Source organism: Curtobacterium sp. MCLR17_039, from assembly GCF_003234745.1.
Lineage (GTDB): Bacteria > Actinomycetota > Actinomycetes > Actinomycetales > Microbacteriaceae > Curtobacterium > Curtobacterium flaccumfaciens.
Genome location: NZ_QKTF01000007.1, coordinates 55850 through 113086, shown reverse-complemented (window position 1 = coordinate 113086; position 57237 = coordinate 55850). Strand labels below are relative to the sequence as shown.

Annotated in this window: 55 protein-coding genes (2 of these 55 only partly in view); 36 read left to right on the top strand and 19 right to left on the bottom strand. The window is 71.3% G+C overall.

All coding sequences use genetic code 11. The features are described from left to right. From DEJ00_RS10615 to DEJ00_RS10565, 11 genes are all read left to right on the top strand, one after another. A protein-coding gene (locus DEJ00_RS10615) for an N-acetylglutaminylglutamine amidotransferase (RefSeq protein ID WP_111057315.1) crosses the window boundary here: on the top strand, positions 1-55 show its 3' portion. 1757 nt of this gene lie to the left of the window's left edge; the window shows 55 of its 1812 coding nt (coding positions 1758-1812); its start codon lies off the left edge, out of view; it ends in the stop codon at positions 53-55. After that, positions 52-1998, top strand: a complete 1947-nt coding sequence (locus DEJ00_RS10610; protein WP_111057314.1) for a prolyl oligopeptidase family serine peptidase — start codon at positions 52-54, stop codon at positions 1996-1998. The genes DEJ00_RS10615 and DEJ00_RS10610 overlap by 4 nt, the downstream gene beginning before the upstream one ends. A 197-nt stretch (positions 1999-2195) precedes the next feature. After that, positions 2196-3155 (top strand): GNAT family N-acetyltransferase, encoded by a 960-nt coding sequence (locus DEJ00_RS10605; RefSeq protein WP_111057313.1) that lies wholly within the window; start codon positions 2196-2198, stop codon positions 3153-3155. 76 nt (positions 3156-3231) lie between these two features. After that, positions 3232-4224 (top strand): matrixin family metalloprotease, encoded by a 993-nt coding sequence (locus tag DEJ00_RS10600; RefSeq protein WP_111057312.1) that lies wholly within the window; start codon positions 3232-3234, stop codon positions 4222-4224. A 35-nt stretch (positions 4225-4259) separates the two neighbouring features. Further along, positions 4260-4976, top strand: a complete 717-nt coding sequence (locus DEJ00_RS10595) for a GntR family transcriptional regulator (RefSeq protein ID WP_017887786.1) — start codon at positions 4260-4262, stop codon at positions 4974-4976. A 93-nt stretch (positions 4977-5069) separates the two neighbouring features. After that, positions 5070-6092 (top strand): sugar phosphate isomerase/epimerase, encoded by a 1023-nt coding sequence (locus tag DEJ00_RS10590; RefSeq protein ID WP_111057311.1) that lies wholly within the window; start codon positions 5070-5072, stop codon positions 6090-6092. After that, entirely contained in the window at positions 6089-7042 is a 954-nt protein-coding gene (locus tag DEJ00_RS10585) for a 3-hydroxyacyl-CoA dehydrogenase family protein (RefSeq protein ID WP_111057310.1), read from the top strand. Before DEJ00_RS10590 ends, DEJ00_RS10585 begins: the two co-directional genes overlap by 4 nt. A 15-nt stretch (positions 7043-7057) precedes the next feature. Further along, on the top strand, positions 7058-7843 hold the full coding sequence (locus DEJ00_RS10580; RefSeq protein WP_111057309.1) for an SDR family NAD(P)-dependent oxidoreductase: 786 nt from the start codon (positions 7058-7060) through the stop codon (positions 7841-7843). 120 nt (positions 7844-7963) lie between these two features. Continuing rightward, positions 7964-9355 carry an MFS transporter gene (locus DEJ00_RS10575; protein ID WP_111057308.1) on the top strand — a complete coding sequence of 464 codons (1392 nt, stop codon included), beginning with the start codon at positions 7964-7966 and terminating at the stop codon, positions 9353-9355. Further along, positions 9352-11058: a dihydroxyacetone kinase family protein gene (locus DEJ00_RS10570; protein WP_111057307.1), complete on the top strand. Its 1707-nt coding sequence runs from the start codon at positions 9352-9354 to the stop codon at positions 11056-11058. The genes DEJ00_RS10575 and DEJ00_RS10570 overlap by 4 nt, the downstream gene beginning before the upstream one ends. Then, positions 11055-11816 (top strand): triose-phosphate isomerase family protein, encoded by a 762-nt coding sequence (locus tag DEJ00_RS10565; RefSeq protein WP_111057306.1) that lies wholly within the window; start codon positions 11055-11057, stop codon positions 11814-11816. Before DEJ00_RS10570 ends, DEJ00_RS10565 begins: the two co-directional genes overlap by 4 nt. On the opposite strand, the gene DEJ00_RS10560 is transcribed toward DEJ00_RS10565, so the two are convergent. Then, entirely contained in the window at positions 11809-12651 is an 843-nt protein-coding gene (locus DEJ00_RS10560; RefSeq protein WP_111057305.1) for an NAD(P)H-binding protein, read from the bottom strand. The genes DEJ00_RS10565 and DEJ00_RS10560 overlap by 8 nt on opposite strands. A 79-nt stretch (positions 12652-12730) precedes the next feature. Between DEJ00_RS10560 and DEJ00_RS10555 the strand changes: the two genes are divergently transcribed. Continuing rightward, positions 12731-13483 carry a TetR/AcrR family transcriptional regulator gene (locus DEJ00_RS10555; protein WP_258373636.1) on the top strand — a complete coding sequence of 251 codons (753 nt, stop codon included), beginning with the start codon at positions 12731-12733 and terminating at the stop codon, positions 13481-13483. Here the strand turns inward: DEJ00_RS10555 and DEJ00_RS10550 are convergent. Together DEJ00_RS10550 and DEJ00_RS10545 are read right to left on the bottom strand one after the other, a co-directional pair. Beyond that, on the bottom strand, positions 13480-14151 hold the full coding sequence (locus DEJ00_RS10550; RefSeq protein ID WP_111057303.1) for a response regulator transcription factor: 672 nt from the start codon (positions 14149-14151) through the stop codon (positions 13480-13482). The genes DEJ00_RS10555 and DEJ00_RS10550 overlap by 4 nt on opposite strands. Then, positions 14148-15359, bottom strand: coding sequence for a sensor histidine kinase (locus tag DEJ00_RS10545; RefSeq protein ID WP_232536553.1), 1212 nt, complete (start codon positions 15357-15359; stop codon positions 14148-14150). Before DEJ00_RS10545 ends, DEJ00_RS10550 begins: the two co-directional genes overlap by 4 nt. Positions 15360-15700: 341 nt before the next feature. Between DEJ00_RS10545 and DEJ00_RS10540 the strand changes: the two genes are divergently transcribed. Next, positions 15701-16582, top strand: coding sequence for a manganese catalase family protein (locus tag DEJ00_RS10540; RefSeq protein ID WP_027466970.1), 882 nt, complete (start codon positions 15701-15703; stop codon positions 16580-16582). Between the two features lie 81 nt (positions 16583-16663). Here the strand turns inward: DEJ00_RS10540 and DEJ00_RS10535 are convergent, their stop codons facing one another. The 4 genes from DEJ00_RS10535 to DEJ00_RS10520 form a co-directional block, all read right to left on the bottom strand. Beyond that, complete coding sequence (locus tag DEJ00_RS10535; RefSeq protein WP_071248763.1) at positions 16664-16990, bottom strand: hypothetical protein; 327 nt, start codon at positions 16988-16990, stop codon at positions 16664-16666. Positions 16991-17001: 11 nt separating this feature from the next. Then, positions 17002-17445, bottom strand: a complete 444-nt coding sequence (locus tag DEJ00_RS10530) for an Hsp20/alpha crystallin family protein (protein ID WP_111057302.1) — start codon at positions 17443-17445, stop codon at positions 17002-17004. A 109-nt stretch (positions 17446-17554) separates the two neighbouring features. Next, positions 17555-18208, bottom strand: a complete 654-nt coding sequence (locus tag DEJ00_RS10525) for a helix-turn-helix domain-containing protein (protein WP_258373633.1) — start codon at positions 18206-18208, stop codon at positions 17555-17557. Beyond that, complete coding sequence (locus tag DEJ00_RS10520; protein WP_051597039.1) at positions 18205-19722, bottom strand: APC family permease; 1518 nt, start codon at positions 19720-19722, stop codon at positions 18205-18207. Before DEJ00_RS10520 ends, DEJ00_RS10525 begins: the two co-directional genes overlap by 4 nt. Before the next feature lie 193 nt (positions 19723-19915). Between DEJ00_RS10520 and DEJ00_RS10515 the strand changes: the two genes are divergently transcribed. The 3 genes from DEJ00_RS10515 to DEJ00_RS10505 are packed head-to-tail and all read left to right on the top strand — an operon-like array spanning position 19916 to position 24048. After that, positions 19916-21409 (top strand): APC family permease, encoded by a 1494-nt coding sequence (locus DEJ00_RS10515; RefSeq protein ID WP_027466974.1) that lies wholly within the window; start codon positions 19916-19918, stop codon positions 21407-21409. A 49-nt stretch (positions 21410-21458) separates the two neighbouring features. After that, positions 21459-23486, top strand: a complete 2028-nt coding sequence (locus tag DEJ00_RS10510; protein WP_111057301.1) for a primary-amine oxidase — start codon at positions 21459-21461, stop codon at positions 23484-23486. Position 23487: 1 nt separating this feature from the next. Then, positions 23488-24048 carry a hypothetical protein gene (locus tag DEJ00_RS10505; protein ID WP_111057300.1) on the top strand — a complete coding sequence of 187 codons (561 nt, stop codon included), beginning with the start codon at positions 23488-23490 and terminating at the stop codon, positions 24046-24048. Positions 24049-24104: 56 nt separating this feature from the next. On the opposite strand, the gene DEJ00_RS10500 is transcribed toward DEJ00_RS10505, so the two are convergent. Further along, positions 24105-24839 carry an alpha/beta fold hydrolase gene (locus DEJ00_RS10500; protein ID WP_111057299.1) on the bottom strand — a complete coding sequence of 245 codons (735 nt, stop codon included), beginning with the start codon at positions 24837-24839 and terminating at the stop codon, positions 24105-24107. Between the two features lie 50 nt (positions 24840-24889). Here DEJ00_RS10500 and DEJ00_RS10495 point away from each other — a divergent pair, with 50 nt between their 5' ends. The 5 genes from DEJ00_RS10495 to glgX all read left to right on the top strand — a co-directional run bounded on the left by DEJ00_RS10495 (position 24890) and on the right by glgX (position 28986). Next, entirely contained in the window at positions 24890-25351 is a 462-nt protein-coding gene (locus DEJ00_RS10495) for a MarR family winged helix-turn-helix transcriptional regulator (protein ID WP_111057298.1), read from the top strand. Between the two features lie 70 nt (positions 25352-25421). Further along, positions 25422-25604 carry a hypothetical protein gene (locus DEJ00_RS10490; RefSeq protein WP_071248776.1) on the top strand — a complete coding sequence of 61 codons (183 nt, stop codon included), beginning with the start codon at positions 25422-25424 and terminating at the stop codon, positions 25602-25604. Positions 25605-25622: 18 nt separating this feature from the next. Beyond that, on the top strand, positions 25623-26159 hold the full coding sequence (locus tag DEJ00_RS10485; protein WP_071248777.1) for a MarR family winged helix-turn-helix transcriptional regulator: 537 nt from the start codon (positions 25623-25625) through the stop codon (positions 26157-26159). A 134-nt stretch (positions 26160-26293) separates the two neighbouring features. Beyond that, on the top strand, positions 26294-26908 hold the full coding sequence (locus DEJ00_RS10480; RefSeq protein WP_071248778.1) for a TetR/AcrR family transcriptional regulator: 615 nt from the start codon (positions 26294-26296) through the stop codon (positions 26906-26908). Between the two features lie 59 nt (positions 26909-26967). Next, positions 26968-28986: a glycogen debranching protein GlgX gene (gene glgX / locus DEJ00_RS10475; protein ID WP_111057297.1), complete on the top strand. Its 2019-nt coding sequence runs from the start codon at positions 26968-26970 to the stop codon at positions 28984-28986. Between the two features lie 139 nt (positions 28987-29125). Here glgX and DEJ00_RS10470 read toward each other — a convergent pair whose 3' ends face one another. After that, entirely contained in the window at positions 29126-30241 is a 1116-nt protein-coding gene (locus DEJ00_RS10470; protein WP_071248781.1) for a Gfo/Idh/MocA family protein, read from the bottom strand. After that, the gene (locus tag DEJ00_RS10465) at positions 30238-31038 is read right to left on the bottom strand and encodes a sugar phosphate isomerase/epimerase (RefSeq protein WP_181440151.1); all 801 of its coding nucleotides are present in this window, start codon (positions 31036-31038) and stop codon (positions 30238-30240) included. The genes DEJ00_RS10470 and DEJ00_RS10465 overlap by 4 nt, the downstream gene beginning before the upstream one ends. A gap of 227 nt (positions 31039-31265) precedes the next feature. Between DEJ00_RS10465 and DEJ00_RS10460 the strand changes: the two genes are divergently transcribed. Then, positions 31266-32564: an MFS transporter gene (locus DEJ00_RS10460; RefSeq protein WP_051597042.1), complete on the top strand. Its 1299-nt coding sequence runs from the start codon at positions 31266-31268 to the stop codon at positions 32562-32564. 103 nt (positions 32565-32667) lie between these two features. Here DEJ00_RS10460 and DEJ00_RS10455 read toward each other — a convergent pair whose 3' ends face one another. After that, entirely contained in the window at positions 32668-33183 is a 516-nt protein-coding gene (locus tag DEJ00_RS10455) for a MarR family winged helix-turn-helix transcriptional regulator (RefSeq protein ID WP_181440150.1), read from the bottom strand. 153 nt (positions 33184-33336) lie between these two features. On the opposite strand from DEJ00_RS10455, the gene DEJ00_RS10450 reads away from it, so the two are divergent. From DEJ00_RS10450 to DEJ00_RS10435, 4 genes are all read left to right on the top strand, one after another. Beyond that, the gene (locus DEJ00_RS10450; protein ID WP_111057294.1) at positions 33337-33642 is read left to right on the top strand and encodes a hypothetical protein; all 306 of its coding nucleotides are present in this window, start codon (positions 33337-33339) and stop codon (positions 33640-33642) included. 120 nt (positions 33643-33762) lie between these two features. Then, positions 33763-35085 (top strand): carboxylesterase family protein, encoded by a 1323-nt coding sequence (locus DEJ00_RS10445; protein ID WP_111057293.1) that lies wholly within the window; start codon positions 33763-33765, stop codon positions 35083-35085. Between the two features lie 77 nt (positions 35086-35162). Then, entirely contained in the window at positions 35163-35753 is a 591-nt protein-coding gene (locus tag DEJ00_RS10440; protein ID WP_111057292.1) for a TetR/AcrR family transcriptional regulator, read from the top strand. A 473-nt stretch (positions 35754-36226) separates the two neighbouring features. Next, positions 36227-36667: an NUDIX hydrolase gene (locus DEJ00_RS10435; RefSeq protein WP_111057291.1), complete on the top strand. Its 441-nt coding sequence runs from the start codon at positions 36227-36229 to the stop codon at positions 36665-36667. 79 nt (positions 36668-36746) lie between these two features. Here the strand turns inward: DEJ00_RS10435 and DEJ00_RS10430 are convergent, their stop codons facing one another. Together DEJ00_RS10430 and DEJ00_RS10425 are read right to left on the bottom strand one after the other, a co-directional pair. Next, a complete protein-coding gene (locus DEJ00_RS10430) occupies positions 36747-36935 on the bottom strand; it encodes a hypothetical protein (protein WP_071248808.1) in 189 nt (62 codons plus the stop codon). A 74-nt stretch (positions 36936-37009) separates the two neighbouring features. Beyond that, positions 37010-37378, bottom strand: a complete 369-nt coding sequence (locus DEJ00_RS10425) for a VOC family protein (RefSeq protein ID WP_111057369.1) — start codon at positions 37376-37378, stop codon at positions 37010-37012. A gap of 54 nt (positions 37379-37432) precedes the next feature. Between DEJ00_RS10425 and DEJ00_RS10420 the strand changes: the two genes are divergently transcribed. Beyond that, positions 37433-38074 (top strand): nucleoside/nucleotide kinase family protein, encoded by a 642-nt coding sequence (locus DEJ00_RS10420; RefSeq protein ID WP_111057290.1) that lies wholly within the window; start codon positions 37433-37435, stop codon positions 38072-38074. Positions 38075-38114: 40 nt separating this feature from the next. Beyond that, on the top strand, positions 38115-38948 hold the full coding sequence (locus tag DEJ00_RS10415) for an SDR family oxidoreductase (protein WP_111057289.1): 834 nt from the start codon (positions 38115-38117) through the stop codon (positions 38946-38948). 34 nt (positions 38949-38982) lie between these two features. On the opposite strand, the gene DEJ00_RS10410 is transcribed toward DEJ00_RS10415, so the two are convergent. The 3 genes from DEJ00_RS10410 to nucS form a co-directional block, all read right to left on the bottom strand. Continuing rightward, positions 38983-40263 carry a CynX/NimT family MFS transporter gene (locus DEJ00_RS10410; RefSeq protein WP_111057288.1) on the bottom strand — a complete coding sequence of 427 codons (1281 nt, stop codon included), beginning with the start codon at positions 40261-40263 and terminating at the stop codon, positions 38983-38985. Next, positions 40260-40934: an HAD hydrolase-like protein gene (locus DEJ00_RS10405; protein WP_111057287.1), complete on the bottom strand. Its 675-nt coding sequence runs from the start codon at positions 40932-40934 to the stop codon at positions 40260-40262. The genes DEJ00_RS10410 and DEJ00_RS10405 overlap by 4 nt, the downstream gene beginning before the upstream one ends. Before the next feature lie 101 nt (positions 40935-41035). Further along, positions 41036-41731: an endonuclease NucS gene (nucS, locus tag DEJ00_RS10400; RefSeq protein ID WP_027466993.1), complete on the bottom strand. Its 696-nt coding sequence runs from the start codon at positions 41729-41731 to the stop codon at positions 41036-41038. Between the two features lie 175 nt (positions 41732-41906). On the opposite strand from nucS, the gene DEJ00_RS10395 reads away from it, so the two are divergent. The 6 genes from DEJ00_RS10395 to DEJ00_RS10370 all read left to right on the top strand — a co-directional run bounded on the left by DEJ00_RS10395 (position 41907) and on the right by DEJ00_RS10370 (position 50056). Next, positions 41907-43304, top strand: coding sequence for a cytosine permease (locus DEJ00_RS10395; RefSeq protein ID WP_110863617.1), 1398 nt, complete (start codon positions 41907-41909; stop codon positions 43302-43304). A gap of 201 nt (positions 43305-43505) precedes the next feature. Then, the gene (locus DEJ00_RS10390) at positions 43506-45062 is read left to right on the top strand and encodes a hydantoinase/oxoprolinase N-terminal domain-containing protein (protein WP_111028775.1); all 1557 of its coding nucleotides are present in this window, start codon (positions 43506-43508) and stop codon (positions 45060-45062) included. Then, on the top strand, positions 45059-46216 hold the full coding sequence (locus DEJ00_RS10385) for a DUF917 domain-containing protein (protein WP_258373631.1): 1158 nt from the start codon (positions 45059-45061) through the stop codon (positions 46214-46216). Before DEJ00_RS10390 ends, DEJ00_RS10385 begins: the two co-directional genes overlap by 4 nt. Further along, entirely contained in the window at positions 46213-47337 is a 1125-nt protein-coding gene (locus tag DEJ00_RS10380) for a DUF917 domain-containing protein (protein WP_111022442.1), read from the top strand. The genes DEJ00_RS10385 and DEJ00_RS10380 overlap by 4 nt, the downstream gene beginning before the upstream one ends. 104 nt (positions 47338-47441) lie before the next feature. After that, positions 47442-48536: a DUF917 domain-containing protein gene (locus DEJ00_RS10375; RefSeq protein ID WP_111057286.1), complete on the top strand. Its 1095-nt coding sequence runs from the start codon at positions 47442-47444 to the stop codon at positions 48534-48536. Continuing rightward, positions 48533-50056: a helix-turn-helix domain-containing protein gene (locus DEJ00_RS10370; protein ID WP_111057285.1), complete on the top strand. Its 1524-nt coding sequence runs from the start codon at positions 48533-48535 to the stop codon at positions 50054-50056. The genes DEJ00_RS10375 and DEJ00_RS10370 overlap by 4 nt, the downstream gene beginning before the upstream one ends. A 12-nt stretch (positions 50057-50068) precedes the next feature. Here DEJ00_RS10370 and DEJ00_RS10365 read toward each other — a convergent pair whose 3' ends face one another. After that, the gene (locus DEJ00_RS10365) at positions 50069-51376 is read right to left on the bottom strand and encodes an MFS transporter (RefSeq protein ID WP_258373630.1); all 1308 of its coding nucleotides are present in this window, start codon (positions 51374-51376) and stop codon (positions 50069-50071) included. A gap of 115 nt (positions 51377-51491) precedes the next feature. Here DEJ00_RS10365 and DEJ00_RS10360 point away from each other — a divergent pair, with 115 nt between their 5' ends. Beyond that, positions 51492-52625 (top strand): substrate-binding domain-containing protein, encoded by a 1134-nt coding sequence (locus DEJ00_RS10360; RefSeq protein WP_181440149.1) that lies wholly within the window; start codon positions 51492-51494, stop codon positions 52623-52625. 362 nt (positions 52626-52987) lie between these two features. Then, positions 52988-55441, top strand: coding sequence for an SIR2 family protein (locus DEJ00_RS10355; protein WP_146247940.1), 2454 nt, complete (start codon positions 52988-52990; stop codon positions 55439-55441). A 141-nt stretch (positions 55442-55582) separates the two neighbouring features. On the opposite strand, the gene DEJ00_RS10350 is transcribed toward DEJ00_RS10355, so the two are convergent. Beyond that, a complete protein-coding gene (locus DEJ00_RS10350; protein WP_111057283.1) occupies positions 55583-56755 on the bottom strand; it encodes a lipopolysaccharide biosynthesis protein in 1173 nt (390 codons plus the stop codon). 50 nt (positions 56756-56805) lie between these two features. Continuing rightward, positions 56806-57237 carry the 3' end of an MATE family efflux transporter gene (locus DEJ00_RS10345; RefSeq protein WP_111057282.1) on the bottom strand. It continues 879 nt past the right edge of the window, so the window shows 432 of its 1311 coding nt (coding positions 880-1311); its start codon lies off the right edge, out of view — the gene reads right to left on this strand; its stop codon occupies positions 56806-56808.

The window sequence follows — 57237 nt, the reverse complement described above, 5'->3', positions numbered from 1 at the left end:
GCTCTGGCAGCTCGGCCTGATCGAGATGTGGCTGCAGCAGCAGGGGGTGCGGTGACCGTGGGTTCCGTCCGGACTGGAGGCGCGCAGGGCGTCGCGTCGTCGGCCACCGTCGAGCCGTCGGTCACCACCAGGGCCGCGGCCGACCTGGGTGCGCGCCTCACCGCCGCCTGGGGGTCGTGGGGACCGACCATGACCCGGAACGCCCGGCGGGTGGCGTTCGTGAGCGACCGGCACGGCACCCCCGAGGTCTTCGTGCAGGACGTCGTCGTCGACGGCGAGCTGCCGGAACCGGTGCGGATCGCGCTGTCCGACGACCCGGTGATCCGGGTGTCGTGGTCCTCCGACGGGGAGTGGCTCGCCGTCGCCATCGCGACCGACGGCGGCGTGAAGCAACAGGTCTGGGTGGTGCGGCCGGACGGCTCCGACGCCGCGCAGATCGCCGGCTCGCGGTACCAGCACGCCGAACTCGGACCGTGGAGCCGCAGCGGACACCGGGTCGTCATCACCCTGCCCTCGACCGAGCCCGAGCAGCCGGCCCGTGCGTACCTGGTCGACCCGGTCACCGGTGATCGCGACGACCTGGCCGTGGGGGAGCTCATCCACATCCTGGACCTGTCGGTGGAGGAACGGCTCGTCGTGCTGAGCGACGGCCAGCGCGGCCAGGAGTTCGTCGTGGTCGTCGACCGGCTGACCGACGAGAGCCACGCCCTGTTCGCCGACGACCCCGACGGGTCCGCCGAGATCGCGTTCCTGCGACCCTCGCCCGCGAGCGAGACCAGTCCGCTCGTCGCCTACGTCGCCACCGAGGCCGGACTGCCCCGCCGCGGACTCGTCGCGCAGCCGGTCGGCCCGCACGGCTGGCGCGGCACACCGCGGCGGATCGTCGAGCGCGACGACGCCGAGCTCGAGTACCTGGACGCCGACGACGCCGGCCGCACGCTGCTGCTCGTCTGGAACGTCGACGGCCGCAGTGAGCTCGACCTCATCAACACCCACGACGCCTCGCGCACCCCCGTGCCGGACCTGCCCGGGTACGTCGTCACCGATCCCGTGCTCAGCCGTGACGGCCGGAGCGTGCTGCTCGCCGTCGAGGGACCGACCCGGCCGCGCGAACTGTGGCGACTCGACACGAACGCGCTGACCTGGAGCCGGGTCACCGACGTCCCGGTGCTGCCGGACGTGCAGCTGGTCGAGCCGACGCTCGAGCGGTTCGCCGCCCGCGACGGACTGGAGCTGACCGGGTGGCTGTACCGGGCCGTGGAGCCGACCGCGTCGGCGGCGCATGCCGACCCTGGTGCTGGTGCCGCGCCTCCCGGCCGCGCAGCGCTCGTCCACCTGCACGGCGGACCGGAGTCGCAGGAACGACCCACGTTCTCGCCGCAGCACCAGGCGCTCGCCGCCGCCGGGGTGACCGTGTTCGCACCGAACATCCGCGGGTCCAGCGGGTACGGCCACGAGTTCGTGCACGCCGACGACCTGGCGCTGCGGTGGAACGCGCTCGCCGATGTCGTCGACTGCGCGCGGTTCCTGGTGACCAACGGGTACGCCGAGCGTTCCCGGGTCGCCGTCGAGGGACGCTCGTACGGCGGGTACGCGACGCTCGCGTCGTTGGCGTTCACGCCCGACGTGTTCGCGGCCGGGGTCGCGGTGTGCGGGATGAGCGACTTCGCGACCTTCTACCGGGACACCGAACCGTGGATCGCGGCCGCTGCCGCCTCGAAGTACGGCCACCCCGTCGAGGACGAAGCCCTGCTCGCGGCACTGTCGCCGATGCGCGCGATCGACGACGTCACGGCGCCGCTGCTCGTCGTGCACGGTGAGCTCGACACGAACGTGCCGATCGGTGAGGCGCACCAGGTCGTCGCGGCGCTGCGGGAGCGGTCGCACGACGTGGAGTACCTGGAGCTCGAGGGTGAGGGGCACGAGTACCGGCGGGCGTCGTCGCAGGCGCTGCTCGTGCGGCGGATGGTGGAGTTCGTGGCGGCGCGGCTGGGGTGAGGCCTGGCGGGGCGGGGCGCTCGGTCTGGTGCTCGGCCTGGTGCGAGGTTCCGTACTCCGTGCGGCGCACGTGCCCTCGCACCGAGTACGGAACCTCCCACGGGCCGTGGCCCCCCTCGCACCGTGCGAGCCGCGGCTCGGCGTCACCGGGTGCAACGATGCGTCGGCGGCGCTCGCCGCGGGCGGAGAATGGTGGCATGACGACGACTGCGCCGACCTCGACCGCGCTGCCCCGACCGGGAGAGGTCCTCGTGGCCTCGGCAGCGGAGGTCGAGCAGGTCGTCCACCGTGCCACGAACCAGTACGCCTCCGGCGTCGTCGCGGACACCGCCGGGTGGGCGGACGGCGATCGTCGGCGGATCGAGGACCTCGGGTTCCGTGGTGGTGATGCCCGCGGCGAGGCGCTCCGGACCCTCGACCTGACGATCGCCGACGACGGAACCCCGACGCGCATGCTCGACGCACCCGCGATGGCCGCACTGAACAGCCACCACGCGCGGTTCGCCGAGCGGCGCGGCGACGTGGTCCGCTACCAGACCGACGTGTCGGTGTGGACGGGGATCCCCGAGCGACCCACCGAGCAGGACTGGGAGGACGTCCGGGCGCTGCTCGGGTCGGGCGGGATGCTCGGCGTCGGTGCGGCTGCCGTCCTGCCCGAGGGGTGGGAGCTCGTCGAGGGTGCCGGCGGCGTGCAGCTGACCGGTGAGGCGATCGAGGGTGCGCCGGACGACGAAGCCGTCGTGCTGACGCCCGACGACGTGCCGGAGATGACCGCCCTGGTGGAGCGGACGAAGCCGGGGCCGTTCCTGCCGCGCACGATCGAGCTCGGCACGTACCTGGGCATCCGGCGGGACGGGCAGCTCGTCGCCATGGCGGGGGAGCGGTTGCACCCGCCGGGGTGGACCGAGATCAGCGCGGTGTGCACGGACGAGGCGTACCGGGGGCAGGGGTTCGGGCGTCGGTTGGTGCTCGCCGTCGCGCACGGGATCCGGGAGCGCGGGGAGACTCCTCTGATGCACGCGGCCGCCGGCAACACCGGGGCGATCGGGCTGTACCAGCACCTGGGGTTCCGCCTGCGGGACCGTGGGGCGCCGCGGTTCGTGCGGGTGCCGGACGGGAGCGATCGGCCGGCCGGGAGCGGCAGTTCGGGGGGTTGACTGCCCCGAGTGGCGCTCCGCACACTGTCTTGGTCGCCGGGGCACCTCGGCGCGTCATGACAGGAGAACCATCATCGTGAGGACGTCGTCGTGGACCGCAGGTGCGGTCACCCTCGGTATCGCGCTGGCCGCGGTCGTCGTCTCGACCGGCCCGGGTTCGGCAGCGGTCGCAGCGCCGGCGTGCAACGGGGACCGTGTCACCCTCGAGCAGCTCGCGAGCGGGTGCGCCGTGGCCACGCCGACGATCGTGCTGCCCGACGGTCGGCAGTTCGTCGTGCCGGAACCGGGCACGACGGTCTCCGCGTTACCGGTGGCCGCGTCGGGCGTCGACGACGGCGGGGACGTGTCGATCACGAACACCGGCCGCGCGGGTGTCGCGGTGCGCGTCGACGATGCCTGGTCCGGGTCGGCGGCCGCCGTCCGGCAGGAACGCCAGGCGCTGCGCGACCGGGTGGCCGCCGCCGTCGTGACGCGCGGAGCGGCCACCACGTCGGCCACGAAGGCGGCCACGAGCTGCACCAACACCTCGTACACCCGGCTCGGGTTCCGCTGGGCGGGCCCGGTGAACTGGAGCTACAACCCGAACAACCAGAAGGTCACCGGTCCGTCGGCGATCGGGGCCGGAGCCGACGCCTGGACCGGGCCGGTCTCGTCGTGCGGCCGGACGATCACCTCGACCGCCGACCAGAAGCACCTCGGGGTGCTCAAGCAGGCGATGGGCGTCACCGCGACCGGAGGCTGCGGAGCCGCGAACGCGTCGAGCGTGGTCGGGTGGGGGTCGCTGCCGAAGGACACCCTCGGCGTGACCTGCGTGTGGTCGCGCTCCGGCACGGCCGTCGAGACGGACCAGCGGTACTCGACGTCGGTCAACTGGTCCGCCGCCGCGACCTGCTCCGGGGCACGGTTCGACCTGCGTGGCGTCGCCACGCACGAGTGGGGTCACGCCTACGGGCTCGGGCACACGGCCGCGAACAGCGGCCTGGTGATGAAGCCGTCGGTGTCGACGTGCGAGACGAGTCAGCGCGGCCTCGGCCTCGGCGACCTGCTGGGGATCGACGCGATCTACTGATCGGGACGCCTTCGTGGATTCTCTAGGATCGACCCATGTCCACGACCATGCCCGGCTTCGGGACGGAGCGCATCACGCAGCTCGGTCTGCGTGACCGCGTCTACGACCGGGTGCTCGAGGTCCTGATGGGCCACGACGTCGAACCGGGCATGCGGCTGTCGATCGACGGCCTCGCCCGCTCCCTCGGGGTCTCGCCGACCCCGGTGCGTGAAGCCCTGGTGCAACTCGAACGCACCGGCCTCGTCACCCGTGAAGCGAACAAGGGGTACCGGGTCTCCCCGCCCCTGGCCGGCGACCAGCTCGAGGCCCTGTTCGACGCCCGGCTCATCGTGGAGAGCGGCGCCGTCGAGCTCGCGGCCCGCGGTGACGTCGACGGCCTGCGCGAGCGACTCGCGGCAGCGCTCGACGAGCAGGCTGCGGTGGCCGCCGAGGTCGCGTCGGTCGGGGCTGCGCACGCCCCGGAGGAGCTGATGGCCCGCTTCTTCCGCAGTGACTGGCAGTTCCACCAGCTGATCTTCGATGCGACGCGCAACCCGTTCCTCGAGGAGATGTCCGAGATCATCACGACGCGCGTGCACCGCATGCGGCAGATCGTCGAGGGTGGCGGGGACGACACCGATCGTGCGGTCCAGGAACACCGGGCCATCCTGGAGGCGCTGGCTGCGGACCCGACGTCGGCCGTCGCCGCGATGCGGCTCCACATCGACGCCGTCCGGTTGCGTTCGCGCGCGGACGCGTCCCACACCAGCTGAGGCAACGGGGTTGCGTTCCGGCGTCGTGCGAGTATCTTTCCTATAGGAAAGAGGTTCATCGCCGAACCACCACGACATGCAAGGGAGCATTCCGTGACCACTCCACAGGACTGGGTCGACCAGGATTGGGACCCCACCACCTGGACGTCGGAGACCTGGCCGATCGCCGCGTGCCTGCACGGGTTCGCGCAGGTCACCCGAGACGGGACGGCCTTCCACGACGCCCCCGCCGAGGTGTGGGACGAGGTGTTCGGGCAGATCGAGGCCGTCGGCTTCTCGCTCGCCGAACTCGCCGACAGCCACATCCGCCCCGCAGACCTCGAAGCCTCGCGCCGCGACGAGCTGTTCGCCGTCGCGAAGTCGCACGGCGTCGGGATCCCGTCCGTGCACCTGCAGCGCAAGAGCGTCATCCAGCCCGGGCACGAGGACGAGAACCTCGCCTACGCCCACCGCACCATCGACGCGGCGGCCGAGTGGGGCATGCAGGTCTTCTCGACCGGGCTGCACCAGCCGTTCACGGACGCCCAGAAGCGCGCGCTGTGGTTCTGGACGGCGCCGGGCCCGAAGGACCCGGACGACCCCGAGGTCTGGAACGCCGCGGTCAAGCGACTGCGGGAGCTCGGCGAGCACGCTGCGACCGTCGGGCTGCCGATGGCGCTCGAGCTGTACGAGGACACGTACCTCGGCACCGCCGACAGAGCGGTCCGTCTGGTCGAGGAGATCGGTCTCGACAACGTCGGGTTGAACGCGGACGTCGCGAACCTCATCCGTCTGCACCGTCCCGTCGAGGACTGGCGGGAGCTCTTCGCGAAGACCATGCCGTACACGAACTACCTGCACGTGAAGAACTACACGCGTGACGAGGCCGGCGACGGGAGCTGGGCGACGAGTGCGCCGAGCACCATGGAGACGGGCCTCATCAACTACCGCCAGGTCCTGCGCGACGCCGTCGCCGACGGGTTCCGCGGGATCGTCATGACCGAGCAGTACGGCGGGGACAGCCTCGGCGTCTGCGCCACCAACCAGCAGTACATCCGATCCGTCCTCGCGACGACGAAGCTCGACGCGACGGCGACCCCGACTGCACCAACCAGCACCGAAGGAGCAATCCGATGAGCACCCTCGACATCGCCGTCGTCGGGTCCGGCTACATGGGCGGCGGGATCGCCCAGGTCCTCGCCCTCGCCGGCCACACCGTCCGGATCGCCGACGTCTCGGCCGAGATCGCCCAGCAGAACCTGGAGCGGCTGCTCACCGAGACCGCACAGTTCGTCGCCGACGGGCTGTTCCCCGAGGACGCCGTCGAACGGGTCCGCGCACACCTGAGCGCCGCTGAGTCGATCGAGGCCGCCGTCGCCGTCGCCGACTTCATCGAGGAGGCCGTGCCCGAGAAGCTCGAGATCAAGCACGCGACGCTCCGCCGCATCAGCGAGGCCGCCCGCCCGGACGCCGTGATCGGCTCGAACACCTCGACGATCCTGATCGAGTCGCTGGCCGAGGCGGTCGTGGGCCCGGAGCGGTTCCTCGGGGTGCACTTCTCGAACCCGGCACCGTTCATCCCCGGCGTCGAGCTCATCCCGCACCCGACCACGAACGAGCACGCGATCGAGGTCGGTGAGACCGTCGTCGCCGCGACCGGCAAGCAGTCGGCGCGGGTGAAGGACTCGACGGGGTTCGTCCTGAACCGCCTGCAGTACGCGCTGTTCGAGGAGGCCACGAAGATCGCCGACGAGGGCATCGCGAGCCCCGACGACATCGACACCATCGTGCGGACCACGTTCGGGTTCCGCCTGCCGTTCTTCGGCCCGTTCGCGATCGCCGACATGGCCGGGCTCGACGTCTACGCGTTCTGCTTCGAGTCGCTGCAGACCCGCTGGCCCGAGCGCTTCGCCACCCCGCCGTCGCTGCAGCAGCACGTCGACGCCGGTGAACTCGGCACGAAGTCCGGCGCCGGGTACCTCGAGGTCCCCGCCGACCGCACGCCCGAGCTCGTCGCCTACCGGAACAAGGCGTACGTCGCGATGCAGAAGCTCCTCGACGAGCTCGGCCCGGCACCGATCCACTGAGGCGGGAGGGACACCATGAGCGACCAGAACCAGTCAGCCGGCCAGCACCAGGACCGCACCGTCGTCCTCACCGGGGCCGCCTCACCACGGGGCATCGGCCGCGCCACCGCCCACCACCTGGCCGAGGCCGGGTGGGACGTCGGGATCCTCGACCTCGACCAGACGGCGAGCGAGCAGGTCGCCGCCGAGATCCGCGAACAGCACGGCGTGCGGGCCGTCGGCGTCGGGGCGAACGTCGCCGACGAGTCCGCCGTCCGTGCGGCCTTCGACACGATCGAGGCCGAACTCCGGCCGATCACCGCACTGGTGAACCTGGCCGGGGTCTCGTCCGCGCACGCCTACCTCGACCTGCCCGAGGGGGAGTGGCACCGGGTGCTGTCGATCAACCTCGACGGTGTGCACTTCGCCAGCCTGCGGGCGGCCGAGTCGATGGTGCGGTCCGGCTACGGGCGCATCGTGAACCTGTCGTCGGTCTCCGCCCAGCGCGGCGGCGGCACTTTCAGCAAGACCCCGTACACGGTGGCGAAGGCCGGCGTGATCGGCCTGACCCGTGGCCTGGCGCGCGAGCTCGGCCCGCGCGGCGTCACGGTCAACGCGATCGCCCCCGGTCCGATCGACACCGACATCATGGGCGGCACCCTGTCCGAGGAGCGGAAGGCCGAGATGGCCGCCGACGGCGTGCTGCCGCGCATCGGCACCCCGCGGGACATCGCCGCCGCCGTCGCGTACCTGATCAGCGAGGATGCCGGGTTCGTCACGGGCCAGACGCTCAACGTCGACGGCGGCCTGTACATGCACTAGGGCCAGCCGCCCACGGAACGCGCGCCGACCGGGCGACGCGATCCGTGCCTCCCGTCCGGACGACCGAACCGACCGCCGGACGCCAGAACGACCGCACCGTGCTCGCAAAGGAGCGAACCCGTGTCACTACCCCCTGCCCCCGCGCTCGGGTCGACGAACGACCCCGGCCTGAAGTCCGCCATCGGCAAGGCGACGAAGCACCTCATGCCGATGCTCGTCATCCTGTACTTCGTCGCGTTCCTCGACCGCACGAACGTCGGCTTCGCCGAAGAGGCCCTGCGCGTCGACCGTGGCATCTCGGACGCCGCCTTCGCCCTGGGCGCCGGCATCTTCTTCATCGGCTACGCGATCTTCGAGATCCCGTCGAACCTGCTGCTCAAGCGGTTCGGTGCGCGCTTCTGGCTCGCCCGCATCGCCGTCACGTGGGGCATCGTCGCCGCACTGTTCGCCTTCACGACGAACGACACGATGTTCATCATCCTGCGCTTCATCCTGGGTGTGACCGAGGCCGGGCTGTTCCCGGGCGTGATCATGTACCTGTCCGAGTGGTTCCCGAACAAGGTGCGCGTGCGCATGTTCGCGATCTTCTACCTGGCGCAGCCGTTCTCGCAGATGATCGGCGCCCCGCTGTCCGGCGGCCTCATCAGCGTCGGTGACCAGGTCACGCCGTTCCACGGCTGGCAGGTCATGTTCGCCGGCGAGGGGATCCTCGCGGTGCTGGCGGGCGTCGCGGCCCTGGTGTTCCTGACGAACAGTCCGCAGCAGGCGAAGTGGCTCGAACCGGGCGAGAAGGCGTCGCTCACCGCGGCCATGGAGCGCGAGGACACCGCCCGCAGCGAGGACGGCCCGAAGGGCATCTGGCGCGCGATGGCGAGCGGGCGCGTCTGGTACTTCACGATCATCTACTTCTGCCTGCAGGTCGCCGTGTACGGCACGACGTTCTACCTGCCGCAGCAGGTGTCCTCGCTGCTCGGGCAGGACGTCGGCTGGCAGGTCGGTCTGGTGTCCGCGATCCCGTGGCTCGTCGGACTCGTCGCCTGCTACCTGATCGGGTCGCGTGCGGACTCCGTCGGACGCCGTCGTCGCTGGGGCACGCTGTTCTACGTCACGACCGGCCTGTCGATCCTCGGCTCGGCATGGGCGGGTGCGAACGGGCAGCCCGTGCTCGGCATCCTGTTCATCACCCTGGCCGTCGCGAGCTTCCTGGCCGTCGGCCCGATCACCTGGGCGTACCCGACGGCGTTCCTGACCGGTGCCGCAGCCGCCGCGGGCATCGGCTTGATCAACTCGCTCGGCAACCTCGGCGGGTTCGTCGCCCCGATCATGCGCACCGCGATCAACGAGGTGGTGCCCACCGACAGCGGTGCGTTCGGCATCGTCTCGCTCGGCGTCCTGGCGTTCGTCGCCGCGGTGATGATCTTCTGCACCAAGTTCTTCCGCGGGGCCAAGGCCGACGAACTGCTCGACACCTCGCACGTCCGCACCACCGACCCGAAGGGCAGCAAGCGATGACCAGACTGTTCAACGACCCGGCGGACTTCGCCGACGAGGCGACCGACGGCTTCGTCGCCGCGAACGAGCGGTGGGTGCGCGGGGTGCACGGCGGGGTCGCCCGCTCCACCACGAGCCCCGACGGCACGGTCGCGGTCGTGATCGGCGGGGGTTCGGGCCACTACCCCGCGTTCGGCGGGCTGGTCGGACACGGCCTGGCCGCCGGTGCCGCGATGGGCAACCTGTTCGCCAGCCCCAGCGCGCAGCAGGTCACCGGGGTCGCGAAGGCAGCGGAGCACGGTGGCGGGGTGCTGCTCAGCTACGGCAACTACGCGGGTGACGTCCTGAACTTCGACGCCGCGGCGCGCACGCTCGAGGCCGACGGCATCCCGGTCCGGACGGTCCGCGTCACCGACGACGTGACGAGCGCGCCGGCCGACGACCGCGCGAAGCGCCGCGGCATCGCGGGTGACCTCTGCGTCTTCAAGGTGGCCGGCGCCGCCGCCGAGCGCGGGGACGACCTCGACACCGTCACCGCCGTCGCCGAACGGGCGAACGACCGGACGCGCAGCTTCGGCGTCGCGTTCTCCGGGTGCTCCCTGCCCGGCGCCGAGCAACCCCTGTTCACGGTGCCCGAGGGCCGGATGGCGGTCGGCATGGGCATCCACGGCGAGCGGGGCATCGACGAGACGGACGTGCCCACCGCCGACGGGCTGGCCGAGCTGCTGGTGTCCCGTCTGCTCGACGAACTGCCCGACGGCGTGGCACTCGAGGGCCAGCGTGTGGTCCCGATCCTGAACGGCCTGGGCTCGGTCAAGTACGAGGAGCTCTTCGTCGTCTACCGCTCGGTGCAGCGCCGACTGGCGGACGCCGGAGTCGTCATCGTGGAGCCCGAGGTCGGCGAACTCGTCACGAGCTTCGACATGGCCGGGGTCTCCCTGACGCTGTTCTGGCTCGACGACGAGCTCGAGGAACTCTGGGCAGCACCCGCGGACACGCCCGCCTACCGCAAGGGCGGTGCGGTCGCCGAACAGCGGGTCGACCCGTCCACCGTGGCGGCGGACGCCGAGGGCGTCGGCATAGGTCCGGCGACCGACGAGTCCCGCGCGGTCGCCGAGCAGGTCGCCGCCGGGTTCGCCGCGGTCCGCGCCGTCCTCGACGAGCACGCCGACGAACTCGGGCGCATCGACGCCGTGGCCGGTGACGGCGACCACGGCATCGGGATGCAGCGCGGATCGCACGCCGCCGACGTCGCAGCCGCCGACGCGGTCTCCCGCGGTGCCGGTGCCGGCACCGTCCTGCTGGTCGCCGCGGACGCCTGGTCCGACAAGGCCGGCGGCACGTCCGGTGCGATCTGGGGTGCCGCCCTGGAGGCACTGGGTCGCGTGGTCGGGGACGAGTCGCGTCCGTCGGGTGCCACCGTCGCGCAGGGGGTCCGCGCGGCCACCGAGGCCGTGCTCGCGTTCGGCGCCACCGTCGGTGACAAGACGATGGTGGACGCCCTGGTGCCGTTCGACGAGGTGCTCCGCACCCGGCTCGACGCCGGGGCGGCGCTCGCCGAGGCCTGGGGCGACGCCGTCCGTGCCGCCCGCGAAGCCGCCGACGCCACGGAGTCCCTGGTGCCGAGGATGGGCCGGGCACGCACCCATGCCGACCAGGCCGTCGGCACCGCAGACCCCGGTGCGCTGTCCTTCGCCCTCGTCGTGGAGACGGTCGCCCCGTGATCACCGTCGGGGTGTCGCTGAAGACGTACTTCTCGCACGCCCGGACGCTGTCGTGGGCGGCCGAGGTCGCCGACATCGCCCGGCGACACCCCGCGGTGCGCTCGGGTGCGGCGTCGCTCTTCGTGGCGCCGACGTTCCCGGCTCTCGTCCCGGTGCGTGAGCTGCTCACCGGCACCGGTGTGCAGCTCGCCGCGCAGGACCTGTCGTGGGCCGACGCGGGCGCGTTCACCGGCGAGGTCTCCGGCGCCGAACTGCGGGAGATCGGTGTCGACCTGGTCGAGATCGGGCACGCCGAACGGCGCTCCCTGTTCCACGAGGACGACGCGACGATCGCGGGGAAGGTGCACGCGGCGTTCCGGAACCACCTGCGTCCGCTGGTCTGCGTCGGGGAGCCGGACCGGGCCTCCGATCCGACCGAGGCCGTGGCGGCGGTGACCGCGCAGCTCGACCGGGCCGTCTCGACCGCCGTCGCGGACGGTCTCGCCGGACCCCTGACCGTCGCCTACGAACCGGTGTGGGCGATCGGCGCACCGGCACCCGCACCGGACGACCACATCGTGGCGGTGCTCGCCGGGATCGAGCAGCACCTCGGCACCCGGCCCGAGCTGCACGGCAGCACCGTCCTCTACGGCGGCAGTGCCGGACCAGGCCTGCTGACCCGGGGGCAGGGCCGGATCGGCGGGCTGTTCCTCGGACGGTTCGCCCACGACCCCGCAGCGGTCCGGGCCATCCTCGACGAGGTCGCGGCGCTCAGCTGAGCTGGTCGCGGACCGGCCGTGGGGCGCGACCGAGCAGTTCGCCGAGCAGCGGGTCGGTGCCGGCGAACAGGCCCCGCTCGGCGGCCTGGTACATGCCGAGCAGGAACGTGACCATGTGCGGGTCCTGCCCCGAGGCCAGCGCACGGGCACGCCACTCGTCCTCGCCCAGGGCCTCGAACCCGATCGTCCGACCGGACACCTCGGACGCCTGCCGGGCCAGGTCGGCGAAGGTCGGCGCGTCCGGAGCGGTGAGCGTCACCGGCCCGTCGAACGGCTGGTCGGCGAGCAGGATCGCGGCGGCTGCCTCGGCGGCGTCCTCGCGGGCGGTCCACGACACCGGGCCGTCGACGGGGACGGACACCGTGCCGGTCTCCTGCCACGGGCCCGTCATCCAGGCGGCGCTGTGCGCGTAGAAGCCGTTCCGCAGGCTCGTCCACGGCAAGCCGGAGTCGCGGAGCAGGTCCTCGGTGGCGGCGTGGTGCGCTGCGGGCACGAAGGGCGAACCGTGCGCGGCGCCCTGGTGGCTCGTGTACAGGACCCGGCCGACGCCGGCGTCCACGGCTGCGTCGACCGCGGCACGGTGCAGCGCGACGGCGTCGGCGGCCGGGTCGCTCGACGAGACGAGCAGGAGCTGATCGGCGCCCGCGAAGGCTGCCGGCAGGGTCTCCGGTTCGGCGTAGTCGCCGCGGCGGACCTCGACACCGCGGTCGGCGAACCGCTGTGCTCGGGCCGGATCACGGGCCACCACCGCCAGGTCGGACGGCGCGAGGTGCTCGAGCAGGTGGTCGGCGGTCGCGCCGTTGAGGGCTCCGGTGGCCCCGGTGATGACGATCATGGCTTCTCCGTATCGGTGGAAACAGCGCGTCGGTAGCGCTGGTAACACAGTGATAGCACAGATCCGTTATCGTTGTTCCGTGATCGAGCAGGGAAGCCAGCGCGACGAGACGCGTGCGCGCATCGTCGAGGTCGCCGGCACCATGCTGCGCGAACGCGGTGCCGCGGCGGTGACCACGCGGGCGGTCGCGGACGGCGCAGGCGTCCAGGCACCGACCATCTACCGGCTGTTCGGCGACAAGGACGGTCTGCTCGAGGCGGTCGCCGAGCACGCGATGGCGACGTTCTCGGCGATGAAGGCCGACGCCGTCCGGGCTGCTCGTGACGAGGCGACCGACCCCGTCGAGGACCTGCGCACCGGGTGGTCGATGACGATCGGCTTCGGGCTGGCGAACCCCGACCTGTTCGTGCTGTTGAGCGACCCGGAGCGCGGCCGTCGGTCGGCAGCCGCCCGCGCCGGTACCGCGCTGCTCGCCGAACGCATCCGGCGGGTGGCCGAGGCCGGACGGCTGGCCGTGCCGGAAGACCGCGCGGTCGAGCTCGTGCACGCGGCCGGCACCGGTGCGGTGCTCGCGATCCTGGCCGCTCCGGCGGACGAGCGGGACCCGTCACTCGCCGATGACGTCCTCGACGCGGTGCTCGGGCGGATCCTCGTGCCGAGCGGGCCGACCAGGGACGACGGCGGCGCGGCCCCGGGTGGTCGCGGTCGGGGGACCGACGCCGTGACGAGCGCCGCGATCACGCTCCGTGCCGCAGCGCCCCGGCTCGATCGACTGTCGCCAGCCGAGCGGACGATGCTCGCGGAGTGGCTCGACCGGATCGCCGTGGACTAGTCCTCGCGGGCGCCCGCCAGCCCGTGGTCGTGTGCGTAGACGACGAGCTGCACCCGGTCGCGCAGCGACAACTTGCCCAGGATGCTCGAGATCTGGGTCTTCACCGTCGACTCGGTGACGTACTCCCTGGTGGCGATCTCGGCGTTCGAGAGCCCACGGGACGCCCACCCGAACACGACGCGCTCCCGCTCGGTCAGGGTCGCGAACTCCGGCGGCTGCGGTGCGGGGGCCCGCGCCACGTCGGTGCCGAACAGTTGCGCGAGGTCGTTCGGTGCGATGACCGAGCTGCCCTCGTGCACGGCCCGCACCGCGGCGAACAGGAACGGCGGCGTGGTGTCCTTGAGCAGGAACCCGCTGGCGCCGAGCCGGATCGCGGTCGCCGCCGCCGGGTCGAGCCCGAAGGTGGTGAGCACGACGACGCGGGGCAGCGGGCCGGCGACGGCGCCGGAGTAGAGCTGTCGGACGGTCTCCACGCCGTCCATGCCGGCCATCCGCATGTCGAGCAGCACCACGTCGGGACGCACCTCGGGGATGAGCGCGAGCGCTTCGGCGCCGTCGGAGGCCTCACCGACCACGCGCATGTCGTCCTGGGCGTCGAGCACCACCCGGAGCCCGGCGCGGAACAGCGCCTGGTCGTCGGTGAGCAGGATCCTGATCGGTTCGGTCATCGGACGGGTCCCCCTTGGACGTCGAACGGGATGCGGGCGCGTGCCGTGAACACGTCGTCCAGCACGGCGGCGTCGAACGACCCACCGAGGGCGCCGAGGCGCGAGTCCATGCCGTCGATCCCGCGGCCCGAGCCGGCGGTGGTGCCGTCTCCGGCGACGTTCTCGACCTCGAGCACCAGGTCGGCGTTCCGCCAGGTCTCCCGCACGACGACCGGGTTGCCGGGGGCGCCGTGGCGCAGGGCGTTCGTGAGCATCTCCTGCAGCACGCGGCGGGCGGCCGTCCCGGTGTCCGGGCGCAGGGCCAGCGGGACCCCGCGCACCGTGCGGTCGACGTCGACCCCGGCGTCGCGGATGCCCTGCACGATCTCCTCGAGCGAGCCCGGGCCGGTCGCCTCGGCGGAGCCGTCGATGTGCCCGAGGACCTGTCGGACCTCGACCAGGGAGCTCCGGGCGGTGCTCGCGATGGTGGCGCTGACCGCTCGGATGCGCGCCTCGTCGTCGAGGAACGGCACCGAGTCGGCCTGCGCGATGATGACCGCGAGCGAGTGGCCGACGACGTCGTGCACGTCGCGGGCGATGTCCGCGCGGATGCGTTCGGACTCGGCGACGTCGATGGCGCGGGTGGCGGTGGCCTCGGCCTCGGTGGCGACGGCTTCGGCACGTGATGCTGCGGCCTCGGCGTCGGCACGGCGCTCCGACTCGCGGTCGCGGGAGCGGAAGGCCCGGACGGCGACCCCGCCCGCCCAGACCCCGAGCAGCGCGGTCACCGGGGCGGCCATCGCCAGGAAGGCCTGGTCGCGCGGGCCGTTGATGAGCACGAGGAACCGGAAGCCGGTCGACGCCAGGTAGACCGTCGCACCGGCCCCGGCGACGACCGCGAGTACGCCGGAGACGACGACCTCGGTGCGGGTGCCCACGACGGCGGCGGTGCCGATCACGACGAAGAGCGCGAGGTCCACCAGCGACGGGCGCTCGCCGCCGCCGACCTGGATCACCCCGAGGACGACGACCATCGCCATCGCGGCGGACGGGGAGATGCGACGCAGGGCGATCGCCACCGAGGCCGACAGCACCGCGGCGAGGCTCGCGTGCTCGAGCTCGAGGTCGATGGGCAGCAGGAAGACGAACGCCGCCAGGGCCGCCCAGGCCACGTCGACGGCGATCGACCGGGTGGCGAGCGGCCGGAGGAACCTGCCCCGTTCGGTCACGAGAGCGATCCTCCCATGCCGTACCGGCGTCACGCGGGCGGGGTCATGGCCATGAGTGCGATGACGGTGGCGACCACGATCGCCGCGCAGAGCAGCAGGGTGGCGATCGTGTGCTTGGTCGAGGTCTGCATGCTCCCAGCCTGCGCAACCGGACGGCCGAGGGCATCGGGCGGTCGACCGAAGGGACTCGTCCTGCCGGGTGAAGCCGACGGTGGACCCGGATCCGTCGAACGGCGCATCCAGGACACCCTCTGCGTGATCCGGCCACCTTGGACGGCCGCTCAGTGCCCCCGGCGAACCATCGGCCGTGCAATCGCTCGATCGACACGAAGGAGCACGATTTGTACTTCCACAAGCAGGAACTCCAGTTCACGGCAACGCCCGACAAGCCCGACGCGATCTACGCCCGCAAGCTGCAGGAGGTGCTCGGCGGCCAGTACGGAGAGATCTCCGTCGCGCTGCAGTACCAGTTCCAGGCGTGGAACATGCACATCCCCGGCAAGTACCGCGACATGGTGTTCGGCATCGGCGCCGAGGAGATGGGCCACGTCGAGATGCTCGCGACGATGATCGCGCAGCTGCTCGAGAAGTCCCCGCTCGGCATCACCGAGGACGCGCTGCAGGACGACCCCACGGTCGCCGCGATCGTCGGCGGCACCGACGTCCAGCACGCGATCGTCGCCGGTGCGGGTGCCCGTCCGGTGGACAGCAACGGCAACCCCTGGCAGGGCTCGTACATCACCGCCAGCGGCAACCTGCTCGCCGACTTCACGGCGAACGAGAATGCCGAGATGCAGGGTCGTGTGCAGGCCGCCCGGCTCTACCACATGACCGACGACCACGGCGTGCGGGACCTGCTGTCCTTCCTCATCGCCCGCGACACCATGCACCAGAACATGTGGGCGACCGCTGCCGCCGAGCTGCGCGAGAAGGGCGTCGAGGGCTTCCCCGTCCCGAGCAACTTCCCGCAGTCGAAGGAGAACCAGGAGGTCAACTACCAGTACCTCAACTTCTCCGACGGTGCCGAGGCGAAGAACGGCCCCTGGGCGAGCGGCCCCTCGTTCGACGGCAAGGGCGAGTACTCGTACCACGACGGCCCGACCACCTCGGTCCCGATGCCCCCGCCCACGCACCCCGACGTCCGGCTCTACGGCACCACCGAGCTGCCGAACGTCGTCGAGAAGACGGCCGGCCTGGTGCAGGACAAGCTGAACAAGGAGTAGTCCCGACGGTCGCCCACGCGACCGACGGATGACAGGAGGCCCGGCGCACGACGTGCGCCGGGCCTCCTGTCCGTCAGGTGGTCACCGCACCGACGGGGCGGACCCGCCCACGGTCATCAGCGCCCCCGTCTCGGGTTCTTCGTCGCGTGGTGCCTCGAAGATGCCCGAGTAGGCGCGCACCGCGCTCCACCCCGCGATCAGCAGGGCCGTGCCGAGGACCGCCGCGACCCAGGGGGCCAGGAGCGACTGCTCGAACAGCCGGGGCGCGGCGACCCAGGTCAGGAACGTGCCGGTCAGGCTGCCGGTGGCCCCGAGGAGCACGGCGGTGCGCCGGTCCAGGCTCGTCAGCGCGAGCGCCGCGGTGACGACGAGGACCGCGACCACCGCGTTCAGCAGGACGGACGTCATCGCTCAGCTCCTCACTCGGCCGCGGTGCCGGAACCGACCGCGAGCTGCTCGGACGCGCCACCGACGGTGACGGCGATCTTGCGCGGCTTCGCGGACTCCTTGACGGGGATCGTGACGCTCAGCACGCCGTTGTCGTACCCGGCGGTGATGCGCTCGGCGTCCAGGCCGTCGCCGAGCGTCAGCTGCCGGACGAACGTGCCGGGCTGGCGCTCACGCGTGAGCCACTGCGAGCCCTCGGGCGCGCCCAGGGTGCGCTCGGCGCGGATCGTCAGGACGGAGCCGTCCACGTCGATGTCGACGGAGCCCGGGTCGATGCCGGGCAGGTCGACGTCGAGGACGTAGTGGTCCCCGGTGCGGTACAGGTCCATCGGCATCGAGCGCGGGCCGGCGGCGGTGCCGAGGAGCGAACCCGCGAGTCGGTCGAGCTCGCGGAACGGATCGAAGTTCATCGTCATCGAAATCAACTCCTTCGTGGTTCTCGTTGAGTCCCCTCGACTCAACTGCCACCGTTTTAGCACTCGACCCTGGTGAGTGCCAAAAGATCGCTCGGAGGACGCCGAGAACTCAGCCGAGCAGGGGCTCGAGCCGTGCGACCGCCGCCCGCAGGTGCACCAGGGCCTCGCCGGGCGACTCCACCCGGGCCGCGGGCGCGGACAACGTCAGCCCCGCCACGAGCTCACCGCGCTCGCCGCGGACGGGCAGTGCCAGGCACCCGAAACCCCGCACGAAGGCACCGACCTGCGACGCCGAGGCGCCGCCGGCTGCGTGCAGCCGCCCCATCGCGCTCGACCCGGGTGTCGATCGAAGGGCGGTCTCGTCGAGGAGCGGGAAGTCCGGGTCGACGTCGACGTCGCAGATCCCGTCGGCGTCGTACCGGGCCAGGTGCACCCCGGCGCGGACCGCCGAGCGCACGTCGGACAGCACGGACCGGACGGCGCGGGGGAGTGGTGGGACCGACGGGGCCGCGGCCGGGGCGACGCCGGCGAGCTCGGAGACCTTGTGCCCCAGTGCGAAGCCGCGCAGGTCCGGCAGCCGCACCAGGTACTCGTCCTCCACGAGCAGCGTGATGAGCCGGTAGGTGGTCGCCCGCGGCATCCCGAGCGCGTCCGAGATCTGCTGGGCGGTGACGCCGGGCCCGGCGTGCGCGACCGCCTCGAGCACCGCGAGGGCGTTCTGGATCGCCTTCGGCTGCCGCGCGCGGAGACCGGGTTCGCTCACCGCACCCCCGTCCCGTGGCCGGGTCCGGCGGACGACCGGGAGGCGCCCAGCAGGTCCGCCTCGACCGGCACGTCGTACACCGCCCGGCTCCGACCCCGTCGCCAGGGTCGCCGACGGGTCGCCACCAGGAACGCGACGACGACCGCGGTGACCGCCCCGACGGCGAGGACGACGGCCGGCCACCGGGGCGATGCGGCCTCGACCCCGGCGTAGGTGAGCAGCACGGCGGTGAGCAGGACACCGGTCGTCACCGCGGTGGTCGCCACCCCGGTCGTCAGCTCGCCGATGCGTCGCAGGAACACCGGAGCCGCGAAGCACGTCATCGCGTACGCCGTCAGGTACCCGAGTGCCGCGACGACGAGTTCGGCCTCCATCAGGGACCAGGTCGGGATGCCGGTGAGGAGCCCGAGGACCGGCAGCGCGGTCAGCACCGAGCATGCCAGCACCCCCGCGACGAAGGGTGTCCGGAACCGGGGCGACGCCCGCCCGAGCGCGGCCGGCAGCACCCCTTCACGGCCCATCGCGAACAGCACCCGGACGAGCGCCGTCGTCGAGGCGATCGCGCACGCGGCGAACGAGGCGGCGATCCCGAGGTCGAGCGCCCACCCGACCCACTGCATGCCGAAGGCGGTGGCGAGCTCGTTGACGGGCGACGCGCTCGTGGCGAGGTCGGCGCCGATCGCGGCGAACCCGGTCTGCTGGGCGGCAGCGCTCACGACGTAGAGCACGCCCGCGACCAGGACGGTCCACGAGATCGCGCGGGGGATCGCCTGGAACGGACGCCGGGCCTCCACGCCGAGCACCGACGCGCTCTCGAACCCGACGAAGGCGGTGACCGCGAGCGCCGTGCCCACCGCGAAGGGCGCCGGTGCGGTCGGGCCGAGTGCGAGGGCGGACGTGTCGACGGGCTGCAGCCGTGCGACCAGGGCGACGATCAGCACGACGATGACGGCGACGGACAGGGTCTCGACGAGCAGGGTGAGGCGCGTGGACAACCGGACCCCGAGGGCGATGACGGCGAACACCGCGGCACCCATGGCGGTGATCACCACGACCGTGACCAGGGAGCCGGTGCCGGCCGTCGGGACGAACCGGGACAGCAGGTAGTCGAGGTAGTAGCCGCTGCCGGTGAGCGAGAACATCGCGATGAACCCGTAGCCGAGCAGCAGTGCGGCGCCCGCGACCACACCGGCCGCCGGCCCCAGGCCGAGCGAGACGTAGGTGTAGAGCGAGCCGGTGCCCGCCACGCGTCGGACGAACTGGTTCACGGTGCGTCCGACCAGGAACGACAGCGCCATCGCGGCGAGCAGGGACCACGTCGCGCCCTGCCCGGCGACGGTCGCGACGAGCACCGGGATCGTGGTGGCCGCCGCCGACGGTGCGACCGCGGACACCGACTGCGCCAGCACGTCGACCGGGCCGATGCTCCGCCGGGACAGCCCGTCGACGGGGGAGCGCGTGCCGATGCCCGGCACCCGTGGCGGGTCGGCGATGGCACGGTCGAGCGCGGTCATGCGGCAACGGTACGGGGGCTGCGTTGCCCCGGTGTCTCGGTCGTGTTTCGCGGTGGTCTCGGGCAAATGAGACGCCTCGCCGGGGCCGTCCCATTCGGGTGCGTGCGGGTTTCACACCCGTGGAACGGGGGCGCAACCCCAGCGCGGGACCGTGGTCCCACCCCGACCCAGTCACCCGAACCGGAAGGCCACGATGTCCAGCATCACGAAGGACCCCGCGTCACTCGGAGCCGTACCCGCACCGCAGCGGACCATGCGCGGCTCGCTCGGCGTCACCGCGATCGTGTTCATGGTCGTCGCGGCCGCCGCCCCGCTCACCGTCGTCGGCGGTGCCGCCCCGCTGGGCATGCTGCTCGGCAACGGCGTCGGGTTCCCGTCGCTCTACGCCGCGTCCGCCGTGATCCTGCTGCTGTTCTCGGTGGGTCTGGCGGCGATGACCCGGCACCTGCCACGACCCGGCGCCTTCTTCACGTTCGTGGGCCACGGGCTCGGTCGTCCGGCCGGTGCGGGGGCGGCCACCCTGGCGCTGCTGACCTACACGACGATCCAGGTCAGCGTGCACGGCTACATCGGGTACCTGCTCGGGGTGACCGTCACGGGCCTCGGTGGGCCGGACATCCCCTGGTACGTGTGGTCCCTGGTCGTCGTGGCGCTCGTCGGGGTGCTCGGCTACCGGCACATCGACCTGTCGAGCAAGGTCCTCGGCGTCCTGCTCGTCGGCGAGGTCGGGATCGTGCTCGTCCTGGTCGCCGCGATCGTGTTCCGCGGCGGTGCCGACGGGCTCTCGCTCGCGCCGTTCGAACCGACCCACGTCATGTCCGGCTCACCCGGCGTCGGCCTCATGTTCGCGATCGCGGCGTTCATCGGGTTCGAGGCCACCGCGATCTTCCGCGACGAGGCGAAGGACCCGGAGCGCACGATCCCCCGGGCCACCTACACCGCCGTCATCGGCATCGGCGTGTTCTACACGCTGGCGTCGTGGGGACTCGTGATGGCCTGGGGTCCGGACGGCGTGCTCGCCGAGGCCGCGAAGGACCCGGGCGCGCTCATCCTCACCACGGCGGCGCGGTACATCGGCACCGCGGGCGAGGCCGTGATGAACGTGCTGCTGCTCACGAGCATGTTCGCCTGCGTCCTGTCCTTCCACAACGTCATCACCCGCTACCAGCACTCGATGGCGAACGCCTCGCTCCTGCCCGGTCGTCTCGGCACCGTGCACCGCAAGCACGAGTCGCCGCACACCTCGAGCGTCGTGCAGACCGTCACCGCCGCCGTGCTCATGGTCCTGTTCGCCGTCCTCGGCCTCGACCCGGTCCTGCAGGTCTTCAGCTGGTTCGCCGGGGTCGCCACCCTGGGCGTGGCGATCCTGATGGCCGCGACGAGCCTCGCCGTCATCGTGTACTTCCGCCGGAACCGCGCCGACCGACGCATCTGGAACACCGTCATCGCCCCGGTCCTGGGGTTCGTCGGGCTCGTCGCCTCGGCCGTCCTGATCTGGGCGAACTTCCCGACGCTCGTCGGTGACGTCGACGGTTCCGGAGCGAGCGTCTTCGGTGTCGTCAGCACCGTGCTCACCGGCCTCGTCGTGGTCGTGCCCGCCGTCGGCGTGCTGCAGGCCGTGGTGCTGCGCCGGCGCGACCGCCGCCGCTACGACCAGATGCTCGACCGTCTCGCCAGCGACGGCTGACCGACCCACCCGACCCGCGCCTCCAGACCGAACCGAAGGAACCACCAGCATGACCCTCACCGATCCCGTCACCGCCACCACCCACCCGCTCGCGAACCTGAGCCCCGACGAGTTCACCGCCGTCCGCGACGTCGTCACGGCGCAGCCGGACTGGACCGACACCACGCGCTTCGTCTACGTCGGCCTCGACGAGCCGCACAAGCAGCAGGTCCTGGCCTGGCAGGCCGGCGACGGTCCCCTGCCGGACCGCCGTGCCCACGTGATGCTCCTCGACATGGCGACCGGACGCTCCACCGACGGCGTCGTCTCGATCACCGACCGGATCGTCCTGTCGACCGACGTGCTCGACGGGTCCCGTGGACAGCTGCCCGTCCTCATCGAGGAGTTCGACGCCGTCGGCGAGATCGCGAACGCGGACGAGCGCTGGGTCGCCGCCCTGGCGAAGCGCGGCCTGACGCCGGACGAGGTGAAGTGCGTCCCGCTGTCGGCCGGGTACTACGACTACCCCGAGGAGGAGGGGCGCCGGATCCTCCGCGTGCTCGCCTTCCGCCAGGACCACCCCGCCGACCACGTCTGGGCGCACCCCGTGGACGGCCTGTCCGTGTACGTCGACGCCGCCAACCGCGCGGTGACCCGCATCGTGGACGTCGCGGAGATGCCCGTGCCCGCCACGTCCGGCAACTTCGACGACCCGGCGGTGCAGGGCGAACCGCTCGACCTCAAGCCGATCGTCATCACGCAGCCCGAAGGGCCGTCGTTCTCGGTCGACGGCGAGTTCGTCGAGTGGGCGAACTGGCGGTTCCAGGTCGGGTTCGACGCCCGAGAGGGGCTCGTGCTCCGGCAGCTGTCGTGGCAGGACGGTGCGCGGCTGCGGCCGATCGTCTACCGGGCATCGATCGACGAGATGCTCGTGCCCTACGGTGACCCGTCGCCGGTGCGGTTCTGGCAGAACTACTTCGACACCGGTGAGTACCTGTTCGGACGCTTCACCAACTCGCTCGAGCTCGGTTGCGACTGCGTCGGCGAGATCAAGTACTTCGACGCCGTCCTGGCCGACGAGCTCGGCAACCCGCAGACCATCCGGAACGGCATCTGCATGCACGAGGAGGACTTCGGCACGCTGTGGAAGCACGGGGACATCTACACCGGGTCGCAGGAGGTCCGGCGCTCCCGTCGGCTGGTGATCTCGTTCTTCACCACCGTCGGCAACTACGACTACGGGTTCTACTGGTACCTGTACCTCGACGGCACGATCGAGTGCGAGGCGAAGCTCACCGGAGTCCTCTTCACCTCGTCGTACCCCGGTCGGACGGAGTCCGGTGCGGACTACCCGTACGCCTCCGAGGTCGCGCCCGGCCTCGGCGCCCCGTACCACCAGCACCTGTTCTCGGCACGGCTGGACATGATGGTCGACGGGCTGTCGAACGCAGTGGACGAGGTCGACGCCGTCCGGGTCCCGGTCGGACCGGGCAACGAGCACGGCAATGCGTTCACGAAGTCGGTCACCCGTCTGTCGTCCGAGTCGACCTCCGGCCGTCTCGCCGACGCGTCGAAGGCCAGGACGTGGTTCATCTCGAACACCGAGGAGCGCAACCACCTCGACCGCCCGACCGAGTACGTGCTGTACCCGCAGGACGCCCCGGTGCTGCTCGCGGACGACTCGTCGTCGGTGGCCGCACGCGCCGAGTTCGCGCGGAAGCACCTGTACGTGACGCAGTACGACCCGGCCGAGCGCTTCGCCGCCGGGGACTTCGTGCACCAGAACCCCGGCGGGGACGGCGTCGCCCGGTACGTGCAGGGGGACCGTCCGCTCGACGGCGAGGACATCGTGCTGTGGCACACCTTCGGTCCCACGCACTTCCCCCGGCCCGAGGACTGGCCCGTCATGCCCGTCGACTACGCCAAGTTCACGCTCAAGCCGTACGGGTTCTTCCCACGGAACCCGGCCCTGAACGTGCCGGCGTCGATCGGGGCGTCGGCCGGGTCGCACTGCTCGCACCACGTCTCCGGCGCCGTCGAGGCCGCACACGACGCAGCCGAGCACCAGCACGACCACGGGCACGGGGACGGGCACTGACGTGACCGACCTGCTCGGGCTCGCGGCCATCGTGCCGGCGTCGGCCGGGGCCTGCTGCACGGTCGGGGGGTGGCGCCCCGGCCGTGCGGTCGACGTCGTCGCCGCGGTCGCGATGGTGGCGGCGATGGTCGACGGAGCGTTCGGACCCCGGGTCCTGCCGGGTGTCCTGTGGTTCCTGGTGCTCGCGTTCCTCGCCGTGGTGGTCGCCGGGGTGCACCGGTTGCAGTCCACGTCCGCCTGGAGGCGCGGGTCGGCTCAGCCGCCCGGCGCGGCCTCGGCGCACGGCCGGTACGGGCGGCTGCACGCTGCCCTGGGCCTGCTGGTGATGGGTGCGACGGGAGTCGGCATGGCGCACGACGCCGGCGCCGCGGGGATGCACCAGCACCTCGGGGTGGTCGCGGTGACGTGGCAGGTGGTGCTCGGCGGGTTGACCCTCGGGTACCTGGTGCTCACCGTCCACATGCTCCGTGACGGCGTCCGGCGACGATCACGTGCGCTGCCGCTGGTCGAGACCCTGGCGATGGGTGTCGCGGTCGCGGTGATGTCCGCGGCGATGGTCTGAGGCGCTCGGCGCTCGGCGCTCGCCGCTCGCCGCGTGCCGGTGGCGTTCCGTCCTGCTCAGCGCGCCAGGAACGGGTCGATGACCGCCCACGTCGCGTCGGGGGCCTCGAGGTGGGGCAGGTGCCCGGCCGCCGGGACCTCGGCGAACACCGCACCCGGCACGGCCGCCGCCACCGCGCGACCGTACGCCGGGGTCACGACCCGGTCGCTCGCGCCGAACACCACGAGCGTCGGCACCCGCACGGCCCCGAGTCGACCGAGCAGGCTCGGGTCGCTCATCGACCGGCCGGCGACGACCGCCATGGTCTGCCCGTTCGACCGCTGCACCGCGCGCTGTTCCTCGGTGACGGACGCCGGGTCCTGGTACCCCCGCTCGGGATCGTGCCAGGCGACCTCGGCCAGCCCGCGGGCATCGAGGGCGAAGAAGTCGGCGATCGGTTCGCCCTCGACCACCGCACCCACGCCGTCGATGTCGACGACGGTGCCGACGACCCCGGCGAACCGGTCGTCGGCAGCAGCCTGCACGGCCATCTCGAGGGCGATCCAGCCGCCGATGGAGGACCCGACCACCACGACGTCCTGCTCCCCGGCGGTGACGAGCTGCTCGAGGTACGCGGTCGCCAGGGCCGGGACGGAGTCGATCCCGTCCGGGCGCGGGGTGCCGTCCCACCCGGGGTGCGTGGGGGCGACGACGTGGAAGGCGGGTGCGAGGTGCGCGACGATCGGCGCGACGGTCCGGGGGCCGCCGCCGCCGTGCAGGACGAGCGCGGTGTGGGTGCGGGTGTCGGTCATGGGTTCTCCGTATCAACATGTTTATGTACGAGTGTTGATACCGTAGCACCATGCCGACCGACCTCGAAGCCCTGGGCCACGCCGTCAAGCGGGCGCAGTACCGCAACCACCGCACGATGGACGCCGCCCTGCGCGACCTCGGCGTGACGCTCGTGCAGTGGGACGCCCTGCGCGCGATCGACCGGATGCCCCGCGCCACCGGGCACGACCTCGCCGTCGCGACGTTCCAGAGCGACCAGGCCTTCGGCACCCTCGCGAACCGGATGCTCGACCGTGGGCTCATCACCCGGACCGCCGGGCGCGGCCGCCGGATCGAGCACACCGTCACCGAGGACGGGCGGCGGGTGCTCGACGAGGGGCACCGCATCGCCGAGGGGGTGCTCGACTCCCTGTTCGCACCCCTCGACGAGCCGCGACGGGCGGCGCTCCTGCAGCTCCTGACGACCCTGACGGATGCCGCCGAACCGTTCGGCGCGCAAAACGTACACAGTGCGAATGGTTCGTTGAACTGATCGTTCACTTCGTGAAAGAGTTCAGGCGTCCGCAGGGGACACACGGCAAGCAAGAAGGGCGGGACACGACATGCACAGCACGTACTCCGGGATGCCTCGGACGGCACGGATCGGTGGCAGCCACACGCGCGTCGGTCTCACCGACCCGGCGATCATCGACGCGTACGTCGAGCGTCGCATCCAGGACCCCTCGCTGCTCGCCGGTCGTTCCGAACCGTCCTACGCGGACTTCTTCAGCACGCCTGCCGTTTAGCAAGGAGCGCATGACCCCATGCCGTTGACCGTCGTCCGTCGAGAGCACGTCCACCTCTACGCCCGCGAACCCGAGTCCGGGGTCGCGAAGACCGCCGTCGACGCGCTGCTGCGCCTGCAGCACGCCGAGGACCAGCAGATCGAGTCCGCCCGCATCGAGAGCGGCCTGTCGAAGAACGAGTTCCTCGCCGTCCGGTACATGCTCCAGGCGCACCGGGACGGCCGGACGATGGGCCCGAAGGACCTCGCCGTGATGCTCGCCGTCTCGAACGCCTCGGTCACCAAGATCGTCGACGGGCTCGTGCAGAAGGGCCTGCTGTCGCGCACGGCGCACCCCACCGACCGTCGTGCGCAGGTGCTCGCCCCGACCGACCAGGCCGCCGAGAAGATCGACGCCTCGTACGCGCGCTTCCACGCTGCCGTCGTCGAGGTGCTCGAGCAACTCCCCGACGCGGACAACGCCGTCCTCGCCGACTCGCTCACGAAGATCGTCGACGCGCTCGCCGCGGGCACGCCCGCGCCGGTCGACGAGTACACGGTCGACGACCAGGACTGACGCGAGCGCACACGGCTGACGCGACCCGGCGGGTGCGACGCGACCCCGATACGGACTGGAGGCCCGTGGTGCGCCCGCCACGGGCCTCCAGGCCGGACGGTGGCGAGAAAACCTTCCAGCGGTAAGTTGGGTGCATGACCCACCCCGCGGACGACGCCGACGCGGCCCAGCCGCGCCGCGGCGGGTACCGCAAGGGCGCCGAGCGGCGCACGCAGATCCTCGACGAGATGATCCGCATGGTCGCGGAGCAGGGGGTCGACGCATCGTCGCTCCGCTCGGTGGCCGAAGCCCTCGGGATCACGCACGCGGCACTCCGCCACTACTTCCCCAGTCGCGACGAACTGCTGCTCGCCGTCTACCGGGAGCACGAGGTCCGCGAGCAGGGCGCGCCCGACCGGATGAAGTCGGCGATCGGCGACATGCGCGAGAGCGCATCGCGCAACCGGGCCGTGCCGGGGCTGGTGCAGCTGTACACGACCCTCGCGGCCGACGCCGTGCAGGAGGGCCACCCAGCCACGCGCGACTTCATGCGCGAACGCTTCGCCCGGTTGCGCGCCGAACTCGCCGCACTGATCGAGGCGGACCAGGCGAGTGGCCGGATCCGCGCCGACCTGGACCCGGTCGACCTGGCGAGCCTGAGCATCGCGGCATCCGACGGACTGCAGGTCCAGTGGCTGCTCGACCCGGACGCCGTCGACGGCGAGCGGGTGCTGCGGCTGCTCGAGCAACTGGTCCCGCCGGTGCGCTGAGCGGCCACGGGGTACGCCTCGCTGCCGGTGGCACAGCGACCGGCCGGTAGAAGGGCAGCATGACCACTTCCACGCGCACCCCGCTCGGCGTCACGCTCGTCGACGGGGGCGCCAACGTCGCCCTGTTCTCGAGCACCGCCGAGCGGGTCGAGTTCTGCACCTTCGACGACGACGGCACCGAGCACCGCACCGAGCTCCGCAACCGCACCGGCTACACCTTCCACGACGTCGTCCCCGGGGTGGCCGTCGGCACCCGCTACGGCTTCCGCGTGCACGGCGCGTGGGACCCGGCGAACGGCCTCCGCCACAACGGCGCGAAGCTCCTGCTCGACCCCTACGCCACCGCGATCGACGGCGAGTACGAGTGGGGCCAGGCGCTCTTCGGTCACGACATGAACGAGCCCGAGCAGATCGACGAGACCGACTCGGCCAGCGCGATGCCCAAGTCCGTCGTCGCCGACCGGTCCTTCGACTGGGACGGTGACACCCTGCTGCGGACCCCGCTCGCCGACACCGTCGTGTACGAGGTGCACGTCAAGGGCTTCACGAAGCAGCACCCGGACGTCCCCGAGGAGATCCGCGGCACCTACGCCGGCATGGCCCACCCGGCGGCGATCAAGCACCTCACCGACCTCGGCGTCACCGCGGTGGAGCTGCTGCCGACGCACCAGTTCGTGCAGGACTCGACGCTCCTCGACAAGGGGCTCCGCAACTACTGGGGCTACAACAGCATCGGCTTCTTCGCGCCGCACGACGAGTACTCGTCCGCCGGCACCGCCGGGCAGCAGGTCGCCGAGTTCAAGGAGATGGTGAAGGCCCTGCACGCCGCGGGGCTCGAGGTCATCATGGACGTCGTCTACAACCACACCGCCGAGGGCAACCACATGGGCCCGACGCTGTCGTTCAAGGGGATCGACAACCAGTCGTACTACCGGCTGGTCGAGGGTGACGAGGCGAACTACTTCGACACCACCGGCACCGGCAACAGCCTGAACGTCGGGCACCCGGCGGCCCTCGGACTCATCATGGACTCGCTCCGCTACTGGGTCGAGGAGATGCACGTCGACGGCTTCCGGTTCGACCTGGCCACGACGCTCACCCGCCAGGACGGCGAGGCCGAGAAGCACTCCGCGTTCCTCGACATCATCCACCAGGACCCCGTGCTGCGCGAGGTCAAGATGATCGCCGAGCCGTGGGACACCGCCGGCTACCAGGTCGGCGGGTTCCCGGCCGACTGGTCCGAGTGGAACGGCAAGTACCGCGACGACCTGCGGGCTTTCTGGCGCGGCGACGAGGGCGCCCTCGGCGACGCCGTGCAGCGGGTCCTGGGCAGCCCGGACGTCTACGAGGGATCACGGCGCTCCCCGCTGTGCTCGATCGACTTCGTGACCGCCCACGACGGTTTCACCCTGGCCGACCTGACGATGTACGCCGACAAGCACAACGAGGCGAACGGCGAGGACAACAACGACGGCGAGAGCGACAACACCTCGTTCAACGGCGGCATCGAGGGCCCGACCGACGACGGCGCGGTGAACGACTACCGCGACCGGCAGCGCCGCAACTTCCTCGGCACCCTGCTGCTCTCCGCCGGCGTACCGATGATCCTGGGTGGCGACGAGCTCGCCCGGTCACAGGGCGGCAACAACAACGCGTACTGCCAGGACGACGAGATCTCGTGGTTCGACTGGGCGGCCGCCGACCAGGACCTGCTCGCCTTCACCACGGCGGCCATCGCGTTCCGTCGGCAGCACCAGGCGCTGCGTCCGGAGTGGTTCCGCACCGCGCCGGGTCACTCGGAGTCGACGGTGACCGTGCTCCGTGCCGACGCCGCCGGGTTCGAGGACGGCGACTGGGCGGACGGCGGCAACCGGGCCGTGACGCTCGTGCTGCACCAGGGCGACGACACCGTGGCCGTGCTGCTGAACGCGTCGGACACCACGGTGGAGTTCACGCTGCCGGAGCGTCCGGGTGGGGGCAGCTGGTCCCTCGGGCTGTCGAGCGACCCCGACCAGGCCGTGGTGGGCGACGCGGCGATGCTGCTCGTGCGCGACGCGTCCTTCACCGCGCTGGTCTGACGGGCGCGGGCTCGCGCGGGGGCGTCGTTCGCGTCGCTCGTGCCGTGATCTCCGCTTGGTGAGCAGAAATGGTCGGGTCCTCACTCGGGACCCGACCATTGCTGCTCACGAAGTGGTGCGCGTGGTGCGCGCGGCGCTCCTAGGCGTTCGCGCCCGCGGTCAGCACGGCTGCCGCGGGGTCGAAGTCCTCGGGCAGCGGCGGGATCGCGTCCACGGTCGACGTGATGTCGACGGCGGAACCCGACTCAGCGGCGTCACGGATGCCGAGCAGCACGTCGAGCACGTGCAGCGCGACGGCGCCGGAGGCACGCTCGGGGCGGTCCTCGGCGATGGCGCGGGCGAGCTCGACGACACCGGTGCCACGACCCCAGGTGGAGCCGACCGCCTCGAGCGTCTCGGGCTCGTCCTGCCCGTAGCGCCAGAGCTGCGACGAGCCCTCGAACGTGTTCGGGTCCGGCAGCGAGATCGTGCCGAGCGTGCCGTTGATCTCGACGAAGCCCATGCGCGGCAGGGCGTGCTGGAACGAGAACGTCGACTGGGCGGACTGCCCGCCGGCGAACTCGATCAGGGCCGCGTGGTGCGTCGGGACCTCGACCGGGAACGTCTCGCCGGCGCGGGGGCCGGACGCGATCGTGCGACGGTCGAGCGACTTCGACGAGACGGCCTGCACGCGCGAGGCGGTGCCGAACGCGTGCACGAGGGTCGTCACGTAGTACGGGCCCATGTCGAACAGGGGGCCGGCACCGGTGGCGAACAGGAAGTCCGGATTCGGGTGCCACGCTTCGGGTCCGGGCACGTGGAACAGCGTCGTCGCGGACAGCGGCTCGCCGATGTCACCGCGGGCGATGGCCCGGAGCGCCGTCTGGATGCCCGCGCCGAGCACGGTGTCCGGAGCGGTCGCGACGCGCAGGCCCTTGGCCTTCGCCGACTCGAGCACCGCGGCGGCCGACGCGTGGTCGGTCGCGATCGGCTTCTCGCTCCAGACGTGCTTGCCGGCGTCGATGATCTGCTGGTCGACCTCGGCGTGTGCGGCCGGGATCGTCAGGTTGATCACGATCGAGATGTCGTCGCGGGCGAGGAGCTCCTCGACCGATCCCGACGAAGCGACCCCGTACGTGGCCGCCTGCTCAGCGGCACGCTCGAGCAGCACGTCGGCGACGAAGCGGACCTCGACGTCGGCGAACTTGGTCAGGTTCTCGAGGTACTGGGTGGAGATGTTGCCGGCACCGATGATGCCGATCCCGACACGGCTCACTTGTCGTTGTCCTTGAGCCAGGTGAGGGACTCGGTGATGCCATCGAAGACGTCGCCCTTGTACGCGTCGAACTCGACCACGCGGATCGCCTGCGGTGCGGCGGCGAGGATCGCGGTCACGTCGACGTCGCCCTGACCGGCCGGCGTCTGGTTCTCGAAGGCGCGCTGCAGCGCCTCGGGCACGATGAGGGCGCTCTCGGACGAGGGCAGCGCGGTGCGGATGTCACCGTCGACCTTGCCGTCCTTGACGTGGATCGCGACGACGCGGTCGCCCAGGCCCTTGAGCACGGCGGGGGCGTCGGCGCCACCGACGGTCGCCCAGAAGGTGTCGACCTCGAGGACGGTCTCCGGCGACAGCTGCGACACGAACAGGTCGTAGACGGTGCGGCCGTCGACCTTGTTCGTGAACTCCCACTGGTGGTTGTGGTACCCGAACTGCAGGCCACGGCCGGCGGCCTCGGCGGTCAGCTCGTTGACGCGCTCGGCGATCTTCGCGACGTCGTCGGCGGTCTGCCAGCGGTCGGTCGGGATGAACGGGTCGATGACGGTGCGGATGCCGAGGCGCTCGGCGGCGTCCCAGATCGGCGCGGTGTCCTCGGCGTCGATCACGGCGACGTGGCCGGACGGAGCCTTGAGGCCGGTGGCCGCGAACGCACGCTCGAGGTCGGTGGCGCGCTCGACGAACGCGTAGGGCTCGACGTTCTCGTACCCGATCTCGGCGACACGGGCGATGGCCTTGTCGAGGTCTTCGGCGATGGCGTCGCGCAGCGAGTACAGCTGCACAGAAGTGGTGGGCATTGCAGAGGCTCCTTCGATCCTGTCTGGGTGTCGCGGCCCGTCGAGGAGCGATGCTCCGCGGCGAGATCGATGACGACGCTACCCCAAAAACCACCCGGTGTGTAGTTTTTGCTGCCCCGTGTGACGCGGCCCGGGACGCGGCCGGTGTTGCAGACAACACGTGTCGATGTATGCTCGCGTCGGAAAAACCTTGTCAGGCAAGGTTTTCATCGACTCAAGGAGGCGTCATGAGCACACCCGAACCCGGCAGCCCGGCACTGCTCAACCCGGAAGAGGGCATCACCCAGCCCGTCAGCACGGTCAAGGTGGGCATCGGCTACCAGATCGCCCTGTTCCTCGGGCAGTTCGGCCTCTTCGTCGCGCTCATGGCGCCCGTCTACGTGAGCATGCAGCTCAAGGCGCAGGCCCTGGTCGGCGACGACGCTGCGAACGTCATCGGCTCGGTGCTGCCGATCGGCGCGTTCGGTGCGCTCATCATGAACCCCCTCGCGGGTGCCTTGTCCGACCGCACCCGCACGCGCTGGGGCCGTCGTCGCCCCTGGCTGCTCAGCGGTGTCGTGGTCTTCGCGATCGCCCTCGCGTGGATCGCCTACTCGCCGGACGTCCTCAACCTGACGCTGGCCTGGCTGCTCGCCCAGCTCGCCGCGAACGCCACGCTCGCCACCCTGCTCGCGAGCTTCGCCGACAACGTGCCGCAGCTGCAGCGCGGCCGGTCCTCGAGCATCATCGCGCTCGCGCAGAACATCGCCGTGCTCGCCGGCACCTACCTGTCGGTCTTCTTCGTCGCGAACCTGCCCGTGCTGTTCATCGCGCCCGGCATCCTGGCGATCATCCTGGTCGCCGTGTACGCCGTCGTCGCGCGGGACGACCTGCCCACGTACAAGCTCAAGAAGTTCACGTTCCTGAACCTCATCGCGTCGTTCTGGACGAACCCGGTCAAGAACCCGGACTTCGCGTTCGCGTGGTGGTCGCGCTTCCTCATCATCTTCGCGACCTTCATGTTCACGACGTACCGCCTGCTCTACATGGAGCAGCACCTCGGCATCGAGAGCGCGAAGGAGGCGACGGCCGCCGTCGCCTTCGGTGTGCTGCTCTACACGATCGCGCTGCTGGTCAGTGCGGCGCTGTCCGGCTGGGCCTCGGACAAGCTCGGTCGCCGCAAGGTGTTCGTCGGTGGCTCCACGGCGATGTTCGCGGTCGGACTCATCGTGCTGGCGCACGCCGACACGGTCAACGGCTTCTACGTCGCCGAGGTCATCATGGGCTTCGCCTACGGCATCTACTCCGCGATCGACACGGCTCTCGTCGTCGACGTCCTGCCGAACGCGGACCGTCCCGGCAAGGACCTCGGCGTCATCAACATCGCCAACGCGCTGCCGCAGTCGCTCGCCCCGGCCGTCGCCCTGTTCTTCCTGAAGATCGGGTCCGGGGACGCCGCCGACAACTACACGCTCATGTGCTGGGCCGCCGGTGCGATCGCCATCATCGGCGCCCTCGTCGTGATCCCCATCAAGCGGGTGCGGTAGCGCCCGTCGCGCAACGCGACAAAGGGAGCACGGGAGGCCCGTGGCGACGCCGCCACGGGCCTCCCGTCCGTCGCAGCCGCCGACCCACCGCGCCGGGCCGGCGTCAGGGGGTGCCGGGGGAGGGCAGCTCCTGCCGGAGCGCCTCGGCGAGGCGGGAGGCGAACCGGCGGACCGCCGTCGCCTCGTCGACGCTCAGCGCGTCGATGGTCTCGATGAGCGGAGTGTTGATGTGCCCGTAGGCACGTGCGAGGTCCTGCTCGGCGGAGCCGGTCGCCGTGATGATGACGCCGCGGCGGTCCTCGGGGTTCGCCCGCCGTTCCGCACGCCCGTCACGCACCAGGCGGTCGATGAGCTTCGTGATCCCCGCGGTGGAGAGTCGCAACGCCCGTGCGAGCTGCGTCGGGTTCACCAGCCGTCCGTCCCGGTCCGCGAGCACGAGGTGCCGCAGCGCGAGCGCGTCGACGGGCAACATCCCCAGGGTGCGGAGCGCCTGCTCGTCGGCCTCGTGGACGCTGTCGCTGAGCGCCTGCAGGCTGGCTATGGCAGCGGCGCCCTCCGTGGTGCGCGGCTGCCGCTCGAACACGTCGGATCCGCGCTGCTGGTGGTCCTCGTCGTGCATCCTCGCCCCGTCCGGTCCTGGCGTTCTGTGGACAAACGCCATGTTCCACCCCCCTGCCTGGGAACTCAAACTGAGCGAGTAATCAGCCGAGCGAGACAAATCTCTCCACACGGCGCCACCGAAGCCCGGTGGCGGAGATCAGAAGGAGTGACCATGTCGAACACTGCAGGACGTCCCGCACGGAACGACTCGGTCGTGAGTGCCACCTGGAACGAGACCAAGTCCGCGCTGAAGACCACGGAGTTCTACGCCTGGCTGGTCGTGTCCATCGCGATCCTCGTCGCGTCGGCCGTCGTGGACAACGCGGACGAGGGCCACACCGGCTTCGGCGCCGATCAGGCCTGGCTGTACGTCGCGATCGTGACGGCCGCCTACGTCGTCAGCCGCGGCATCGCGAAGTCCGGCGTGCGCAAGCCCGACTGGAACGACGACGACCGACGCGACGTCAACGGCCGTTGAACTGACGCCGAGCACCACGTGCACCCGGCTCCCCGAGCCGGAGCGAGGCCGTCCCGATCGCATCGGGGCGGCCTCCGTCACGTCCGCTCGTGTCGCCGCCGCACCGATACCGTGAACCCCATGCTCGACGCCACGCCTGCCCCGTTCGACACCCCCGCCGGCCGCATCGTCGGGACGGTCGACGGCGACGTGGTGCGGGTGCTCGGGATCCCGTACGCGCAGGCCGAACGGTTCGCCCCGCCGCAGCCGATGCCACCGTTCCAGGGTGAGCTGCACGCGTCGACCCCGTCGCCGGTCGCACCGCAGCCGCACGAGGAGTTCGTCGACCTGCTGCTCAACCCGATCCAGGGCATCGAGGTCGACGAGCACTGCCAGCGGCTCTCGATCACGTTGCCCGCCGACGTCCGTGCGGGCGAGCAGCTGCCCGTGATGGTCTGGATCCACGGCGGCTCGTACGTCATCGGCGGTGGCGACCTGCCGATCTACGACGCCCGCGACCTGGTGACCGAGCAGCGCGTGATCGTGGTGTCGGTCACGTTCCGGCTCGGCGTGCTCGGGTTCCTCGGTGACGGCGAGACGATCCCGGCCAACCTCGGGCTCCTCGACCTGGTCGAGTCGCTCCGCTGGGTGCGCGCGAACATCGCTTCGTTCGGCGGCGACCCCGACCTGGTCACCGTCTTCGGGCAATCGGCCGGCGGGGACGCGGCCGCGCACCTGATGATCAGCGCCGGCGCCGGCGGGCTCTTCCGCCGCGCGATCATCCAGAGCGCTCCGCTCGGGCTGTCCCGCCGTCGGGCACGGATGAACCGCGCGATGGTCCGGGCGGTCGGCACCGTGCACGCCGACACCCCGCTCGAGGACCTGCTCGACCGTCAGGCGCTCGGCACCCGGGCCGCCGCGCCGTACGGGCTCGCCGCCGGCATGCCGTTCGGCACCCAGTACGGGTTCGCACCGCTGCCCGACGAGCGCGACCTCGACGCCGCGTGGAGCCGGGTCGCGCCCGACGTCGACGTCCTGATCGGGTCCGGTTCGGACGAGGCCGGCATGTACGTGCCGCTCGTGCCCGGCCTGCGTCGGGTCACCCGGTCGCGGGTGCTGCGGTCGGCCCTGCGGTGGTGGGTCGTCCGTCCGCTGTCCGACGTCATCTACGGCCGCGACGCCCGACGGTTCACCGAACGGCACCGACGCGCCGGCGGCCGCGCGACCTCGTACCGACTGCACCGCGGTGTCACGAGCGCCCCGACCGGAGCCGTGCACATGAGCGACCTGCCGCTGCTGCTCGGTGGCCGCGAGGCCTGGGCCGGCACCCGGTTCGTCCCCGAACGCGACTGGCCCGAGGTCGAGCGCCGCGGCCGGGCCTTCCGGGCGATCTGGGCCGACTTCGCCCGCACCGGCGAGGTCCGGGCCCCCGACGACGAAACGCTGACGTTCGACCGCGGCTGACCCAGAGCCGGCGACGGTGGCCGCGCCCCCTGAACTGGCGGTCGCGGGCCGCTGACCGGCCCCGCACAATCGTCAGCATGCCCACGACCGACGTCGACCTCCGCGCACGCATCGTCGCCGGGGCGATCAGTGCCTACCGAGCCGGGGACTTCCACCGTGTCGGGCCCGACGAGGTCGCCGAGCACGCCGGGGTCACCGCCGACGAGTTCCATCGGGCGTACCCGACGTGGGAACTCCTGGTGGTCGCGGTCATGGACAAGTGGAACAACGGCAGCCGGCGCCAGCTCTGGCCGATCGCGGAGCGGGACGGCACGGTCGCCTACCTGCGAGCCCGGCTCGCCGCGGGCGTCGAGGACCCGGCCCTCGTGCGGCTCCGGGTCGCGGTGCTCAGCGCCGCCTCGAACCCCGACCACCCCGCCGCCGGGTGGTTCCGCACGCAGTACACGCGGGCGTTCGAGGACGTCACCCTCGCCCTGGTCCGTGACGTCGTCGCCGGCCGGGAGTCCCGTGGCGCCTCGCCCCGGCACGCCGCCGAGCAGCTGATGGCCCTGTACGAGGGGCTCCAGCTGCAGTCAGTCATCCGCGACGACGGGGAACCGCTCAGCGCCTTCGACCGGGCGGTCGCCCGGATGCGCGTGGGCTGGGCAGCGGCACGCGTCGACGCCTGATCCGGGTCGGGCGACCACGTCGGGTCCGGTCGGCACCATGCGGGCCCGGGGCCTCGAGCGGCGAGCGGTCATGACTCCCCGTGCGTGCACCGTCGCGTGGTCGTGTTGCGGCGTCTGGCGGTGCCGCAAGCAACGGTTCGTGACCGCTCGGCGGGCCGAGATCGGGGTGTCCTGACCGCGCGTCGGCGTGGACGTCCCGGTGGCACGCCGGACGGCCGGGAGGCCCGTGGCGGCGGCGACTCGTGCCTCCCGGCCCGCGGGGTGGTCGCGACACACCGCACGGGCGGCCTCGCGTGGTCACGTTCCGTCGTTCGCGGGCGGCGGGGCCGACGGTCTGTGACCGCTCGGCGTGCGGGACGCGGGGGGTCGTGACCGGTCGGCGGGCTGGTGGAGCGTCCGAGCCACCCCGGTCCACGGCTGGAGGCCCGGCGCGGCTGGCAGACGTCGGTGCACCCACCTGGCATGGTCGGCCCATGGAGTACACGGACTACGACACCCGGCTCGCCGCCTACGGCGTGATCACGGACGGTGACCGCGTGCTCCTGGCGAAGCTGCGCCACCCCGATGCGGGCACGTGGACGTTGCCGGGCGGCGGGGTCGAGTTCGACGAGACCGTCGAACAGGCCGTCGTGCGCGAGATCCGCGAGGAGACCGGGTACGAGGCCCAGGCCGGTGCCCTGCTCGGGGTCCGGCACCACATCGTCCCCGCGGAACGCCGCATCCACGCCAACGGCCGGCCGATGAAGGCCGTGCAGGTGGTGTTCCGGGCGACCGTCACCGGGGGAGCCCTCCGGCACGAGCTCGACGGCTCGACCGACGAGTCGCGGTGGATCCCCGTCGCCGAGCTCCCGCACCACCGCCACGGCCTGCTCGTGCCGATCGCCCTCGGCTGGGCGGGTGCCCTGTCCCGCTGATCGCATCACCCGGCCGTCAGGACGGCGAACTGCGATGGGACGTCAGCCGGTTGGTGCGCCGCCGACTCGGCCTGCTCGTTCATCGCTCACCCAGCAGGGCGGAGATGCTGTCAAGCCAGTTCTGCGTGAGGTACTCGTCGGTGAACAGGTCGCGCCACTGCTCGGTCGGCGCGAACTCCCGCTCGTCCAGGTTCCACTCTGCGCGGACTCGTTCGCGCTCGGCGAGGAGTTCCTCGCGGGTCCATTGCCGTCCCAGCACCTTCGTCATGGCCGTCCTCTCGTCGGTGAGAGGACGGTAGGACGATCAGCAGCGCCGACGCGAGCTTTCGGAATACAACATGTTCACTCCTCGATGACGCTGAGGACGTTGCCCGACGGGTCGGTGAACCAGGCGATGAGCGGGCCGCCCTGCCGGTTCACACCCCGGTCGTCGGTCATCCCCTCGTACTGCAGGAACACGACGCCCTTCGCGGTGAGCTCGTCGACCGCGGCGTCGATGTCCGGCACCGGGAAGTTCAGCACCGTGAAGGCCGCCGGTTCGTGACCCGGGCCCTTCGGGTAGACGAGCACCTGGTGTCCGCCGCCGAGCTGCAGGAAGAGCATGCCGTGGTCCTCGGTGACCTCGACCCCCAGGACGTCCTCGTAGAACGCCTTCGCCTCGGGCACGTCGCGCACCGAGAACCCGCTGAACGCCTTCGTCGCATCGACCATGCGGCAAGTGAACCACTGCGGTCGGGCGTCGGTGCGCTCTGCGAGGATGAAGCCGTGAGCGACTCCGGCACGACCGTCGACCAGGCCGTCGAGCGCGCCGTCGAACTGGCCCGTTCGAGCCACCGCACCGTGCTCGGGATCGCCGGAGCACCGGGCGCCGGCAAGTCCACGCTCGCCCGCCGCATCGTCACCGCAGTCGACGAACGCCTGGGTGCGGGCACCGCGGTGCAGGTCCCGATGGACGGCTTCCACCTGTCGAACGCGGCGCTCGACGCCCTCGGCCGGCACGACCGCAAGGGCGCGGCGGACACCTTCGACGCCGACGGGTACGTGGCGCTCGTCCGCCGACTCGTCGCCGCCGACGAGGACGTGGTGTGGGCACCGGACTTCGACCGTCGCGTGGACGAACCCGTCGCCGGCAGCATCGCGGTGCCCCGCGCAGCCCGACTCGTGGTGTCCGAGGGCAACTACCTGCTCGACGACACCGCTCCGTGGTCGGCGCTGCCCGCACTCTTCACCGAGACCTGGTTCTGCGCCGTCGCCGACGACGTGCGGCTCGACCGCCTGGTCGGCCGGCACATGCGGCACGGCCGCGACCACGACGCCGCCCGAGCGTGGGCGGTGGAGGTGGACGGCGTGAACGCCGCGAGGGTCGCGCCCACGGTGATCCGGGCCTCCAGGACGGTGTGGACGTGACCACCGACCACCACCACGCGACACGACACGAGGAGCGACCATGACCATCGCCATCACCGGAGCGACCGGCAACATCGGGGGCGCCGTGAGCGCGGCACTCGCCGCGGACGCCGTGCCGTTCCGGATGCTCGTGCGCGACGTCTCGCGTGCGCCGGAGCTTCCGGGCACCGAGGTCGCCGTCGCGACCTTCGCCGACGCCGACGCAAGTCGAGCGGCGCTGCAGGGCGTCGAGGTGCTGCTCATGGTCTCGGCGGCCGAGGCCCAGGACCGCCTCGACCAGCACCGGGCGTTCGTCGCCGCGGCGGCCGACGCGGGCGTGCGGCACGTCGTCTACACGTCGTTCCTCGGCGCGGCTCCCGACGCGACCTTCACGCTCGGACGCGACCACTGGGCGACGGAGCAGGCGATCCGCGAGAGCGGGATGGCGTTCACGTTCCTGCGCGACAGCTTCTACCTGGACTTCGTCGAGGACCTGGTCGGCGAGGACGGCGTGATCCGCGGCCCGGCCGGTGACGGTGCCATGGCCGCGGTTGCCCGTGCCGACGTCGCCCGCGTCGCGACCGCGGTGCTCCACGACCCGGACGCCCACCGCGACCAGACGTACGAGCTGACCGGCCCCGAGGCGATCACCCTCGCCCAGGCGGCGGAGATCGTGTCCGAGGTCCGCGGCCGCACGGTCAGCTACCACCCGGAGACCCTGGACGAGGCGTACGCATCACGTGCGCGGTGGAACCCGGAGCCGTGGCAGGCCGACGCCTGGGTGAGCACCTACACGGCCATCGCCGAGGGGGCGCTCGCGCACGTGTCCGGCGACGTCGAACGCATCACCGGGCGTCCGCCGATGTCCCTGCGCGAGGTGCTCGCCGCAGGCTGACCTGCGCGCGCCGCGCCCGTGCCGACGTCCTCGGTCAGGACACCCGTCGCGCGGCGAACGTCCCGACGACGCCGAGGGTGAGCACCGCGACGAGCACGACGAGCAGCGGTGCCGTCCAGGTCCCCGTCGCACCGTGCAGGGCACCGGCGACGAGCGGCCCGGCCGACCCGAGCAGGTACCCGCCGCCCTGCACGAACGCGGACATCCGGCGGGCGTCGGCGTCGCTCGAGACGATCCGCACGATCACGATGAAGATCACGGTGATGCCCCCACCCTGGGCCGCACCGCCGAGCACCGACCACAGCAACCAGAGCTCCGGGGCGAACAGCAGCCCGAGCGGCATCGCCAGCCACAGCGTGCCGACCAGGGCGATGATCGCCGCCGGACGCCACCGCGTCGCGAGCAGCGGGACACCGAGCGCCCCGACGACGGCCAGGATCTGGAACACCGACGAGCTCGCGCCCGACGACGCCTTCGAGAAGCCGATCTCGTCGTGCAGCAGCGTCGGGATCCACGCGGTGAGGGCGTAGTACGAGAACGCCTGACCGCCGAAGGCGAGCGTCAGGCCCCAGGTGATGAGCCGTCGTGCCGGTCGGATGGGCTCGGCGGCGGCGACCCGTGCGGCCTCGGCGGCGCGGGCGGTCCGGATCGCCCCGGTGTCGAGCACCTGGTCGATGGGGCCGGTGACGGGCAGCGGTTCGTCCCGCTCGGACGGCAGCGGGCGGCGCCAGGCGGCCCGAGCACCGACCGCGTAGGTCCATGCGGCGGCGGCGATGAGTGCGAAGACCGCCCAGATCGCGATGGCGACCGGCCAGCCCCACAGTGCGGCCAGGGGAGCGGTGCCGAGCGACGTGATCATCGACCCGACGTTGAGCGCCGACGTGTACACACCGGTGACCAGGCCGACGCGTTCCGGCGAGGTGTCCCGCCGGATGACCACCGGGATCACCACGTTGCCGATCGTGATGCCGATGCCGATGACCGCGGTGCCGATCAGCAGCGCCGCCGACGAGGGCATCGAGCGCACGACGGTGCCCGCGAGCACGATGACGAGCGACAGCGAGACCGCGCGCTCGGGGTCCGCCTTCGCGATGACCCAGCTGGCGAACGGCGTCGCGAGGGCGAAGCACAGCACCGGGATCGTCGTCAGCAGCCCGGCGATCGTCGCGGTCAGGCCGAGGTCGGCGCGGACGTCGCTGATGACCGGGGCGGTCGCGACGATCGGGCCGCGGAAGTTCAGTGCGATCAGGACGATGGCCGCCGGCAGCAGCCAGGCGGCACCGCGGAGCCCCCGCCGGACGACGTCGCCGCTCATGCGGATGGCGTCGCGGACGGCAGCAGGATCGGCAGCAGGTCGAGCGGGGTGGCGGCGCGGGCGATGGTGCCCTCGGCCTCGTCGGGGGAGCCGTAGCCCCACTCGGCGAAGACGACCGGGACGCCGTGCACGGTCGCGCCCTCGACGTCGTGCTTCCGGTCGCCGATCAGCACCGGGCGGCTGGTGTCGAAGCCGTGGGCCTCGAGTCGTCGCAGTGCCTCTTCGACGACGTCGGCCTTGCTCGACCGCACCTCGTCGTCGCTCGCACCCGTGATGATGTCGATGTCCCCGGTGAGCCCGTAGTGCTCGAGGATGTAGGTCGCCGGGGTCTCCGGCTTGCTCGTCGCCGTCGAGATCGGCAGCCCCGCCTGGTGCAGGGTGCGCAGCACGACGTCGATGTCCGGGAACATCTCGGAGTCGAGCGCCCCGTGCGAGAAGTAGTGCTCGCGGTAGACGGCGAGGGTGCGGTCGGCCAGTTCGTCGTCCATGCCCATCGCGACCCGGAACGTGTCCATGATCGGCGGGCCCACGAACGACATCAGGGTGTCGTGGTCCGGCACCGGGACGCCGACGGTGCGGAAGGTGTGCGTCAGGCTCTCGAGGATGCCCGGCGCGGAGTCGCTGATGGTGCCGTCGAGGTCGAACAGGATGGCGGAGAACGGGCTGGTCATGTCCTGTCCACCCTAGCCGGGCCGTGGCGGCGACCATCCGGGATCCGTCGGCGGCGGGGCGGGGGTGCGCCGTGCCTCCAGGCCGGACGGCCCGACGCGGCTCAGAACAGGCGGGTGTGGCCGCCCTCGATGCCGCGCATCGCGTCGTAGTCGAGCACGAGGACGCGGATACCGCGGTCCTCGGCGAGGGTGCGTGCCTGCGGTGCCACCGTCTGCGCCGCCAGCACGCCCTGCACCGGCCGCAGGTGCGGGTCGCGGTTCATGAGCTCGAGGTACCGGGTGAGCTGCTCGACCGCGTCGATGTTGGCGTTGCGCTTCATCTCGACCGCGACGCTCGCCCCTGCGTCGTCGCGGGCCAGGATGTCGACCGGCCCGATCGCCGTCATGTACTCGCGACGGACCAGGGTGTGACCGTCACCGAGGAGCTCGATCTGCTCGGCCAGGAGCTGCTGCAGGTGCGCCTCGACCCCGTCCTTCACCAGGCCCGGGTCGACGCCCAGGTCGTGGGTCTCGTCGGACACGACCTCGTACAGGGAGACGATGAGCTTGTCCTGCGTCTTCTTCTGGGTGACCGTCCACACCTGCGTGATGCCGGCGCTCGACTGCTCGTCGTCCGGCTCGGTGATCTCGATCGAGCAGGGCGGGCTCATCCAGTTCAGCGGCTTGTAGCTGCCGCCGTCGGAGTGCACGAGCAGGGAGCCGTCCGCCTTGAGCATGAGCAGGCGGGTCGCGAGCGGCAGGTGGGCTGAGAGCCGGCCCGCGTAGTCGACGGAGCACCGGGCGATGACGAGACGCACCCCGGAAGCCTAACCGGCGTGGTGTCGTCGACCGGACGAGGCGCGCGGCCTGTACATCGCGCACGGATTCACATGGCTGTAACGACGTTCTGCACATGTACCGCAATCCGATGCCGTCCTACCGTGGCTGACACCCCGATCGGCCAACGCCGACACCCCTCCCCGAGGAGCCACGATGGCCAGCGAGACCGCAGTGTCAGCACCACGAACCCCCCGTTCCGAGTCGGTCGCCGTCGACGACTACTCGCTCAGCCGAGTCCCGATGTCCGCACGCTACGGCTGGTTCCAGGTCGCCGTGCAGCGCTTCGGGCAGATCTCGGCCCTGTCCCAGTTCCTGCTCGGTGCGACGCTCGGCTTCGGCATGAGCTTCTGGGACGCCTTCTGGGCGATCACCCTGGGCGCCGTGATCCTGGAGATCGTCTCGGTGCTCGTCGGCGTCATCGGCGTCAAGGAGGGCCTGAACACCTCGGTCATCGCCCGCTGGACGGGCTTCGGCAAGGCCGGCTCGGCGCTGGTCGGGCTGGCGATCGGGCTGAGCCTGATCGGCTGGTTCGGCATCCAGTCGGGTGTCTCGGCGGCCGGCCTGGTCTCGATCCTGCCGATCCTGCCCGCCTGGGCGTGGTCGCTCGTGTTCGGGCTGCTCGTCACCGCGATCGTCCTGCGCGGGTTCCACTCGATGCAGTGGCTGGCGAACGTGACCGTGCCGCTGTTCCTGGTGCTCGTCGGCTGGGCGGTCATCGTCGAGTTGAGCCGGCACTCGATCGCCGAGCTCGCCGCGCGTGCCCCGGCCGGTCCGGAGCTGAGCTTCGTGGCCGGGACCACCCTGGTGGCCGGCGGGTTCATCGTCGGTGCGGTGATCACGCCGGACATGACCCGCTTCAACCGGTCGGTCGGCGACGTCGTGAAGCAGACGCTGCTCGGCGTGACGCTCGGCGAGTACGTCATCGGCCTGGCCGGTGTCCTGCTCGCCCACGCCGTCGGCTCCGCGGACATCACCCGCGTGATCACGTCGAGCGTCGGCTGGGTCGGCATCCTCGTGATCCTGCTCGGCACGTTCAAGATCAACGACTGGAACATCTACAGCTCGAGCCTCGGCGTCACGAACTTCATCGACGCGGTGTTCGGCAAGCAGGTGAACCGCGGGCTCGTGACGCTCGTGATGGGCGTCGTCGGCTCGGTGCTCGCCGCGGTCGGGTTCCTCGGGGCCCTGACACCGTTCCTGTCGGTGCTCGGGGTCGTCTTCCCGCCCATCGCCGGGATCATGGTGGCGGAGTACTTCGTCGTGAAGCGCTGGCGCCGCGAGCTGAGCGACGCCGAGAACATCCCGGCGACCTCGCCCACCTGGGTGCCGGCCACCCTGGTCATCTGGGCGATCGCCTCGCTCATCGGGTACTTCGTCGCCGTCGGCATCCCGTCGATCAACTCCGTGGTCATCGCCTTCGTGCTCTACGTGGTCGCCGGCAAGGTCGGGCTGATCCGCGGCGTCGGTGTCAGTCGGACCGAGGCCGCGCCGGCTGCATCGTCCGCCCCGGTCGCCGCAGCGCCCGCCGCACCGGCCACCCCGGCCGCCTGACCCGGGCGCTCCCCGAACGGCCGGTCGCGTCGCCGCACCCCTGATCCGCGCGACGGCGCGGCCGGTCCCCACGACCCAGCACCACCCCACGAACCAGCACCACCTCACGAACAAGCACCACCCCACGACCCAGCACCACCCCGCGAACACCCCACGCCCGCACCACCGCACCCCGCACCCGCACCACCGAAGGGAACCCCCATGCGCATCGGCATCGACGTCGGCGGCACCAACACGGACGCCGTCCTGATGGACGGCAGCACCGTCCGTGCGGCGGTCAAGCGGTCCACCACCCCCGACGTCACCTCGGGCATCGTCGCCGCACTCGACGGCCTGCGCGAGCAGCACGCCTTCGGCCCCACGGACATCGACGGCGTGATGATCGGCACCACCCACTTCATCAACGCCCTGGTGGAGGCACGCGGCCTCGCCCCGACCGCCGCGGTCCGTCTGGGCCTGCCGGCGACGGCGTCGCTGCCCCCGTTCACGGACTGGCCCGGGCACCTGGTGTCGGCCGTGCACGCGCAGCCGTTCCTGGCCCACGGCGGCCACGAGTTCGACGGCCGTGTCATCTCGGAGCTCGACCCCGAGGAACTCAAGCGGCACGCCGGTGCCATCGCGGCCGCGGGCATCCGTTCCGTCGCGATCTCGTCGGTGTTCTCCCCGATCAACGACGAGTTCGAGCAGCGCGCGCAGGAGATCATGGCCGCCGAGCTCGGGCCCGACGTGGCGTTCTCGCTGTCGTCCGAGATCGGTCGCATCGGCCTGCTCGAGCGCGAGAACGCGACCATCATCAACGCGGCGCTCCGTGAGCTCGCCGACCGCATCGTCGACGGCCTGTCCGGGTCGGTCACGGGCAGCGGCATCGACGCACCGCTCTTCCTGAGCCAGAACGACGGCACCCTGATGGACGTCGAGTACGCCCGTCGCTACCCGGTCGCGACGTTCGCCTCGGGCCCGACGAACTCGATGCGTGGCGCAGCGGTGCTGTCCGGCTTCGACACCTGCGCCGTCGTCGACGTCGGCGGCACGACGAGCGACGTCGGCGTCCTGACCGCGGGCTTCCCGCGTGAGGCGACGGGCGAGGTCGCCGTCGCCGGCATCCGCACGAACTTCCGGATGCCCGACGTCCTGTCCGTCGGCATCGGCGGCGGCTCCCGCATCCGCGAGGACGGCAGCGTCGTCGGCCCGGACTCCGTCGGGTACCGCCTGACCGAGGAGGGCCTGGTCTTCGGCGGTACCACCCTGACCGCCACCGACGTGGCCGTCCGCGGTGGCCGCGGTGCGATCGGGGACCCGTCGCTCGTCGCCGGGGTGCCGGCCGAGGTCGCCGCCCGCGCGCTCGACGTCATCGCGGAGCGCGTCGCCGACATCGTCGAGCGGATGCGCACCTCGTCCGACCCGCTGCCCGTCGTCGCGGTCGGTGGCGGCTCGGTGCTGCTGCCGGACACCCTGCCCGGACTCGGCACCGTGCACCGCCCGGAGCACTACTCGGTCGCGAACGCCATCGGTGCGGCGATCGCGCAGGTCAGCGGCGAGGTCGACAAGGTCTACGCGATCAGCGACGGCCGCCGGTCCGCCGTGGTCGACGAGGCCCGGCAAGAGGCGGTCGACCGTGCCATCGCGGCCGGCGCCGACCCCGGCTCGGTGGACATCGTCGACTTCGACGAGGTCCCGATCCCGTACCTGCCGGGCAACGCGACGCGGATCCGCGCCAAAGCCGTCGGCGACCTGGCACTCGGGGCGCTGGTCCGATGAGCGCCACGCAAGCCGCGCCCACAGCACCCCTCCTCACCGCCATCGGCGCCGACTGCTCCGCCCTCGCCCGCGGCGCCGCGATCCTCGGTACCGGCGGCGGCGGTGACCCCTACATCGGACGCCTGCTCGCCGAGGCCGCCGTCCGCGCCCACGGCCCGGTCGAGATCGTCCAGGTCGAGGACCTTCCCGACGACGCCGTGGTGCTCTCGGTCGCGATGATCGGCGCTCCCACGGTGATGGTCGAGAAGCTGCCGTCCGCCGGCCAGTTCGCCGAGGCCATCCGCAGCCTGTCGGCGTTCCTCGGGGTCACCCCCACCCACCTGGCCTGCATCGAGGTCGGTGGCGTGAACTCGACGACCCCGATCGTCGCCGCTGCCGAGCTCGGCCTGCCCCTGGTCGACGGCGACGGCATGGGCCGCGCCTTCCCCGAGGTACAGATGGTGCTGCCGACCCTGTCCGGGGTCAGCGCGACACCGATGGCCCTGGCCGACGAGAAGGGCAACACGGTCGTCTTCGACACGGTCGACAACCGGTGGGCGGAACGGCTCGCCCGCACGGCGACGGTCGAGATGGGCTGCTCCGCGATCACGGCGCAGTACGCCATGTCCGGCGCGCAGGTGAAGGAGTCGTTCGTCCGCGGCAGCCTGTCGCTGAGCGTCCGGCTCGGCGAGACGCTGGTGCGCGCACGCAGCGAGAACGCCGACCCCGTCACGGCGGTCACCGAGGTGCTCGGCGGCACGGTCGTGTTCGAGGGCAAGGTCGCCGACATCGAGCGCAAGACCGTCACCGGGTTCGCCCGTGGCACGGCCCGCATCACCGGTTCCGGCAGCGACACCGGCCTGGAGGCGGTGCTCCGGTTCCAGAACGAGCACCTGCTGGTCGAGGTGGCCGGCCAGGTCCGCACCACGGCTCCCGACCTCATCATCACCTTGGACGCCGAGACCGGCGAGCCGATCACCACCGAGGCCCTGCGGTTCGGCGCCCGCATCCGGATCGTCACGGCACCGGCCGACGAGCGCTGGCACTCCCCGGACGGCCTGCGCCTGGCCGGCCCGCGGTACTTCGGCTACGACACCCCCGCGGTCCGCCACGACGGCACCACGAGCGCGGGGGAACCGAGCACGGGTGGAACGAGCACGGAGGAGAACCGATGAGCTGGATCCTCGACGTCGACGACCTGCCCGACCTGGCCCGCGGCGCCGCGCTGCTCGGCACCGGCGGCGGAGGCGACCCCACCATCGGGATGCTCCTGGTCCGTGCCGCGATCGAACAGCACGGCCCCGTCACGATCCTCGACCCGTCCGAGGTGCCCGACGACGCCCTCGTCATCCCCACCGCGCAGATGGGCGCACCGACCGTGGTGCTCGAACGCATCCCCGCCGGACCGGAACCCCTCGGTGCCCTCCGTCGGCTCGAGGCCCACCTGGGCCGGACGGCGACCGCGACGATGCCCATCGAGTGCGGCGGCATCAACTCGATGATCCCGCTGCTCGTCGGTGCCACCGGTGGCCTGCCCGTCGTCGACGCGGACGGCATGGGCCGTGCGTTCCCCGAGCTGCAGATGGAGACGTTCTCGGTCTACGGGGTCCCCGGCAGTCCGCTCGCGATCAGCGACGAGAACGGCCACGGCGTCATCATCGAGACCGGCACGGACAACAAGAAGATGGAGTGGCTCGCCCGCGGGGTCACCATCCGGCTCGGCGGCGTCGCCTACATCGCCGAGTACGCCATGTCCGGCCGCCAGGTGCAGGAGACCGCCGTCCCGCGCACGCTCTCCCTGGCACTCGCCGTCGGTCGGGCCATCCGAGTTGCCCGTGAAGCCCACCGCGACCCCATCGACGCGCTCGCCGAGGCCCTCGGCACGACGATCTACACGCACCTGCGCGAGCTGTTCGACGGCAAGGTCGTCGACGTCGAGCGACGCACGGTCGACGGGTTCGCCCGCGGTCGTGCCACCGTGCAGGGGACCGACGGCTCCGAGCTCGAACTCCGGTTCCAGAACGAGAACCTCGTCGCCCGGCGGGACGGCCGCCTCGTCGCCGTCGTGCCCGACCTGATCTGCGTCCTCGACGCCGAGACCGCCGAGCCGATCACCACCGAACGCCTGCGGTTCGGGCAGCGCGTCCGGGTGATCGGCATCTCGACCCCCGACCTGATGCGGACCCCGGAGGCGCTCGCCGTGTTCGGGCCGTCGTGCTTCGGGCTCGACGAACCGTTCGTCCCGGTCGAGGACCTGCACGAGCACGTCCGCCCGGCCGCCCCGGCGGTCGGCTGACGAACGGGCCGCGCGCCGACCCCCGCGCCCGGCCCGTGCACCCGACCCCGGCCCCGGCCCCGGGCTCCGGCCCCGGGACGCGACCACGGCAGCAGAATGGACCCATGGACCAGGGTGAGCGGCGGGGCGGCGGTGTGGCGGGCCTCCAGGCCGACGACGTGACCGTCTTCGGACGCGGCACCGCCCTGCTCGGCTGCGGCGGTGGCGGCCGCGTCGACCACATGGTCAGCGCGCTCCGCTTCGCACTCGGCGACCACAGCGTGCCGGTCGTCGACCTCGATGACCCCGCGCTCGGATCGGTGGTGGCCGTCGGGCTGATCGGCTCGACCACCGTGCTCGAGGAGAAGATGCCGAGCGGCGAGGAGCTGCCGGCCGCGCTCGCGGCGGTCGAGCGCTGGACGGGCACCCGTGCCGACGCCGTCGTCGCCGCGCAGATCGGCGGCGTGACCGGACCGGCTGCGGCCCTCACCGCACACGCCGCCGGACTGCCGCTCGTCGACGCGGACCTGGTCGGCCGCGCGGTCCCGCGCATCGACCAGCTGTCGGTCTTCGTCGGCCCGACCACGACGGTCACGGCCGCCGCGGCGACCACGAGCGGTCTGCGGATCGTCGTCGACGCCCGGCACCCCCACGACGTCGAGACCGTGTGGCGCGAGGCCGTCTCGCACAGCGGCGGCTGGGCGGCCTTCGCGATCGGCCCGGTCCCGGTCGCGCTGCTGCGCGAGCGGGCCGTCGTCGGCAGCGTGCAGCGCGCGCTCCGGATCGGACGCGCCGCTGGCGGCGCACGCGACGCGGCGGAACTCGCCGCGCTCATCGGCGGCCGCGTCGTCGCGCAGGGCCGGGTCATCGACGTCCAGCGCGAGGGTGACGCCCTCGCGTTCGTGCGCAGCAGCCTGGCCATCCGTGACGCCGGCACCGGTGCGGTCGCCCGGGTCGAGGCGGGCAGCGAGTACGTGCACTGCCTGGTCGACGGCCTGCCGGTCGCCAGCACGCCGAGCGTCATCACCGTCGTCGACGCGCGCTCGCTCGCGCCGGTGGCGACCGACCGCACGCGGGTCGGCAACGAGCTCGCGGTGCTCGTGCTGCCGTCGGCACCGTGGTGGTGGGCGGACCCCGACCGCACCGCGCGCATGGGACCGCGGGCGTTCGGCATCGACGCGGACGTCGTGCCCGAGGCCGTGGGCCAGGTCCTCGCGTGAACGCCGTCGGCGACCTGCTCCCGCTCCTGCCGCCCGGCACCCGCCTGCTCGTCGGCCCCGGCAGCACCGCGGTCCGCAGCGTCCGCGGGGTGGTGGGGACCCCCGACCAGGTCGGCCGGTCCCTGTCGCAGGGCGACGACGTCGTCGTGCTGCTCACCCCCGTCGACCGCGCGGACGCGCGCTTCGACGTGCTGCTCCGCCGGGCGTCCGCGGCCGGCACCACCCTGCTCGTCGTCGACGGGGCACTGGAACTCGGCCCCGGCAGCACGACGCTCGCCGACCGGCTCGGCGTCGCCGTGCTCGCCACCCCGGACCCGTGGGCGACCTCGGTCCGCCTGCACGAACTCATCGGCACCGGGATGGGCGCGGCGGCCCGGGCCGCCCTCGACGCCTCCCGCGTCGCGCTCGACGCCGGCCCCGAACTCGACGACCTGTTCGCCCGGCTCGACCGGTCGCTCGGCCACCCGGTGCGGTTCCTCGACGCCTCGGGCCTGGCACTCCGCGGAGCCGCGGTCGACGACGCGGCCCGCGCCGTCCTCGTCCGCCGCGCCGGCACGAGCGACGTGCTGACCGCCGAGGGCGTCGACGAGACGCTCGTGGCGATCCCGGTCGGCACCGGCATCGGACCGCGCGCCTGGCTGGCCGTCGGCCTGCCCGTCCCGATCGCCGCCGAACAGCAGGTGGTCGCGAGTGCCCTGCAGGTGGCCGCCGTCGCCGTCGGGCACCGGCTGCTGCTCACCCGGCTCGACGACGAGCGTGACGCCCGCTACCGGATGGCGATGCTCGACGAACTCCGTGCGGCCGACGGGGCGCCCGCCCCGCAGCTCGTGCAGCGGACGATCGCCGCCGGGTGGCGGCTGGACGCCTGGCACGTCGGTGCGCGCGTGGTCGCGCGGCAGGGCGTCGACCTGGTCGCGCTCCGCCAGCAGGTCGACGCCGCGGTGCGCGCCGAGGGACTCGACGCGGTCGTCGTCGAACAGGCGGACGGCTGGGTGCTGTGGCTGTCGGAACCCGACGAACCCGGCCGGGAGGCAGTGGCCGACATCGCGGGTCGGCTGCGGCGCGCGCAGAACACGCTCCGCACCACCGTGGAGACCAACGTGGGCGTCGGCAGTCTGCAGGCGGGCCCTGCCGGGCTGGTCCGGACGCTCGGCGAGGCCGGCGACGCCGCCCGCCTGGCCGCGAGCCGTCCGGAGTCGGGGCACTTCGTGCACGTCGACCGGCTCGGGCTCGCGCAGCTGTTGCTCGCGTGGACGCAGACGGACACGTTCCTGCCGGCCTCACGGCAGTTGCTCGCACCGCTCGAACGCGGTGGCGGGGCACTCCTGACGACGCTCGCCGCCTACCTGGACGCGGAGTCGTCGATCGCCGAGACCGCCGCGGTGCTCGGCGTGCACCGGAACACCGTGTCCGACCGCATCGCGCGAGTGGAGCGGCTGCTCGGGGTGGACCTGTCCGACCCGGAGACCCGGCTCGCCCTGCACCTGGCGACGCGGGCGCGGGCGGGCGACGGCGGCTGAGGGCGGGTTGCGTCAGCTGCGGCTGGTCTCGCTCGTCTTGTCGGTCTGGCTGGCCTTCTCGGTCTCGCTCTTCGTGGTCCCGCTCGTCTTGGCGGTCCCGCGGGCGGGCCGGGCGGCGGCACCGGTCTCGCGCGCTGCACCCGAGGCCAGGCCGGCCGCGATGATGAACACGAAGACGATCAGCAGCGCCCCGAGCAGGCCGATCTCCTCGCCGAGGAACCCGATCAGCGGCGGCCCGGCCAGGAACGCCACGTAGCCGATCGTCGCGACGGCGCTGACCTTGGCGGCCGCGGTGCGGGGGTCGTCGGCCGCGGCGGACATGCCCATCGGGAAGCCGAGGCTGGCACCGAGGCCCCAGAGCACGACGCCGACGATCGCGAGCGGCACGTTGTCGATGAAGATGAGCATGCCCAGGCCGACCACCGCGACGGCGGCGCTGATGCGCAGGATCGGCACGCGGCCGAACTTGTCGATCAGCGGGCTGCCGGCGACGCGGCCGGCGGTCATCGCGGCCAGGAAGACCGTCAGCACGGCAGCACCGCCGGCGTTGTCGAGCCCGTGGCCGTCGATCATCGCGAGGGGCAGCCAGTCGTTCGCGGATCCCTCGGCCAGCGCCATGCCGAGCACGATCACGCCGATGAGCAGCGTCGAGGGCTGTGCCCAGACCTGCCAGCGGGTGAGCGGGGTCGCGACCGGGCTGGTGTCGGTCGACACCGGCTGCTCGAAGCGGTGCTCGTCCTGGAACTTCGTGACGGCGACGAGCATGGCGGCGCTCGTGACGACCACGAGCACGATGAAGTGCCACGACACCGGGATCTCGAGCTTCTCGGCCAGCGCACCGAGGCCTGCACCGGCGAGCGTGCCGAGGCTGAACGCGGCGTGGAACAGCGGCATGATCGTGCGTCCGCCGGCCTTCTCGGCGGCGGCGCCGGAGACGTTCATCGACACGTCGCACAGGCCGTTGCCGAAGCCGAACGCGATGAGCGCGATCCAGATGGCGGCGAAGCCCCACCCGAGCGTGACCGCGACCCCGGCGAAGATCATCCCGACCGCCAGGCACGCCGCGGCCACCTGCACGCCCCGACGGGCACCGAGCTTCGCGACGATGTGCCCGGCGAACGTCAGACCGCCGATGGAGCCGACGGCCATGCCGAGCACGAGCAGACCCATCTCGAACGTGCTCGCCCCCAGGGAGTCGCGGACGCTCGGGATCCGCCCCAGCCACGTCGCGATGTCGAGCCCGGACAGGGTGAACACCACGAACACCGCGATGATCCAGGCCTTGGTGGTCGGGACGGTGCGGGTGGACGGCGTCGTCATGGTGGTTCCCATCGTGCTGCGGCGCGCGCGGTGCTGCGCGTTCTGGTGCGTGTCGGTGCTGGTCTTGCGGCTGTCGAATCGATTCGACTGCTCGTTCCGGCTACGCTAACGGGCGATGGACGAACCGGCAACAGGACCCGGCGCGTCGCCTTCCCGCGGCGGCGCCACACGTCCGTCGCGCCCGACGCTGGCAGCGGTCGCCCGTGCTGCCGGTGTCGCGCCGTCGACGGCCTCACTCGCCTTCAGTGGTCTCGGCCCGGTGTCCGAGGACGCGAAGGCCCGCGTGCTCGCCGCTGCCGCCGACCTGGGTTACGGCGGCCCCGATCCCCGTGCCCGTTCGCTGCGCCGCGGTCGTTCCGGCGTCATCGGTGTCGTGATGGACGAGCGTCTGAGCGACGCCTTCCGTGACCCGGTCAACGTCCTGACGCTCGACGGCATCGCCGAGGTCGCCGGTGCTGCCGGTGCCTCTCTGTTGCTCGTCCGGAGTCCGCTCGACGACGAGCAGGGTGCCGGCCCGCTGGTGGATGCCCCGATGGACGCCGTCGTGCTCGTCGGGTGCAACGTGCGGATCGACCCCGCCGTCGCGGTGCTGCGCCGTCGGCAGATCCCCGTCGTCGCGATCGAGGCGGACGAGATCGAGGGCGCTGTCCCCGTCCAGCTCGACAACCGAGATGCCTCACGCCGTGCTGCGGAGTACCTGCAGGGGCTCGGCCATCGGGACGTGACCGTCGTGACCCTGCCCCTCGATGCCGCACGCCGCCGTGGCCCGATCGACGCAGCCCGGCAGGCCGAGGGCATCGCCTTCACCACGCTCGAACGCCTGCGTGGTGTGCGCCAGGTCTACCCGGACGCCGTCGCGATCGAGACCGCCGGTAGTTCGGTGGAAGAGGGACGTCTCGCCGGCACGGAGCTCTTCGCGCCGGCCGGTCCCCGCCCCACCGCCGTCATCGCGCAGAGTGACCTGATCGCCGTCGGGGTGATCTCGGCCGCGCTCGATGCCGGACTCCGTGTGCCCGAGGACGTCAGCGTCGTCGGGTTCGACGGCATCACGGTGGACGACAGCCTGCTCCACCGCACCCCGATCCGGCACCTGACCACTTTGGTGCAGCCCTTCGTGCAGAAGGGCCAAGCCGCAGCCCGTGCCGCCCTGGCCATGCTCGAGGGAGCGGAGCCGCAACCGGCGTCGTTCACGTCGGAGTTGCGGGTGGGGGACACGACGGGGCCGCCGCCCAGCTCGATCGCCGATTAAGGCAAGCACCGCCCCCGGGCTCCTGTGGCATCGTGTCTGGACCATTGCACGCGTCTGTGGTGGAAGCGCCATCACGTACACAAGAACGGAACCCGTCCGTGAACGAGACGACGTGATTTCGAGGTCTACCCCAAAGCCACGAAACCGGCGCGCCTAGAGAGCGGTTGCATCCGGGCATCTCGCCACGGCCAGACCGTTCGCGCCCGCCAGTGGCTTCTGCCCCTGTGTAGGCCCTGAGGCGGTCCGGACCGAACGAATGGGCACGAGGTCTCGGAGTGAGGCATGAGCGGCTATCGTTTTCACATCTCCGGCCTCACCGGCCGATCATCAAGGGGTTCCCGACCCCGAGCACTGGGGTGACCATGGACGTTCACGAGCTTGCGCAGACCCTTATTCCTACCCGCACCACGCTACTGTTTGGCGCCGGGGCATCGATCCCGTCGGGAGCACCAAGCGGAGCGGCTCTTGCGCGAAGGATCGGCAGCCTTCTGCAGCCTGAGCCCGATGGAGCCGACTTGGCGGAAGTCGCTCAGCTTGTCGAAAACCGCAAAGGTCGGCTTGCGCTCGTCACTGAAGTACGCGCTGCTCTTGCCGAGCTCAAGCCCACTGCTGGCCTCTTGGCTCTTCCCGAGTTCGACTGGCTGTCCGTCTACACCACCAACTTCGACACGCTTATTGAGCAGTCCTACCGACGACATGGGCGTCGTCTTGATGTCTACCGCTCGAATTTTGACATAGGCCAACCTAGGGCGGTCGACGTGACTTCCCTGTATAAGATTCACGGCTGTGTCTCTCAGGACTCCGCCGACGGGCACAAGAGCCGTATGCTCATCACCGAGAGCGACTACGATGACTTCGAGAAGTACCGCCAGACACTGTTCAATTCTCTGCGGACGGATATGTTCACTGCCGACACGGTGATTGTCGGTCAGTCGCTCGCGGACCGGCACCTAAAGGATCTGGCTCGGCGCGTCACTGCTCTTCGTGCCGAGGGTGTGAGTACCCGCGTCTTTCTTCTTGTGCACGAGTTCGATGCAGATCGAGCGGAATTGTACACGCGGCTGGGTCTCGAAGTGGTGCATGCCGACCTTGATAAATTCCTCCTCTCGCTGATCGACGCCGGGAAAACGCGACGAAATGTCGTGCACTCAACATCGACCGCCACCTCACTAATCTCTCCCGCGCTGGTGCTCACGACTGTCGATGTAGGGCATGCGGTCGCGCTGGAACCGAACGTCACCAGGCTGTTCAATGGGTCGCCGGCTTCCTACGCCGACGTCAAGCAAGGTTTGACAATCTCGCGCGCAGCGCAGCACCGTATGCGTGAAGCTTTCAAGGGGACACGCGGGTATTTTCATGTCATCGAGGGGGCTAGGGGAGTCGGCAAGACGACCTTAGCCCGCGCGTTTATGCTCGAACTGTCTCAACGAGGTGTACCGGCATGGGAGCATAAGCCCGATGCTCCCCTGGATGTGACGGGTTGGTTAGCTGCCGAGAAACGTTTGCGCGAAGCTGGAAAGGATGGCGTCCTCCTTGTTGACGATTGTTTTCGTCACCTGCGAGAGGTCAACAAGCTTATCGACGCTCTTCATGGAATGGATCGCCCGAGTCTCCGAGTCGTCGTAACAGTGGACGCTGGACGTTGGAAGGTCGCGCGAAAGTCGCGCGGTTTCTTCGCACGGGGGAGCACCATTCGCCTGTCCATACTTGAGCGAAACGACCTCGAAGAACTCGTGGCTCTGCTAGATCGGCGGCCCGAAATCAAGCAGCTTGTGGAGCAGAGCTTTTTGGCGCTGAGCAGGGGCGAGCGCCTTTCAAGACTTCGCAACAAGTGTAGTTCCGAGATGTTCGTTTGTTTGAAGAACATCTTCGCCAACGACAACTTGGACGACATCCTGTTACAGGAATACTTCGGACTGGAGGAGGCTAGCCAGGAGGTATATCGATACGTCGCTGCCGTTCAAGCACTCGGAGGTCACGTTCACCGCCAGCTCATCCTTCGACTGTTGGGCTTGGATGTTACTTCGTTGGATACAATCCTCGCGCGACTCGAAGGAGTGGTCTTCGAGCGATCAGTCGATAATCGAAGGGGCATCTTTGGGTGGGAGACTCGTCACGATGTGATCGCTGCCGTCATAACACGGGTCAAGTTTGCGGATCAAGCTGAGATCAAGAATTTGTTCTTCGACCTGATCGACGGTCTCAATCCAAGTGTGGGAATCGAGTTGGAAACCGCCGTTGCGTTGGCGACGGAAGACCTAGGTATCAATCGACTCACCAGCTTTGGGGACCAAATCGCTGCATATCGGCGTTTGATTGAAGCTATTCCTTCTCACCGAACGCCACGTCGGCGGCTTGCCAAGCTTTTCTTATCCCACGACATGCTACCCGAAGCGAGTAACGAGATCACCACCGCCGAACGCGCGGTCGGCCCCGATGCTGTGTTGCAGAGGTATAAAGCTCAGGTGGCACTCCGAAAGTCGGAGACGATCACGCTGGTGGAGGAGTCGGATCGGCGCGCAATTCTTTTGGATGCTGAAAATATCATTCGTACGTGTATTGATAAGTATGGACCGGACCTGTATAGTTATAGGACACTCGGCGAAATAGGACTTTCTCTGGCCGAGAGATTTAATGAGTATGATGCCGTGGACGACGCCATCACCTTGCTGTCGCAGTTCGAAGGCGACAATGGTGATCCCCAAATCCAGGTGGTGAGGAGAAGGCTGGCGGACCGTCTTCGCCACATCACCACCGGTGAGTCGTTGTTCGGTGTGGACGACGAGGACCTCCTTGAGGATGTCGTTCATGACTGATGGCATGTGGCGCAGAGGTTCAACCGTCTGGCCTGACCTAGGAGCGCAATCTCGGTGTAGCTGAAGGTCGCGTGCCATGGGGTCGCAGGCGGGGCTGTGATCAGTGGACTGGTACCGCTGCCTGATCAGGCGTAGCTCGGCTCAGCGCCGCCACACCCCGATCCCCACCACCGCGACCAGGTTCACCGCACTCCCCACCAAGAAGCCGGTCGTCCCACCCGCGACTCCCGCCACGGGCCCGAGCACCGCCATGAGGCCAGCCCCGACGACGAACCCGGCGACCGAGGCAAGGGCGACCTGGCGCGAGCGTCCGGCGGCGAGCAGCAACGCGGCGGGCACGAGCCCGACGGTGAACACCCACACCGCGACCATCAGGTACCGCAGGTCGGCGACGGCAGCGGCCCCCTCGGCGGGGTAGACGATCGGCAGGAACCACCCGGCGAGCAGGGCGACCAGGCCGAAGACGACGGCGGATGCTGCAGCGAACCCGACGACGAGCAGCAGCGCTCCGCGGGAGCGCAGCGATCCACCATCGGTCCGGTGCGCGAACGCCGGCACGAGCACCTGCCCCAACGCCTGCCCGAGCATCGACGCCGGCGTCGCCAGGGTGAACGCGGCGGCGTAGACACCGGCGTCGTGCGCCGACGACGTCACCTGCGCCGAGATCATCGTCAACTGCAGCAACCCGTTCGAGGTCACCACCGCCAGCACGTTCCACGCCGCGAACCCGAGCACCCCCGCCTCGGGTTCGTGCGAAGCCGGCGAGAAGCCGTTGCCCCGTGGCCAGCACGCGATCGCGAACACCGTGTACCCGATGGCCAGGGGCAGCAGCACGAACGGCTCGAGGCGGGAGACGCACGCCACCACGAGCAACGCGAGCGCCAGCACGCTCGTCACGGAGTCCCAGAGCGCGACCCGGGGTGCCCGGTCGTAGCCGAGCTGCGCGCCGCGGGCGTAGCAGTAGAGGCCGTAGCCGACGACGACCGCGGCACCACCGAGCACCATGCCGGGGCCGTTGCCCCAGGCCAGCGCGATCGGCACGGTGACCGCCGCGAGCACCACGCTCGACACCAGCATGGACACCCCGAGCAGCCGGTTCACCGCGGCGTCCGACCGCCGACCCCGCAGCGCGATCGCCAGGAACCGCGATGCAGTGTTGCCCGCGGCGTTCGGCCAGAGCAGGGCGACGAAGACCGAGAGTGACAGCAGGGCGGTGGTCTGCCCGAGGGCCTCCGTGCCGAACACCCGCCCGACGACGACGGTCACGAGCAGCTTCGCCACGCCCTGCACGCCGATGCCGACCGTGGCGAGCACGGCCGACGAAGCCACCGAGGATGACGGCGCCGCAGAAGCAGCAGACCCGCTCACCGCGCCAGGGCCTGTTCCACCCAGCCGCGCCGGTGCGCCCGCACCCCGAGCGTCACCGCCCGGACCCCGATGTAGCCGAGGGTGAAGGCCGCCCACAACCCCGCGAGCGTCCCCCCGGCCCACCAGAGCAGCGGCAGGTAGACGACGAGGTTCAGGCCTCCAGCGATGGCCAGGTACCGCGCGTCCCCCGCGCCGATCAGCACCCCGTCGAGCACGAAGACGTACCCGGCGACGGGCATCCCGACGGCGATGAGCACCAGCACGACGGGCAGGGCGTCCCGCACCGCCCGCGAGTCCGAGAACACCGGCCCGAGCACGCCGCTCACCGCCAGGGTCAGCACCCCGAGCAGCACACCACCGGCGATCCCGAGCAGCACGAGCCGTCGCGTCACCAGTCGCACCCGCTCCGGGTCTCGGCCGCCGAGCCC

Coding starts and splice junctions, on each gene's coding strand:
- DEJ00_RS10465 (WP_181440151.1), bottom strand. CDS start 31,038: ATGCCCACCACTTCTGTGCAGCTGTACTCGCTGCGCGACGCCATCGCC.
- DEJ00_RS10485 (WP_071248777.1), top strand. CDS start 25,623: ATGCCGTTGACCGTCGTCCGTCGAGAGCACGTCCACCTCTACGCCCGC.
- DEJ00_RS10365 (WP_258373630.1), bottom strand. CDS start 51,376: ATGACGACGCCGTCCACCCGCACCGTCCCGACCACCAAGGCCTGGATC.
- DEJ00_RS10495 (WP_111057298.1), top strand. CDS start 24,890: ATGCCGACCGACCTCGAAGCCCTGGGCCACGCCGTCAAGCGGGCGCAG.
- DEJ00_RS10585 (WP_111057310.1), top strand. CDS start 6,089: ATGAGCACCCTCGACATCGCCGTCGTCGGGTCCGGCTACATGGGCGGC.
- DEJ00_RS10380 (WP_111022442.1), top strand. CDS start 46,213: ATGAGCTGGATCCTCGACGTCGACGACCTGCCCGACCTGGCCCGCGGC.
- DEJ00_RS10520 (WP_051597039.1), bottom strand. CDS start 19,722: ATGACCGCGCTCGACCGTGCCATCGCCGACCCGCCACGGGTGCCGGGC.
- DEJ00_RS10435 (WP_111057291.1), top strand. CDS start 36,227: ATGGAGTACACGGACTACGACACCCGGCTCGCCGCCTACGGCGTGATC.
- DEJ00_RS10535 (WP_071248763.1), bottom strand. CDS start 16,990: ATGACGTCCGTCCTGCTGAACGCGGTGGTCGCGGTCCTCGTCGTCACC.
- DEJ00_RS10375 (WP_111057286.1), top strand. CDS start 47,442: ATGGACCAGGGTGAGCGGCGGGGCGGCGGTGTGGCGGGCCTCCAGGCC.
- DEJ00_RS10550 (WP_111057303.1), bottom strand. CDS start 14,151: ATGACCGAACCGATCAGGATCCTGCTCACCGACGACCAGGCGCTGTTC.
- DEJ00_RS10450 (WP_111057294.1), top strand. CDS start 33,337: ATGTCGAACACTGCAGGACGTCCCGCACGGAACGACTCGGTCGTGAGT.
- DEJ00_RS10530 (WP_111057302.1), bottom strand. CDS start 17,445: ATGACGATGAACTTCGATCCGTTCCGCGAGCTCGACCGACTCGCGGGT.
- DEJ00_RS10440 (WP_111057292.1), top strand. CDS start 35,163: ATGCCCACGACCGACGTCGACCTCCGCGCACGCATCGTCGCCGGGGCG.
- DEJ00_RS10510 (WP_111057301.1), top strand. CDS start 21,459: ATGACCCTCACCGATCCCGTCACCGCCACCACCCACCCGCTCGCGAAC.
- DEJ00_RS10455 (WP_181440150.1), bottom strand. CDS start 33,183: ATGCACGACGAGGACCACCAGCAGCGCGGATCCGACGTGTTCGAGCGG.
- DEJ00_RS10570 (WP_111057307.1), top strand. CDS start 9,352: ATGACCAGACTGTTCAACGACCCGGCGGACTTCGCCGACGAGGCGACC.
- DEJ00_RS10490 (WP_071248776.1), top strand. CDS start 25,422: ATGCACAGCACGTACTCCGGGATGCCTCGGACGGCACGGATCGGTGGC.
- DEJ00_RS10425 (WP_111057369.1), bottom strand. CDS start 37,378: ATGGTCGATGCGACGAAGGCGTTCAGCGGGTTCTCGGTGCGCGACGTG.
- DEJ00_RS10430 (WP_071248808.1), bottom strand. CDS start 36,935: ATGACGAAGGTGCTGGGACGGCAATGGACCCGCGAGGAACTCCTCGCC.
- DEJ00_RS10445 (WP_111057293.1), top strand. CDS start 33,763: ATGCTCGACGCCACGCCTGCCCCGTTCGACACCCCCGCCGGCCGCATC.
- DEJ00_RS10515 (WP_027466974.1), top strand. CDS start 19,916: ATGTCCAGCATCACGAAGGACCCCGCGTCACTCGGAGCCGTACCCGCA.
- glgX (WP_111057297.1), top strand. CDS start 26,968: ATGACCACTTCCACGCGCACCCCGCTCGGCGTCACGCTCGTCGACGGG.
- DEJ00_RS10605 (WP_111057313.1), top strand. CDS start 2,196: ATGACGACGACTGCGCCGACCTCGACCGCGCTGCCCCGACCGGGAGAG.
- DEJ00_RS10595 (WP_017887786.1), top strand. CDS start 4,260: ATGTCCACGACCATGCCCGGCTTCGGGACGGAGCGCATCACGCAGCTC.
- DEJ00_RS10480 (WP_071248778.1), top strand. CDS start 26,294: ATGACCCACCCCGCGGACGACGCCGACGCGGCCCAGCCGCGCCGCGGC.
- DEJ00_RS10360 (WP_181440149.1), top strand. CDS start 51,492: ATGGACGAACCGGCAACAGGACCCGGCGCGTCGCCTTCCCGCGGCGGC.
- DEJ00_RS10355 (WP_146247940.1), top strand. CDS start 52,988: ATGGACGTTCACGAGCTTGCGCAGACCCTTATTCCTACCCGCACCACG.
- DEJ00_RS10560 (WP_111057305.1), bottom strand. CDS start 12,651: ATGATCGTCATCACCGGGGCCACCGGAGCCCTCAACGGCGCGACCGCC.
- DEJ00_RS10405 (WP_111057287.1), bottom strand. CDS start 40,934: ATGACCAGCCCGTTCTCCGCCATCCTGTTCGACCTCGACGGCACCATC.
- DEJ00_RS10395 (WP_110863617.1), top strand. CDS start 41,907: ATGGCCAGCGAGACCGCAGTGTCAGCACCACGAACCCCCCGTTCCGAG.
- DEJ00_RS10410 (WP_111057288.1), bottom strand. CDS start 40,263: ATGAGCGGCGACGTCGTCCGGCGGGGGCTCCGCGGTGCCGCCTGGCTG.
- DEJ00_RS10415 (WP_111057289.1), top strand. CDS start 38,115: ATGACCATCGCCATCACCGGAGCGACCGGCAACATCGGGGGCGCCGTG.
- DEJ00_RS10500 (WP_111057299.1), bottom strand. CDS start 24,839: ATGACCGACACCCGCACCCACACCGCGCTCGTCCTGCACGGCGGCGGC.
- DEJ00_RS10460 (WP_051597042.1), top strand. CDS start 31,266: ATGAGCACACCCGAACCCGGCAGCCCGGCACTGCTCAACCCGGAAGAG.
- DEJ00_RS10390 (WP_111028775.1), top strand. CDS start 43,506: ATGCGCATCGGCATCGACGTCGGCGGCACCAACACGGACGCCGTCCTG.
- DEJ00_RS10580 (WP_111057309.1), top strand. CDS start 7,058: ATGAGCGACCAGAACCAGTCAGCCGGCCAGCACCAGGACCGCACCGTC.
- DEJ00_RS10385 (WP_258373631.1), top strand. CDS start 45,059: ATGAGCGCCACGCAAGCCGCGCCCACAGCACCCCTCCTCACCGCCATC.